Raw genomic sequence first — 56,044 nt, 5'->3', positions numbered from 1 at the left:
TTAAATAATGCTATTGTTTATGTAGATAAAGAAATTTCTTCAGAAACTATGGAAAACTTGAAAAGAGCTTTTAATAAAGATTCTATTTCAGTTAATCCAAATGGTATTTTAGATAATCTAACTTTACACTATCCTAATGAAGCAGCTAGACATAAACTATTGGATATTGTAGGTGATTTATCATTAATTGGAAAAAGAATTCAAGGGAAAATTATTGCAACCAAACCAGGTCATTTTGTTAATACACAATTTGCTAAAAAATTATCAAAAATTATTAAAATAGAGGAACGTAATCAAATTCCAGTTTATGATTTACATAAAGAACCTCTAATGGATATTCATCAAATAATGAAAATGTTGCCTCATAGGCCACCATTTTTATTAATTGATAAAATACTAGAACTAACAGATTCACATGTAGTTGGGTTAAAAAATGTTACTATGAATGAACCCTTTTTCATAGGACATTTCCCAGATGCACCAGTAATGCCAGGAGTTTTAATAGTGGAAGCCATGGCTCAAACTGGAGGAATTCTAGTATTAAGTACGGTTCCAGATCCAGAAAATTATTTAACCTATTTCATGAAAATTGATAATGTTAAATTTAAACAGAAAGTACTACCAGGAGATACTTTAGTATTTAAATGTGATTTAATAACACCAATTAGAAGAGGTATTTGTCACATGCAAGCTAATGCATATGCCAATGGTAAATTAGTTGCTGAAGCAGAATTGATGGCACAAATAGCAAAAAAACAGTAATAATTTGGTATATAGTAAATTAGCTATATACTTGAAAAATAAATTAGAAAAATGAATCAACCATTAGCATATGTTCATCCAGGAGCTAAAATTGCAAGAAATGTAGTTATTGATCCGTTTACAACTATACATAATAATGTAATAATAGGAGAAGGAACATGGATAGGTTCCAATGTAACTATTATGGAAGGAGCAAGAATTGGTAAAAATTGTAATATATTTCCAGGAGCTGTTATATCTGCTATCCCTCAAGATTTAAAGTTTGGAGGAGAGGACTCTTTGGCTATTATAGGTGATAATACAACTATAAGAGAGTGTGTTACTATTAATAGAGGAACAGTAGCTTCGGGACAAACGAAAATTGGAGATAATTGTTTGGTTATGGCAACAGCTCATATTGCACATGATTGTCATATTGGAAATAATGCTATTATAGTAAACGGTGTTGCTTTAGCAGGTCATGTAACTATTGGAGATTTTGCAATTATAGGTGGTCTAGCAGCTATTCATCAATTTATTTCTATTGGTGAACATGCTATGGTTTCTGGTGGGTCCTTAGTAAGAAAAGATGTTCCTCCTTATACAAAAGCAGCAAAAGAACCCTTGTCTTACGTGGGAATTAATTCAGTTGGATTAAGAAGACGTGGATTTAGCACAGAAAAAATAAGAGAAATCCAAGATATTTATAGAATTTTATATCAAAAAAACTTCAATACCACCCAAGCATTAAGTATTATTGAAGCAGAAATGGAAGCAACTCCTGAAAGAGATGATATTATTCAATTTATTAGAAACTCATCAAGAGGAATTATGAAAGGCTACACGGGTAGCACTATATAAATAACGTTATTCAAAAATTAAATATATAAAAATGGCAAGTACTTCAGATATTAGAAATGGTCTTTGTATTAAATACAATCATGACATTTATAAAATTATAGAATTTTTACATGTAAAGCCTGGTAAAGGACCAGCTTTCGTTAGAACAAAATTAAAATCTTTAACAAATGGAAAGGTATTAGATAATACTTTCTCGGCAGGTCACAAAATAGATGTAGTTCGCGTAGAAACACATACTTTTCAATATTTGTATGCAGAAGGACAGGATTTTCATTTTATGAATAATGAAACATTTGAACAAATTTCTTTAAATAGAGATGTTTTAGATGCTCCTGACTTATTAAAAGAAGGTGAAAATGTTATGATCCAAATTAATACTGAAACAGATTTGCCTTTATCAGTAGATATGGCTGCTTCTGTAATTTTAGAAGTTACTTATACTGAACCAGGTGTAAAAGGAAATACAGCAACAAATGCAACAAAACCCGCAACTGTAGAAACAGGAGCAAGTGTAAACGTTCCTTTGTTTATCAATGAAGGTGATAAAATTAAAATAGATACCGCTTCTGGAAAATATATGGAGCGTGTATAATTAATGAAATTGTAAAAAGTGATTAGTATGTATTTATAGCTAATCACTTTTTTCTTCTCACCAATTCTACTTATATGAAGTTTAATAAACCACATAATTTAAAAGATATTGCTTCACTTATCAATGCTAAATATATTGGGAGTGATGATTTTCAAGTACTTGGAATGAATGAAATTCATGTGGTTGAACCAGGTGATATCGTTTTTGTTGATCATCCAAAGTATTATGATAAGGCTTTAGAATCAGCAGCTACAATAGTTTTGATTAATAAAGAAGTCGATTGTCCAAAAGGAAAAGTATTGTTGATTTCTGATGATCCTTTTAGAGATTTTAATAAGTTGTCACAGCATTTTAGACCGTTTCAATTTTCTAACGTTTCTATTTCCTCTTCTGCAATTGTAGGTGAAGGAACAGTGATTCAACCAAATTGTTTTATTGGTAACAACGTTGTAATAGGAAAAAATTGTATTATTCATTCTAATGTTTCTATTTATGATAATACAATCATTGGGGATAATGTCATTATTCATGCTGGAACTATCCTAGGTGCTGATGCATTTTATTACAAAAAACGTCCTGAAGGTTTTGATCAATTAATTTCTTGTGGTAGAGTTGTTGTTGAAAATAATGTTGGAATAGGTGCTTTGTGTACTATTGATAAAGGAGTAACTGGTGATACAACTATTGGTGAAGGTACAAAAATCGACAATCAAGTTCATGTGGGTCACGATACTGTAATTGGAAAAAAATGCTTAATTGCTGCACAAACTGGAATTGCTGGTTGTGTAATTGTTGAAGATGAAGTTACTTTATGGGGACAAGTTGGTACAACTAGTGGAATAACCATTGGTTCAAAAGCAGTAGTTATGGGGCAAACTGGTGTTACAAAATCTATTGATGGTGGTAAAACTTATTTTGGAACTCCAATTGAAGAATCACGAGAAAAATTAAAGCAATTAGCTAACATTAAAAAAATACCTCAAATTCTAGAAAAATTAAAAGAAAATGACAAATAAAGAGCAAATCCAAAAGTTTTATCTTGAAGATGGAATTAGAGATATTGAAATTTTACAAGATATTCTTCATAAAGATGTAAACCTTGAATGGGTTAGTTCTGATGGTTTGTCAATGCTAAATAAAGGAGCCATTTTGAAATTAGCAAATGAGTTAAAACAAAATTATCACATTTCAGAAGTTAATATTACTCATTTAATTCAAGAGGAAGATAAAGTTGTTGTAAAATACAACCATATTATTTCAACTATTGAAAATCCTTCAGAATTAATTCCTATAGCAAGATTTATTGTTATATGGGAATTTTTAGAAGATAAATTATACAGAGGGTATCAAATTAGCCAACCGATATAATTTTACAAAAATAAAACTTAAAAAGTTCCTGTTTTTTTTACAAAAAACTTACTTTTGCAACACAATTTTAAAAATAATTATAATAATCATATCATGAGTGTTTTAGTAAATAAAGATTCAAAAATAATTGTTCAAGGTTTCACAGGAAGTGAAGGTACTTTCCATGCTTCTCAAATGATTGAATACGGTACTAATGTTGTTGGTGGTGTAACTCCTGGAAAAGGGGGAACAACACATTTAGATCGTCCTGTTTTTAATACAGTAAAAGATGCTGTTGATCAAGCAGGAGCAGATACTTCAATATTATTTGTACCACCTGCATTTGCTGCAGATGCTATTATGGAAGCTGCAGACGCTGGAATCAAAGTAATTATTTGTATTACAGAAGGTATACCTGTTGCTGATATGATTAAAGCATATAATTATATTCAATCTAGAGATTGTCGTTTAGTAGGGCCTAACTGTCCTGGAGTTATTACTCCTGGTGAAGCTAAAGTGGGTATTATGCCTGGTTTTGTTTTCAAAAAGGGAACAGTTGGTATTGTTTCAAAATCAGGTACTTTAACTTATGAAGCAGCTGACCAAGTTGTGAAACAAGGATTAGGAATTACTACAGCAATCGGTATTGGTGGTGATCCAATTATTGGAACAACTACAAAAGAAGCTGTTGAATTATTAATGAACGATCCTGAGACTGAAATTATCATCATGATTGGTGAAATTGGAGGTCAATTAGAAGCTGACGCTGCAAGATGGGTAAAAGCTGATGGTAATCGTAAGCCAGTTGTTGGTTTTATTGCTGGTGAGACTGCTCCTAAAGGTAGAACAATGGGTCATGCAGGAGCAATCGTTGGTGGAGCTGATGATACAGCGGAAGCTAAAAAACGTATCATGAGAGAAAATGGAATTCACGTGGTAGATTCTCCAGCTGAAATTGGTAAAAAAGTGAAAGAAGTATTAGGATAATTCGTTCTAAGCTATAGATAAAAAAAGTCTCAAAAAAATAATTTTGAGACTTTTTTATTTTTGTAATAATATAGGAGTTTACTCAAAAGGGTTGCTCCACTTGCTATCTGTATATATGCTTGACCCAGCAAGTGTCACTAAAAAAGCTTGTAAAGCACTCATTTCTGCACCTGTCATATTTAATTGTTGTCCATTTCCTCCAGGTTGTAATTTGGGATCTAAATTTGTATTTCCTGTAGCTAAATTTATGATATTATAATGTCCAATGGCTGCTTGTAAACTTGAGATAGTACCAGTATGCATTAAAGTTGTATTTAAGGTTCCATCTTGTTTTACTAAATCTCTTAATGAAGGAGCACGTGTATTGGTAATATCAATTCCAATATTATTAACGGTTCCAATAATTCCATTGTTTAAAGAATTTGGATCGATATCAAATTCAGGTGCTCTATGGCAACCTGCACAACCAACACCACCTCCAATTCGAGAACCAGTTCCATCAAATTGTGGAGGAGTTAAAAATAAATTTTTACCTAAATTTTCTTGTTGTGAGAAATTAGGAAAAGGTTGATTGTCGTTATTTACCAAAGCTCTTCCAGCATCGTATTTAGAATCAAAAGATTGAATACTTCTTATAAATTGTGCCAAAGAATTTTGAATTTTGGTTTCTGTAATTTCATCAGAACCGTAAACAAATGTGAATAATTCCTTATAATAGTCTATATTATTTAATTTGAAAATCAAATCATTAAATGATAAATCACCATTTGTTCCGCTAAAACCCATTTCTCCATGATCTTTAATAGGCATAGTCGTTTGAATTTCTAAACTAGCGGCTCTTTCGTCCCAAAAGAATTTACTTTCATTAGAAAATCTAGCATTAACCAATCGCATAGAATGTCTTCCAGTGGTTCCATTTACACCAACGCTTACAATAACATTATCACCAAAAGCATTTGCTTGTTTGTGACAACTGGCACAAGCAATTGAATTATTCGATGATAAATTGGTATCATAAAATAAAACTCTGCCTAGTGTTGCTCCTTTATCAGAAATTGGATTTATGGTACCATTATCTTTAGTGATATATGGAGGAATATTTTGATTGGCATAATTTTCTAAATTAGCAACGTCAATAGAATTAGTAAATGTAGCAGCAATAGTCGGGTAATTCGGTATTGTTTCATAAACTGTATCTTTATTACAAGATAGTAATGTTATTAGTGCTAAAAATAGTATGATTTGATAGGTTCTCATTTGCATAATTAAATAGTTTAGTCTTTTTTAGACTTCAAATATTTAAAAAGGTTTAACTTATTTTAATAAATTTTTAAAAGATATTTTTTCATATTATATGTTTTTTAGCTGATTTATTGCTATTTTATAATTTATTCTAATAGTTTGATTTCTTTCCTCAAAATTAACTTGAACAATTTTGTTTCTACTAAAATGGAAGTATTTTCTTATTCTGTTTTATAAACTTTAAATTATTAATATATTTGGCTATAAATTTTAAGAAACTAAGATGAAATTATTAGAAGGTAAAGTGGCTATTATTACAGGTGCTAGCCGTGGTATAGGTAAAGGAATTGCTGAAGTATTTGCTAAAAACGGAGCTAATGTAGCTTTTACATATAGTTCTTCTGCATCGTCAGCACTAGAATTAGAAACAGAATTAAGAACTTTAGGGGTAAAAGCAAAAGGATATCAATCCAATGCAGCTGATTTTGATGAATCACAAAAATTAGTTGAAAATGTATTAGCCGATTTTGGAACTGTAGATATTCTTATTAATAATGCTGGTGTTACTAAAGATAATTTATTAATGAGAATGAGTGAAGAAGATTTTGATAAAGTTATTGAAATCAATTTGAAGTCCGTTTTCAATATGACAAAAGCAGTTCAAAAGACTATGCTTAAAAACCGTAAAGGTTCTATTATTAATATGAGTAGTGTTGTAGGTGTAAAAGGAAATGCTGGTCAAGCTAACTATGCAGCTTCAAAAGCGGGTATGATAGGTTTTTCTAAATCAGTAGCTTTAGAGTTAGGTTCTAGAAATATTCGTTGTAATGCTATTGCTCCTGGTTTTATTGAAACTGAAATGACAGCTAAACTAAATGAAGATGTAGTTAAAGGATGGAGAGAGGCTATTCCTTTGAAAAGAGGTGGCTCTCCTGAGGATGTAGCAAATGTTTGTGTTTTCCTTGCTTCAGACATGAGTGCTTATGTAACTGGACAAGTAATTAATGTTGATGGAGGAATGTTAACCTAATAAGTTCTCAGCAATCAGTGTTTAGTTAATAGGTACTGAACACAAAAAACTGAACACTGAAAACTAAAAAAACAATGACAACAAGTACTATTTTACTTCTTATTTTATCAGTATTTATAGCTGCTGGTTTATCATTTTATCAATATTTTTATAAAGCTAAGAATAAATCTAAAATAAATTTATTCTTGGCTTTTTTACGTTTTTTGAGTTTTCTAGGTTTATTTTTATTATTTATTAATCCAATTCTAACAAGAAAAACTTTTGAAATTGTAAAAACTCCGTTACCTATTATCATAGATAATTCAGAATCCATTAAAGATTTAAGTGGAAACAATTTGAATCCTAATTTATTTGAACAATTATCGAATAATGAAAGTTTAAAAGAAAAATATGATATTCAACTATATACTTTTGATAAAGAATTTAAAAGTAATGAAAAAGTTGATTATTCGGGTAAACAATCTCTAATTGATAATGTTGCTAAAAACTTAAAACAACTTTATAGAAATGTAGATTATCCTGTAGTTCTATTTACTGATGGTAATCAAACGCAAGGAAACGATTACATTTATAGTTTTCAAGAAAACACAAGGGTTTATCCAGTTATTCAAGGTGATACAACTACTGTTTTTGATTTAAAAATCAATCAAATTAATACCAATAAATATACTTTTCTTAAAAACAAGTTTCCAGTAGAAGTATTTTTACAATATAATGGAAATGAATTTTTAAATTCCATTTTTACTATTAAGAATGGAAACCAAACTATTTTTAAGAAGAACATTTCTTTTTCTTCTCAAAATAAAGCACAATCGATACAAGTACTTCTTGATGCGACATCCATTGGTGTCCAAAAATATACAGCATCTATAAGTTCTTCTAAAGATGAAAAAAATAAAATGAATAATTTTAAAAATTTCATAGTTGAAGTTATTGATCAGCGTACAGAAATCGCTATTATTTCAGATATTATTCATCCAGATTTAAGTGCTTTAAAACGTAGTATTGAAGTAAATCAACAGCGAAAAGTAACATTACTTAAACCCAATGAGATTAGGAATATAAGAGATTATAACCTTTTAATTCTTTATCAGCCTAATAATACATTTAAAAGTATTTTTGATCAAAATAAAACAGCCTTAATCAATACATTTATTATTACAGGAACGAATACTGATTTTAATTTTTTAGCTTTAAACGAAATTGATTTTAATTTTAGAATGTCTCCTGAAAAAGAAGACTATTTTGCAGCTTATCAATCTGATTTTAATTTATTTGCTCAAGAAAATATTGGTTTTGAGAATTTTTCTTCACTTGAAAATAAATTTGGTACCATTAGTTTAAAAGGAAATGCTAAAACATTATTAAATGCATCTATCCGTAATATTCAAACTGGAAATCCTTTATTGACTTTTTTAGAAATTGGAAAACAAAGAAAAGGATTTCTTTTTGGAGAGAATATTTGGAAATGGAGAATGGAAACGCATTTGAAGAAAAAATCGTTTGATGATTTTGACTTATTCACAGATAAATGGGTACAATATTTAACGTCAAATTCTACGAAGAAATCATTAGAAGTTGATTATAAAAGTTATTATAATGAAGGAGAAAATATTCAAGTTACAGCTCAATATTTTGATAAGAACTATGAGTTAGATGAAAATGCTCAATTGAACATAGTGTTAACTAATAAAGAAACTAAACAAACAAAGAGTTATAATTTTTTAAAATCCAATATAGACTACAAAGTTGAATTTGATAATCTTGAAAAAGGAAATTATGCATTTACAGTTAAAGAAAAAGAGTCAAAGAATTCATTTTCAGGTAATTTTGAAGTTTTAGAATTTGACATAGAAAAACAATTTGTAAATCCAGATCAATTGCGGTTGAAACAGTTAGCAACAAATACTTCTGGAAAAGTTTTTTTCCCAAATCAACTAGACCAATTAACAAAATCTTTGATGGAAAACACCAACTATTTACCAATTCAAAAAGAAGTTGTTAAAAAAACACCTTTAATTGATTGGACAATTTTATTACTATTAATTTGTGTTTTTCTTTCTATAGAGTGGTTTACAAGAAAATATAATGGATTATTATAGTTTTTGATATTTTTTATTCTTTAACATATATGTTGTAGTTTGGTAATAAGCTGTAGTTTCTAAAATGAGTGATTTATCTAATTCTTTTCTTGGAATTTCTTCATAATAGATTTGAAAATCGTCTTTTATGTTTAAATTCTCAATCTTTTTCAAATCAAATTGTTTTTCTTTTTTTACAGGTGAAATAATAGTTAGGATATTATTTTTAATAAACCCTAAATCTTCATAAGTGGCAATAAAGGCTCTTGGTTTATATTCAGGTTTCATTACATCTTGTCCATAAAATTTACTTTCATAATTAAAATGTAATAAACCAAAAAGCGTAGGCATTAAATCTATTTGTGACATTAATTTGCTTTCATTTCTAGGTTCAATAAATCCAGGAGCATAAATCATGGCAGGAATATGATATTTATCTACGGGTAACTCCATTTTTCCAGAGCTTGATGCACAATGATCAGATAGAATTACAAAAACCGTGTTTTTATACCAAGGTTGTTTTTTAGCCATTTTAAAAAATTGTTTTAATGCATAATCAGTGTATTTAACTCCTCCTTCTCTAGATTTTGCATCACCTGGAATATTAATTTTTCCGTCAGGATAAGTAAAAGGTCTGTGATTACTAACCGTCATCCAATGATTAAAGAAAGGTTTGCCTGTTTTTGCCTCTTCATTCATAGTTTTAATCGCTTTTTTAGCCATATCTTCATCGCAAACACCCCAAATATTAGAGAATGAAATTTCATCTGTTGTAAATGCATTTTTATCTATAATATCATATCCATTTCCACTAAAGAAATTTTCCATATTATCAAAATAAGCATCACCACCATACAAATATTTTACTTGATATCCTTTTAATTTAAAAATACTTCCAGTACTGAATTTATCATTATTGTCTTTTCTTTTTACTACACTTTCACCAGGAGTAGGAGGAATGCAAAGTGTAACTGCTTCTAAACCTCTAACCGTTCTATTACCTGTTGCATATAAATTAGAGAAATTCATACTTTGTAAAGCCAATGAGTCTAGAAAAGGAGTCAGATTTTCCTTATTTCCGTATAATTTTAAGTATTCTGCACTCAAACTTTCAATTGTAATTAAGACTACATTTTTTTTAAGTTCAACACTATCATTTGTAATAGTACGGAGTGTTGAATCACCTGAAATATTAGGTAATTGCTTTTTAAGTTCAGCAAATGCTTTAGTATCATCAATAGTATTGTAGAATTTATAAAAATCCAATTCACTATTCATGAAAGCTAAATAAAACTTATAAATTCCATTGGATTGTAGTTCATTGGTAAACACATTTTTTGAATTTTCAAGTTTAGCCAAATTTGGAATTGCGAATAATGATATAATAAAGAATACTATATAAATGGCAGTAATTTTAAGTTTGTTAAATAATGAAGGTAACTGTTCTAAATATACTTTCGATTTTTTTACAATATAATAGGTGACTAGTAGAGTAATAATTATTACTGAAGTAAATAAAGGAATAACTGGATAAGATTCCATGATATTCCCAATAACAGTATTAGTGTAAACCAAATAATCGACAGCAATAAAGTTGTATTTTACTCCAAACTCATTCCAAAAGAAAAATTCGCTAACAGCATTTTGAATAATAACTAAGACAAATAAAAATATAGTAAATGAAAATATTGTTAACCGTATTTGTTTTCTATATCTCGGTAAAAAAAGGAGTAAACCAATTAAAATTGTCTTAAAACCTACAAAAATTATCCCAAGTTCAGGTAAAACTCCTCCATATTCATTTAGTATAGATTTACCTGACAGAATATAGATTAATATTAAAACATAACTTCCAAATAGAAAATAGCCCCATGGTTTATTGAATTTTGAATTAGATAAAAATAATAAATACAACCATAGAAAAATACTTGCTACTATGAAAATACAAAAATCTGAAGCTATGCTTAAAATAAATATTTTCAGTATTTCTAAAGTACTAAAACTAGATTGAGTAATGGGATGAAATACTAGGACTAATCTTAAAATAAAACTAATAATAATATAAAAAATAGCTAGATTTTTAAATGGGGTAAGGTATTTGTTCATGACTAATAAATTATTAATCAAATGTATAATTAGTAACCTATTTTTCACTTAAATTTCACTTAATATTGAACTAATATTACCTTAAGTTTTACTTAATTTAAAATTGAATAGGTACTATAAGTTTAAAAAATCGTTTAATTTGTATAAAAATTATTTAAAATGAAAAAGTGTATAGCCCTTTTATTTTTATTTGTAGTAACTGTAGGATTTTCTCAAGATTGGAAATATAATTTTGAAGAAGCAAAAGAATTAGCTAGAATGCAGGATAAAAATATTGTTCTTATTTTTTCTGGTTCAGACTGGTGTGCACCTTGTATAAAGCTAGATAAGAATATTTGGCAATCTGAAGCTTTTAAAAAAGAATCAACAGAAAAATGGATTTTAGTAAAAGCTAATTTCCCTAGAAAAAAAGCCAATCAATTATCTGAAGAACAGGAAGCTCATAATAGAAGTTTAGCTGAAAAATATAATGTAGAAGGAAGTTTTCCTTTAGTCGTTTTACTAGATAAAGAAGGTAAAGTATTAGGAAAAATGGGGTTCAAAAATGTAGCTCCTGAGGAATATATAAAAATGATGCACGCATTGAAAAAATGATAAAGTATAAAATTTTTCTTTTTTTATTTTTTGTTTCTCTTTCTTTTGCACAAGTTGTTCATAAGAAGAAAGCTTCTTTGTTAGGTAGTCCTTTTGAGATTACAGTTATTGCTAAAGATACGATTATAGGTAACAAATATTGTAATTTAGCTATTGATGAAGTGAAACGAGTTGAAAATTTGATCTCTGATTGGATTCCATCTTCACAAATTTCTAAGGTAAATCAGAATGCAGGAATTAATCCCGTTAAAGTTAATGATGAAGTTTTTAATTTGGTAGAAAGGGCACTAAAGATTTCTGAATTGACAAAAGGAGCTTTTGATATTAGTTATGCTTCAATGGATAGGATTTGGAAGTTTGATGGAAGCATGAAAAAAATGCCAACCGAAACTGAAATTAGAAAATCAGTAGAAAGAGTAGGTTATCAAAAAATCATTTTAAATTCGAGCGAAAAAACTATTTTTCTAAAAGAAAAAGGGATGAAACTAGGTTTAGGAGGGATAGGACAAGGATATATCGCTGATAAAATTAAAGTTTTATTACAAGAAAAAGGATGTAAGTCTGGTATTGTAAATGTTTCAGGAGATATTAATACTTGGGGTTATCAATTAGATGGAAATCCATGGACAGTTGCCATTGTAAACCCATTAAATAAAAATAAAGTGTTTGCCACTTTTCCATTAATTGATAATGCAGTTGAAACATCAGGTAATTATGAAAAATATGTTACATTTAATGGAAAAAGATATTCTCATATTATTGATCCAAGAACAGGATATCCAGCATCAGGAATCATTAGTGTTTCTGTTTTTGCAAAACAAACTGAAATTGCAGATGCAATCGCAACAGGTGTTTTCGTATTAGGAGTAGAAGTAGGAATGGATTTAATTAACCAAATAAATGGCATCGAATGCATCATTATAGATGATAAAGGAGGTATTCATTATTCAAAAAATATAGATATAAAATCAAAATAAGATGAAAAAGTTAGTAATAGTAATTGTTTTTGCAGGTTTTGCATTTTCTTGTAATGCTGTAAAAGAGTATGATAAACAATATATCAACGACCCAGATATGAAATTATCGGCAAGAATGAGTGAACGATTTGAAACTAATTTTCAAGTCTATAGAGAAGCAGCAGCTGGAGCAAATGGAGGAAAAACAGGTGGTGGTTGTGGTTGTAATTAATAATCTTAAAGTAATACTATATCACCATTAAAAAAATGATTAGCTACATATGAAAAATAAAATAATAGTAATCTTAATAGCACTAATCTCTGGATTATCATTTTCACAAGAGAAAGATTCAACTGAAGTAACTTACAAAAAAAGAGTTTTAGAAAGTATCGAAGTTGATTTCCTAGCCAGTTATTATAAACAAGACGGAATTCATTCAGCTGTTTCTGGTGGAAAAGGAACTGAAGATTTAACTGATATTACACCAACAATTGTAGTAGCAGTACCTTTAAACGATGATGATATATTGACTATAGATGCTGGTATTTCTGCTTATTCATCAGCATCTTCCAGTAATATAAATCCATTTGATAGTAATACACCAAGTCCTTGGCAAGCTAGTTCTGGTGCTTCGCAATCAGATGCATTAACTAGTTTAGTTGTAAATTATAGTCATAGTTCTGATGATAGAAACACTATATGGAACGCACACGTGTCAGGTTCTGTAGAATATGATTATTCATCAATAGGTTTTGGTGGTGGTTTAACCAAATTGTTCAACGACAAGAATACAGAAATTAATATTTCAGCAAACGCTTATTTGGATACCTGGAGTCCAATATATCCAAAAGAATTACAAGATTTTAAATCTAATGGAGATAATTTAAATGGGGGAATTTTCAATAATTATTTTATAACTGGTAATACAGCTTATAATCCTACTAAGTTTTCTTTTCATGAAAATAAAAATAGAAATTCCTTTGCAGTCTCTTTAAGTTTTTCTCAAATCCTCACAAGAAAGTTACAATTTTCTTTATTTTTAGATGTTTTGCAACAACAAGGCTTACTTTCAACTCCTTACCAAAGGGTTTATTTTTCAGATATTGCGGATTCTTTTATTAACGAATTTCAGTTAGCAGATGATATTGAACGTTTACCAGATAGTCGTTTCAAGTTACCAATAGGAGCTCGTTTAAATTATTATGTAAATGAAAGATTGGTTGTTAGAACTTATTACAGGTATTATACGGATAATTGGGATATTTCTTCGCATACCATAAACATTGAACTACCAGTAAAATTGTCTGATAAATTTACTATTTTTCCAATGTATCGCTATTATACCCAGCAACAATCCAAATATTTTGCACCATACGAAGCTCATATTTCTACAGAAGAATTTTACACTTCAGATTATGACCTTTCCACTTTTGATGCCAACCAAATTGGATTCGGCTTGAATTATACCGATATTTTTACTAATGCTAAAGTTTGGAAATTTGGCTTAAAAAACATCGATTTTAGATATAATTATTATAAAAGAAGTGATGGTTTAGATGCTAATATCATATCTTTTGGAGTAAAATTTGTTCAACAATAATATATTTTTAATGCATATTCTAATAGTTGAAGATGAAAAAGGAATTATTGACTTTCTAAAACAAGGATTAGAAGAAGAAGGTTTTACTATTTCTTTTGCTATGGATGGAAAGGAAGGTTTAGAAAAAGCATTGTCTTTACCAGTTGATTTAATTCTTCTAGATTGGATGTTGCCAAAAATGAGTGGTATCGATGTTTGCAAAGCAATAAGGCTTGAAAAAACTACTATTCCCATTATTTTTTTAACCGCTAAAGACACCGTTCAAGAAACTATTGAAGGGTTGAAATCGGGCGCTAATGACTATATGAAAAAGCCGTTTAGTTTTGAAGAATTATTAGAACGTATAAAAATACATTTTCGATCCAGCAATGACAACTCAAAATTAACCTTAGGTAACATCTTACTTGACAAAAGGAAATTTCAGGTTTTTGTAGATAAAAAAGAAGTTTCTTTAACGCAAAGAGAGTTTGAACTATTAGCTTATTTAATCACTAACAAAGGAACTGTTTGTACAAGGAATAAAATTATAGAAGATGTTTGGAATATTCATTTTGATTATGATACTGGTGTAATTGATGTATTTATGAACGCTATTCGAAAGAAATTAAATCTTTCAAAAGACGAAGAATTAATAAAAACTATAAGAGGAGTAGGTTATATTGCAAATGACTAAGGTATTATCATTTTCATTTAAGAATAGAATTGCTTTTAACTACATTCTTAGTGGTTCAATACTTATTGCAATAGTATTTCTATGTATTTTTAGTATTGTTAAATATAGTGTTAATGAGCACATCAATGAAGGTATACAAGAAGAATTAAACAAACATCTAGATGATGTTAAAATAGACATTAATAATACTTATCTTATTCAAGTTGATCAATGGAGAGCAAGAGAACATAATTCAATCAATGTCAACCCTGTTTTCGTTGAGTTTTATGATACTAACAAATTGCTAATCGATAAATCCCCAAATCTAAATGATTCTAACCTAACGCTTTTAGATAATTCTCATAACAACGAATTTTTTAATACTTCACTAAATGGAATTCCTGTAAGACAATTACAAACTTCTATAATCAATAAAAATAAAGTAGTTGGTTACTTAATCATTGCAATGTCTTTAGAAGATTTTGAAATTGTTGATATTTTAAAAGAAATTTTACTTATTTCATTTCCTATAATTCTAATTATTCTATTTTTAATTGCTCGTTTTTTTGCTGGAAGAAGTATTAAACCAGTAAGTACAATTATAGAAACGTCAAGTAAAATTACTAAAGACAATTTACAGACTAGAATTCCTTTACCAAACAATAGAGACGAATTATATACACTTTCCGAAAATATAAATCTTTTATTAGATAGAATTGAAAATACCATTGAAAGAGAAAAACAATTTACTTCAGATGCTTCACATGAATTGAGAACTCCATTAGCTGTTATAAAAGGAACAATGGAAGTATTAATCAGAAAACCAAGAAATCAACATGAATACGAATCAAAAATTATTTTTTGTATTTCTGAAGTGAACCGATTAAACCATATGGTCGATCAATTATTACTTTTAGCTCGTTTTGAAAATCAAAAACAAAATATTAAGAAGGAATCTATTTATCTAAATGCTATTGTTTTAGATAGTTTGACTCGTTTTTCTGATAAAATTGAAAGTAAAAAAATAAAGGTAAAGACGTTTTTTACTGAGGATTATTATTTGTTATCAGATAATTATTTGGTTTCTATTATAATTAGTAATTTAATATCAAATGCTATTAAATATACTAATAATAATGGAGAAGTTTCTATTTCTTTGGTTATCCAAAAAAATGCAATTGATTTTACTATAAAAGATAATGGAGTAGGGATTTCTCCAAATGATTTAGACAAGATATTCAGTTCTTTTTACCGTTCAGACGTTTCTAATCATCCTGAAATAAAAGGAACAGGTTTAGGTTTGTCAATTGTAAAAAGATTATGTAATTTATTAAAAATTGATATTTCGGTGATCAGTACTTTAGGAATTGGAACTGAAGTAAAATTAAGTTTTCCTTTAGAAAATCCTAAGTAGACCTTAAGTATTCTTATGTTTTTAAATTGTAAATTTGTACTATACTTATTTAAAGTATTAATTTATAATATGAACAAAGTAATTGCCTTTCTTTTAATAACAATATTTTTGTGTGCCAACACATCAATAGGGCAATTATTGAAAATTCCTAACTTAATTGAGCATTATAATGAACATAAAAGTGAAGTAGTGAACCAATCAGCTTCTTTCATTAATTTTATTAAAGATCATTATTTAAAAAAAACTGAAAATAATCAAAAAGAGCATCAAGATTTACCATTTAAAACCTTTAATAGTTCTGTAAATTTGTTATTTACCTTCTCTTTTGTAACCTTTCAACTTTTAGAGGAAAGATTTTTTTTTGATGTAAATAAAACTTTTTTTTACAAAAAATCCTTTAAGTCAAATTTATTTACCTCTATTTGGCTTCCGCCAAAAATAAGCTAACATAGTATTGAATAGAAATTGGAATTAATTTCCATGTTTAGGTTGTATTTATTTGTAATTAAGATAAATACTATTTACTAATTTTCAATTTAACAAAATGTTAGAAAAAATAATAGCTTTCAGTCTTAAAAATAAATTCATTGTTATTTTATTAACATTGGGAATTCTAGGTTTTGGATTATATTCTTTAACCCAAATTTCAATTGGTGCTGTTCCTGATGTAACTAATAATCAAGTGCAAGTAATCACAACTTCACAAAATCTTTCTACTCAAGATATTGAACAATATATTACATATCCAGTAGAATTAGAAATGGCAAATTTACCTGGTGTAGATGAAATACGTTCCGTATCAAAATTTGGATTATCCGTGGTAACCATTGTCTTTAATGATGAAATAGGTACGTATTTACCAAGACAATTAATTGCTGAAAAAATTAAGTCAGCTTCTGAAAAAATTCCTGCGGGTTTTGGAACTCCAGAAATGGGTCCAATCACAACAGGTTTGGGTGAAATTTATCAATACACTTTAGAAGTAAAACCTGAATACAAAGATGAATATTCTGTAACTGATTTAAGAACTCTGCAAGATTGGGTTGTTAAACGTCAGTTGTCTGGAATTAAGGGTGTTGTGGAAATAAATACTTGGGGTGGTTATTTAAAACAGTATGAAATTGCTGTGAATCCAGTCTCTCTTAAAGCAATGAATATTACTATAAATGATGTTTTTACTGCTTTAGAAAAGAACAATAGTATCGCTGGTGGAGCTTATATAGAAAAAACCAATCAAAGTTATTTCATTCGTGGAGAAGGTAAAATTAAATCTATTGATGATATTAATGACATAGTTATAACAACTTTTAATGGAAATCCTATTTTAGTTAAAAATGTAGCCAATGTACAATATGGATTTGCAAATCGTTTTGGAGCCATAACAGGAAATGGAGAAGGAGAAAAAGTATTAGGACAAGTAATGATGCTAAAAGGAGGAAACTCCAAACAAGTCATTGATGATGTTAAATCAAGGGTTTCTGAAATAGAAAAAGCATTGCCAGAAGGAGTTTATATAAACGGATTTTTGGAACGAAGTGAATTAGTGAGTAAAACGACATTTACAGTAGCTGAAAATCTTATTTTAGGGTGTTTAATTGTAATTTTTGTTGTTGTATTATTATTAGGAAATTGGCGTTCAGGATTAGTCGTAGCTTCAGTAATTCCTTTGTGTTTATTATTTGCCATTTCTTTCATGAATATTTTCGGAATTGACGCTAATTTAATGAGTTTAGGAGCAATTGATTTTGGAATCATAATAGATGGAGCGGTCATTATAGTCGAATTTATTGCCTTCCAAATTGCTCATAAATCAAGTCATTTGGTAAATTTATCTAAAGAAGATAGACAGATTCAAATTGATGAAATCACTTATAAAAGTGCCTCAAAAATGATGAATTCAGCTGTTTTCGGTCAATTAATTATCTTAATTGTATTCATTCCTATTTTATCACTTTCTGGAGTAGAGGGAAAAATGTTCAAACCTATGGCAATGACGTTTAGTTTTGCGTTGGTTGGAGCTATGTTATTTTGTTTTACTTATGTTCCTGTGATTTCATCCTTATTTTTAAAACCAAAAGAAGAAAACCCAAATTCACTTTCCAATCGATTGATTAACAAATTGAATTCTTGGTATTTGCCTGTAATTACTTGGGCTTTAAATAACACTAAAAAAGTTTTAAACGGTGCATTAGGACTTTTAGTTATGGCAGTACTTTTATTTACAACCATGGGTGGAGAATTTATTCCAACTTTAGATGAAGGTGATTTTGTAATCCAACCGGTTTTAAAAACAGGAACATCCCTATCTAAAACCATTGTAACCACTACAAAAATCGAACAAATCATTTTAAAAAATTTTCCTGAAGTTTCTCAAGTTGTCAGTAGAATAGGAGCAGCCGAAGTTCCAACTGATCCAATGAGTATGGAAGAAAGTGACATAATTGTCAAATTGAAACCAAAATCAGAATGGGTTTCGGCCAATTCTAAAGATGAATTAGCCGATAAAATAAAAGAAGCAATTGAAAAGAAGATTCCAAATATGGAAATTGAATTCACACAGCCTATTGAAATGCGTTTTAACGAACTTATTTCGGGTACACGTTCTGATGTTGCTGTAAAAGTTTTTGGAGATGATTTAGAAGTCTTAGCACGTAAAGCAGATGAAATTGCTAAAGCGATTAAAAATGTAGAAGGAGCTTCTGATATTATTATTGAAAAAACAGAAGGTTTACCGCAAATGGCTGTCAAATACAATCGCTCAAAAATAGCACAATATGGAATGAATATTGCCGATTTAAATGATGTTTTATCCTTAGCTTTCGCTGGAAAAACAATCGGAACTGTCTTTGAAGGTGAAAAACGTTTCGATATGGTTATTCGTTCTGATAAAGACAATCGTACGGATATTAAAGATATCGAAAATCTATATGTTTCCACCCCAAATGGCAACCAAATTCCGTTACAAGAGTTAGCTGAAATTGAATACACAACTGGTCCAGCAAAAATTTCAAGAGATAATACCAACAGAAGGATTGTTGTAGGAATCAACGTTAGAAACAGAGATTTACAAAGTGTTGTGAATGATATTCAGAAAATTGTGAATACTAAAATTAAATTACCTATAGGTTATAGAGTGACTTATGGTGGTCAATTTGAAAACTTACAAAGTGCAAAAGACAGGTTGATGATTGCTGTTCCAATTGCTTTAGCCTTAATTTTTATATTATTATATTTTGCATTTGGATCTATTAAAGAAGCTCTTATGGTTTATTCAGCTATTCCTTTATCAGCAGTTGGAGGCATTTTATTCTTATGGATTCGCGATTTGCCATTCAGTATTTCAGCAGGAGTAGGGTTTATTGCTCTTTTCGGAATAGCCGTTTTAAATGGAATTGTATTAATCGAACATTTTAAAGAATTAAAACACCAAGGGATGAAAGATATCAACGAATTAATTCTAAAAGGAACTACGGATAGACTAAGACCTGTTTTGTTAACAGCGAGTGCAGCTGCTTTAGGGTTTTTACCAATGGCAATTTCTTCCTCTGCTGGTGCTGAAGTACAAAGACCGTTAGCAACTGTTGTCATAGGTGGTTTATTTACAGCTACTTTACTGACAATGTTGGTTTTACCAATTCTTTATAAAATTTTAGATACTAAAGAATTTAAAAAACCAAAGTTTAAAAAACATCAAACAACAACTTATATTATAGCTTTTTTCTTTTTTACAAGTCTAGGATTTTCACAGAATAATAATCCTGAACTAGACAATTTAATTGCGAAAGGATATCAAAATAATAAAAACATAAAAGGGTTACAATTACAAGTGGATAAAGCTGAAATGGCTATAAAAACAGCTTATTCTATAGATAAAACAGTTGTTTATTATAGTTATGATCAAAATAATTTAGCCATAAATAATGAACCTTTAAAAGTATTCGGTATTCAACAAACATTTGCGTTTCCAACAGTTTATGGTGCTCAGAAGAAAGTATTTAAAGCTGAGTTTGAAAAAGAAAAATCTAGTTTAGCACTCCAAAAGAGTCAATTAGCAAATGAAATTTCAAAAGTTTACAACCAAATTGTTTATGTCCAACACAAACAAAAATTATATCAGTATTTAGATAGTTTGTACCAAAATTTCTCAAAAGCAAGTGATAGAAGATTTGAATTAGGAGAAAGTAATTATCTCGAAAAAATTACGGCTCAAGCCAAATTTCGTCAAATAAACACCCAATTAATTCAGTTAGAAAAAGAGAAAATAGGTTGGTATGAAATGTTACGTTCTTTAGTACAATCAGATGAAAAAATTGGAATAAATGCAACAACATTAAAACAACAAAAATATTTAAGTAATACTAGTAATAAAGAGTTGTATAGTTCATATTATCAGGATATTGTGAATATATATAAAAACAAAATATCTTTGCAAAAACAACAAGCTTTACCAGATATTCATTTGCAATATTTTCAAGGAAAGAATACAGGTTTATCTTCCTCATTGTATGGTTTTCAAGTTGGAATAGGAATTCCTTTATTTTATAATGGAAATACAGCCAAAAACAAAGTCGCTAAATTGGAATTAAAAAGTTGGGAAACCCAAAAAGAAAACCAAATGCTGAAAGTAGAAGCACATCTAAAACAAAAAAATCAAGAGTTAGAACAATTTCAAGAAAGCATTAATTACTACAATCAATATGGTAAGAAACTTTCAGAAGAAATTCTTAAAGTAGCCAATATGAGTTACAAACATGGTGAAATTGACTTTTTTCAATTCATTTTAAGCTTAGAAAATGCAACTTCAATTCAAATCGATTATTTGGATGCTCTATTACAATACAATTTAACCCAATTGCAATTACAATACATAACACTAGAATAATGAAAAAAATACGATATATATTAGTTCTAACTTTGATTTTAAATTCTTGTAAAAACAAAGAAGTAGAAGTTGAAAAAACGATTGATGAAGAAACAATTTCAGTGACTAAAGAGCAATTTCAAAGTTCTCAATTAGAAATTAGTTCTCCCATAGAACTAGAATTTAATGTAGGAATAAAAGCCACTGGTAAAATTGATGTTCCTCCTGAAAATAGAGTTAAAATCACTTCTTTTTTAGGAGGTTATGTAAAAACAACACATTTGTTAATCGGTGATAAAGTAAAGAAAGGACAAGCATTAGTGACACTAGAAAATACGGAATTCATAGATATTCAGAAAGAGTATTTAGAAGTGGCTGAACAAATTAGTTATTTAAAATCAGAGTACGAAAGACAAAAGACTTTGTACGATGAAAAAATAACGTCTCAAAAAAGTTACTTAAAAGCAGAAAGTGACTACAAAAGAGCGAATGGCATGTACCAAAGTTTAAAAAAGAAACTCGAGGTATTGAACATTTCTCCAGCTCAAGTCTTAAAAGGGAATTTAACCTCTCAAATAACAATTTATGCACCTATTGCAGGTGATGTAACTGTAGTTAATGCTACTATTGGTATGTTTATGTCACCAGCTGATGTTATTTTAGAAATAGTGGATACCGATCATTTACATGTGGAATTAGCTGTTTTCGAAAAGGATATTTTAAAAATTAGAACAGGACAAAGTATTGAATTTACTGTTCCACAAGCTTCAAAAGAAGTATTTAAAGCAGAAGTAGTTCTAGTTGGGAAGTCGATTGAAGGAAATGATCGAACTATCATGATCCACGGACATTTAGATAAAAACATCAAACAAAGATTACTAACTGGAATGTTTGTAGAAGCAACTATTTTAACCGATTCTAAAAAGGGTTTAGCTATTCCAATTGATGCTTTAATTACTGAAAATGATAAAAATTATGTACTTTTATTGAAGTCTAATTCAAATGAAGCTTATATTTTTGAAAAAGTACCCGTTATTATTGGAGAAAGATTATCAAAAGAAATAGAAATAACAGAAAATAAAAAAATAAACAAAGAATCTAAAATCTTAACTAAAGGAGTTTTTGACATATATTAAATAAGTATTTTTATGAACGATGCACATTTACACATGGTAATAAACCATTTTCCAATTATTGGATTAATTTTTGGAACCGGTATTTTATTAGTTGGAATAGTTTTAAAAAATAAATCTGTACAAAATACAGCATTTTTACTCTTAGCTATTGCTGCAATATTTGGATTTGCAAGTATGGCAACAGGTGAAGGAGCTGAGGAGATGGTTGAAGATTTGCCAAATATTGGTCATAAAATCATTCACGAACATGAAGAACTAGCTGAAAAATTCGTTCTATTTTTATACGCAACTGGTTTATTAGGATTAATTAGTTTTTATTTAAATCTTAAAAATAATAGTAAAGTTAAATTTGTAATGTATGCTACATTAGGCGTTGCAATTTTAACCTGTGTATTTGCAAAATCAGTGGGAACTTCAGGTGGAGAAATTCGTCATACTGAAATAAGAGAGACAAATAATCAACTTAACAACGCTGAGACTCTAAGGAAGAGTACGAAGATAATCACGATTAATCTAATTAATAATGGATGAAAAAGAAAAGGAATTAGAGAGCTATTTAGACAATCATTATATCCATAAAAGTAATTGGTTACGGGCAGCTGTTTTAGGTGCAAATGATGGCATCTTATCAACTTCAAGTATTGCAATAGGTGTAGCTGCGGCTAGTGAATTTAGAGAACCTGTAATTTTGGCTACATTAGCAGGATTAGTAGCAGGAGCTTTATCGATGGCAGCTGGAGAATATGTTTCAGTAAGTTCTCAAACGGATGTTGAAAAAGCAGATATTGAAAGAGAGAAAATCGAACTCAGAGAAATGCCAGAAATTGAACTACAGCGTTTAGCTCAAATTTATGAGGGAAGAGGTCTAAAGAAAGAAACAGCTTTACAAGTCGCAAAAGAATTAACACGTCATGATGCTTTAGGAGCTCATGTAAGAGATGAACTAGGAATTAATGAAATAAGTCAAGCGAAACCTTTACAAGCAGCTTTAGCTTCTGGAGCTTCATTTACTGTTGGAGGAGCTTTAGCCTTTTTAGTTACTCTTTTTTTACCAGTGCATAATATGGAATATTGGCTGTATGCATTGGCTATTTTATTTTTAGCATTTTTAGGAGCTTTAGCAGCAAAAACTGGAGGTTCAAATGTTTTAAAAGCAGTGCTTCGAGTTACTTCTTGGGGGACTATAGCCATGGTTTTAACTGCTATAGTCGGACATGTTTTTGGTGTAAACCTTGCATAAGTTTTCACTTTATCATTAAACAAAGTATAATTTTTAAAAAAGATTTGTTTTGTAAATAATAATGTCTTTATATTTGCAATGTTAAAAAATAACATAGAAATGTTTACAAATAAATTACATCATCACCATCATTTTTTCCACGCTCGAGCGAGGCAATAGTGATTTTGTAATATATCAAAATAATTATAAACCCGTTTGAGTAGATCAAACGGGTTTTTTCTTTTTAAAAAACGCAGTGATGTACTCAAACCTATCTTAAAACAAACAATGAGTATCTTAAAAATTGCAATTCAAAAATCAGGTAGACTTTACGACGAGAGTATTCAACTCTTAAAAGATTCTGGCATTACTATTTACAACGATAACGACCAATTAAAAGTTACAGCTTCCAATTTTCCACTAGAAGTTTATTTTTTACGTAATTCGGACATTCCTCAATATTTATTGGATGGAGTAGTAGATGCAGCTATTGTTGGTGATAATTTACTTGTAGAAAAGGGAAAAAACATTACTGTAGCTGAAAAATTAGGATTTTCAAAATGTAAAGTTTCTGTAGCAGTTCCAAAAGCATTTGAATACAAAGCATTAAATGATTTAGATGGATTAAGGGTAGCAACTTCTTATCCAAATACGGTTATTGATTATTTCAAATCAAAAGGTATGACTGTAGACATTCACCAAATTTCAGGTTCAGTAGAAATTGCTCCTAATATTGGTTTATCAGATGCTATTGTAGATATTGTTTCAAGTGGAAGTACTTTATTTAAAAATGGACTAAAAGAAGTTGAAGTAATCTTAAAAAGTGAGGCTGTTCTTGCTATTTCTCCAGAAATTTCATTTGAAGCCAAACAAATTTTGGATAAATTACAGTTTCGTATCCAATCCGTTTTACGTTCCAGAAAATCAAAGTATATTTTAATGAATGTACCCAATAATAAAATTGATTTGATAACCAAAATACTGCCTGTTTTAAAAAGTCCAACAGTTATGCCTTTAAGTCAAGCAGGTTGGAGTAGTTTGCATTCAGTTATTGAAGAAGATACGTTTTGGGAAGTTATAGATCAATTAAAAGAAGCTGGTGCTGAAGGCATTCTTGTTTGTCCAATTGAAAAAATGGTTCTTTAACTAATAACAAATTAAAAGAAAATGAATAAAATATATAATCCAAAATTTGAAGATTGGTCAGAAGTATTAAAACGACCAACTCAAACTTTTAGCGAAGTTGAAGAAACAGTAAAAGGAATCTTTAAAGAGGTTCAACAAAAAGGAGATCAAGCAGTTTTAAAATATACTTCTCTGTTTGATGGTATAAATCTTACAAACTTTGTTGTACCTCAAAATGAAATAGATACGGCAATAAATGAAATAGCAAGTGATTTAAAGAGTGCAATTAGTTTAGCAAAGTCAAATATTGAAAAGTTTCATACATCTCAAAGAACAACTAAAATAGAAGTTGAAACAACAAAAGGTGTTATGTGTTGGCAAGAAAAAAGATCTATTCAAAGAGTAGGTCTATATATACCTGGTGGTTCAGCACCTTTATTCTCAACAGTTTTAATGTTAGCGGTTCCTGCAAAAATTGCTGGTTGCAAAGAAATTGTTTTATGTACTCCACCCGATAAAAAAGGGAGTATTAATCCAACTATTTTATTTGCTGCGCAATTATGTGGCGTAACAAAAATATATAAAATAGGAGGTATTCAAGCTATTGCTGCAATGACATTTGGAACTGAGTCTATAGAAAAAGTATATAAAATTTTTGGCCCAGGAAATCAATTTGTTACTATAGCAAAACAATATGCATCACAATTAGGCGTTGCTATAGACATGCCAGCAGGACCAAGTGAATTATTAGTTTTTGCAGATGAATCAGCAATACCAAGCTTTGTAGCTTCTGATTTATTAAGTCAAGCTGAACATGGAAAAGATAGTCAAGTAATTTTGGTAACTACTTCAAAAAATGTTTTAAATGATGTGGAACAAGAAATTTACAAACAATTAGAAGTTTTACCAAGAAAAGAAATTGCTCAGGTTGCTATAAATAATTCAAAGTTAATTTTTGTTGATAATGATGAGAATGCCTTAAAATTAATAAATGAGTATGGTCCAGAACATTTTATTATTTGTGCAAAGAATGAGGATTATTTTTTAAATAATATTGAAAATGCAGGTTCTATTTTTATTGGAAACTATACACCAGAAAGTGCTGGTGACTATGCCTCTGGTACAAACCATACATTACCAACAAATGGTTATTCAAAAAGTTATAGTGGTGTCAATTTAGATAGTTTTTTAAAAGCTATGACGTTTCAAAAAATTTCAAAAGAAGGGATAATTAATATTGGCAAGTCAATAGAATTAATGGCAGAAGCAGAAGGATTGCAAGCACATAAAAATGCTGTAACATTAAGATTAAACAAAATAACAAATAAACAAACAAACAAAATTTAAGTTTTATTATGGAAATTAACGTTAAGAATGTGAATTTAGAATCGCTCATTAGAGAAAATGTAAAAACTATGCGTCCATATTCATCAGCTAGAGATGAATTTAACGAATTAAATAATGACGATATGATTTTTTTAGACGCTAATGAAAACCCTTTCGAAAATGGTCTTAATCGTTATCCAGATCCACATCAGAAAGCTTTAAAAGAGGTTTTGTCAGAAATAAAAAATATTTCAGTACAAAACATTTTAGTAGGTAATGGTAGTGATGAAGTTCTAGATTTGTTATTTAGAGCCTTTTGTGAGCCTAATATTGATAATGTTATCACTTTACCACCTACATATGGCATGTATAGCGTTTTAGCTAATCTAAATGCAATACAAAATAAAAAAATCATTTTAACGGATGATTTTCAACCTAATGTCAATTCTATTCTGAATAGAGTGAATGAAAATACAAAAATAATTTTCCTTTGTTCTCCAAATAACCCCACTGGAAATACTTTTTCAGAAGAAAGTATTTTGCGAATTTTAAATGAATTTAATGGGTTAGTTGTCATTGATGAAGCCTATATTGAATTTTCAGATAAACCAACATGGTTAAAAAGGATTTCTGAATTTGAAAATTTAGTAATTGTACAAACTTTATCTAAAGCCTACGGAATGGCTGGTTTACGTTTAGGATTATTATTTGCTTCTCAAGATATTATAACTGTTTTAGAAAAAATTAAACCTCCATATAATGTGAATAGCGTTTCTCAAAATTTAGCCATAGAAAAATTAGCAAGCTTAAAATACATCTATGAAATTGAAGATATTAAAAAGGAAAGAGAAAAAGTAATGAAGGCTTTAGTACGATGTAAAATAGTAACTGAAATTTTCCCATCAGAAACTAATTTTATACTCTTTAGAGTGGATAATGCTACTTTTCAATACAATCAATTTTTAGAAAATGGAATAGTGGTGCGAAATCGTTCAAATGATTCTTTATGTAGAAGTTGCCTTAGAATTAGCATTGGTACAAAAGAAGAAAATGAAAAAGTGATTGAATTACTTAAAAATTTAAAAAATGTCTAAAAAAGTCTTATTCATCGATAGAGATGGAACTGTAATAAAAGAAACTGTTGACGAACAAATTGATTCATTTGAAAAAATGATTTTCTATCCAAAATGTATTCCTTATCTAAGTAAAATTGCTAAGGAATTAGATTATGAATTAGTGATGATTACTAATCAAGACGGTCTTGGTACTGATTCTTTTCCAGAAGATACTTTTTGGTCTGTTCATGATTTTATTATGAAAACGTATGAAAATGAAGGTGTTATATTTAAAAATGTTTTCTTAGATAGAACTTTCCCACATGAAAATGCCAACACACGTAAACCAGGAATAGGATTGTTAACCGAATATTTCTCTAAAGCGTATGATTTAACTAATTCATTCGTAATTGGTGATCGCTTGACTGACGTAGAGTTAGCCAAAAATTTAGGGTCTAAAGCTATTTTTATTAATGATAACACAAATCTTGGAACTGGAGAAATCTCTGTTAAAAGAGAAGAATTAAATTCAGTAATTGCTTTAGAAAGCAATGATTGGCAGAAAATTTACGAATTCTTAAAATTAGAAGAAAGATCGGCTTCAATTATTCGTAAAACTAATGAAACAGATATTGCTATTACTTTAAACTTAGACGGAACCGGAAAAAGCAATATTAATACTGGTTTAGCTTTTTTTGATCATATGTTAGATCAAATTTCACGTCATGGACAAATGGATTTAGACATTCAAGTGAAAGGTGATTTAGAAGTAGATGAACATCATACTATTGAAGATACTGCAATTGCATTAGGAGAGGTTTTTGCAAAAGCATTAGGCAATAAATTAGGTATTGAACGTTATGGATTTTGTTTACCAATGGACGATTGTTTGGCTCAGATAGCAATTGATTTTGGTGGCAGAAATTGGTTGGTCTGGGAAGCAGAATTCAAACGTGAAAAAATAGGAGAGATGCCTACTGAAATGTTCTCTCATTTCTTTAAATCATTTACTGATGGAGCTAAAGCCAATCTAAACGTAAAAGCAGAAGGAACAAATGAACATCATAAAATTGAAGCCATATTTAAGGGGTTTGCCAAAGCTATTAAAGTAGCTGTAAAACGAGATGCTGACAAAATGATTTTACCAAGTACAAAAGGAGTGCTTTAAATAAGTAAAAAGTTTGAAAGCCATAAAGCCAAAAGGAGAATAATTCTTCTAAAATAGATTTTAAGACCTTCGACTTTAAACTTTAAGACCATACAAATGAAAATAGCCATAATAGATTACGGTGCAGGAAATATTCAAAGTATTCTTTTTGCGATAGAAAGGATAGGTTTTGAGGCTTTTGTAACCAATGATTGGAATTTAATTAAAAGTGCAGATAAAGTGATTTTCCCTGGTGTTGGAGAAGCGAGTAGTGCTATGGAAAAATTGAAAGAAAGTGGTTTAAATATTCTAATTCCCACGCTGAAACAACCTGTTTTAGGTATATGTTTAGGCATGCAATTAATGTGTAAAAGTTCAGAAGAAGGCAACACGAAAGGGCTTAATATTTTTGATGTAGAAATTATTAAGTTTTCTAATGAAGTAAAAGTACCACAAATGGGGTGGAATACGATTTATAATCTAAAATCTCCTTTATTTAAAGGGATTAATGATAACGAATACATGTATTTAGTTCATAGTTTTTATGCACCAAAAAATTCCAATGCAATTGCTTATACAGATTACGAAACAGAATACGCAACAGCATTACGTAAAGATAATTTTTACGGAGTTCAGTTTCATCCAGAAAAAAGTGGCATTCACGGAGAGCAAATTTTAAAAAACTTCTTAGAACTACCAATTAATTACTAGTAACTGTTCATTAATTATTAAAAAAATGAGAATAATTCCAGCAATAGATATCATCGATGGCAAATGTGTTCGTTTATCAAAAGGTGATTATGACACAAAAAAAATATACAATGAGAATCCGCTCGAAGTAGCCAAGTCTTTTGAAGCACATGGAATTCAACATTTACATTTAGTAGATTTAGATGGAGCCAAATCAAGTAAGATTGTCAATCATAAAATTTTGGAACAAATAGCTTCAAAAACAAGTTTAAAAATCGATTTTGGTGGTGGTTTAAAATCAAATAAAGATTTGAGAATAGCATTTGAAAGTGGAGCAAATCAAATAACAGGTGGAAGTGTAGCAGTAAAAAAACCAGAACTGTTTAAAAATTGGATTAGTCAATATGGTTTCAATAAAATAATCCTTGGAGCTGATACTAACAATAGAAGAATTGCTATTTCTGGTTGGTTAGAAGAAAGTACAGAAGAAGTAATTCCTTTCATTCAAAACTATCAAAAGGAAGGAATTTCTTATGTAATTTGTACCGACATTGCTAAAGACGGTATGCTTGAAGGACCTAGCTTTGAATTATATCAAGATATTTTAAAAGAATGCCCTAAAGTGAAATTAATCGCTTCTGGTGGTATTTCTACATTTGATGAATTACCTAAATTAGCTGAATTAGGTTGTGAAGGAACTATAATTGGTAAAGCTATTTACGAAGGAAAAATTACATTGAAACAATTAGAAGTATTTATAAGTAATTAGTAAATAATCTCAGTTTATAACTAATCACTAATTACCAGTAACTAATCACTCAAAAGATGTTAACAAAACGAATAATACCTTGTTTAGATATAAAAAATGGCCGTACTGTTAAAGGTTTGAATTTCTTAGATTTAAAAGATGCTGGTAATCCTGTAGAGTTGGCTAAAAAATATTCAGAAACAGGAGCTGATGAATTGGTGTTCTTAGATATTTCTGCCACTGAAGAACGAAGAAAGACTTTAGCAAACTTAGTAAAAGAGGTAGCAAGAGCTATTAATATTCCTTTCACTGTTGGTGGTGGAATTTCTTCAGTTGAAGATGTAGCTATCTTACTAAATAATGGAGCCGATAAAGTTTCTATTAATTCTTCTGCAGTTAAGAGACCAGAATTAATTAACGAATTAGCCACAAAATTTGGAAGTCAGTGTGTTGTGGTAGCCATCGATGCTAAACAAATTGATGGAAAATGGATAGTCCATTTAGTGGGTGGAAAAGAGCCAACAGTAATTGAATTATTTGATTGGGCAAAAGAAGTGGAACAAAGAGGTGCAGGAGAAATCCTTTTTACGTCAATGAATAATGATGGCACAAAAAACGGTTTTGCAAATGAAGCTTTGGCAATATTATCTGAATTAGTAAATATTCCTATTATTGCTTCTGGTGGAGCAGGAAATAGCCAACATTTTGCTGATACATTCATTCACGGAAAAGCTGATGCAGCATTGGCAGCTAGTGTTTTTCATTTCCAAGAAATTGAAATTCCAGATTTAAAGCAATTTTTAAAAAAAGAAAATATTCAAATTAGACTATAAAAAATAATTTTAAAATTGATTTTTGCTATTGCAATTATCATTCATATTGAAAGATGAAAATAGATTTTACAAAAAACAAAGACGGATTAATTCCAGCCATTATACAAGATAATTCAACAAATAATGTATTAATGTTGGGTTACATGAACCAAGAAGCTGTTGATAAGACATTGGAAACCAATAAGGTTACTTTTTTTAGTCGTTCAAAAGGTAGGTTGTGGACAAAAGGTGAGGAGAGTGGTAACTTTTTAGAATTAGTTTCTATTAAAAATGACTGTGATAGTGATACTTTATTAATTAGGGTAAATCCAGTTGGACCAACTTGTCATACTGGTTCAGATACATGTTGGCAGGAAGTTAACAAGCCAAATTTTGGATTTATCTCAAAATTGGAAAACACAATAAAAGAAAGAAAAGAAAATGCTGATTTTGAAAAGAGTTATGTAGCCAGTTTATTTGCAAAAGGGATAAATAAAATAGCTCAAAAAGTAGGTGAAGAAGCTGTAGAAGTTGTCATTGAAGCAAAAGACAACAATGATAATCTATTCCTATCTGAAAGTGCTGATTTATTGTTTCATTATTTAATTTTATTACAAGCTAAAGACTATCAATTGAATGATGTTGTAAATGTATTGAAAAGTAGAGAAAAATAGCTATGTTTAATAAAAATAAAAATCACTATTTATAGTGATTTTTTCATGTAGTGATGTGTAATATCTTTGCATTTTTAAACATCATAAATAAAAAATAATGAAACAAATTTTACTCATTCTATTTACTATTTTTACATTTAGTATAGAAGCTCAAACCACCTACACATATACTGGAATAGGAAATTGGACAGATCAAGCAAATTGGAGTCCTAGTTATCCGGGAACAACATTAAGCACCGCAGATGAAATTATTATTACGGCTGGTTCAGAGGTAACAGCTAGTCAATATACTATAAATGGAAAGTTATTCAATAGAGGGAAACTAACTAATAATTCTTCAGTAAGAATTAATGGAGAAGCTACTAATGAAGGGGATATTGTAAATAGATCTTTTTTTACAAATAATGGAACTGTGATTAATCTTGGAACATTTCAAAGTAATTCTTTTTTTGAAAACAATTCTATTTTTACTAACCAAAATATATTTCAAAGTAATTCTTTTTTTGATAATTATGGCACATTTAATAATGAAGCTACCCTTACAAGTAGTTCTTTTGGTACAAATAGTGGTACAATAAATAACACGGGTATTTTTAATATAGTTTATAATTTTTATAATAATGATATCATTTTAAATGATGGAAGTATTGTAATTAATTCAACTCTTTCGGGAAATAATACTTCACATAGTAATAATTTTAATCTAACAAATGGTTTAAGTCCAGGTGAAACTAGCAGTTTAAGGTTAGGAACTTATGTTTTTGATGCTGATTTATTTTTTGAAAATAATGCAAAATTATATATTGATATAAATAGTACCCAAAATGATTTAGTAACAGTCTCTAATGTGGCAACTTTAAATGGTAGATTAAATGTTACTCTTTTGGATGATTATAATCCAGTCATAGGCTCAGAATTTACTATTTTAACCGCAAATACTATTACTGGTACATTTAGTACTTTAAATTTTCCAGATTTAGGAAGTGATAAAGAATTTGTTGTTATCTATAATACAACTTCAGTTGTTTTAAAGGTTGTGGATAGTACTACATTAGATGCAGAAAATTTTATTTCAGAGAACTCTAATTTAATTTTATATCCTAACCCAGCTACAGAAATAGTTTCTATAAAAGGAATAACACAACCAGAAAAAGTAGTTATCTATTCCACTTTGGGTGCTAAAGTCGCTACATTTACTGTTGATCAAATAAACAATAGTATTACTATTAGTCATCTAAAAAAAGGAACTTACTTTTTAACTATTGGTAACAATAAACAAAAAATAATTAAAAGATAATCGTTTTTAGTAAATAATAAGAAACGCTCTATTTTTATTTAAATAGAGCGTTTTTAATATGTATGTATCATTTTTTTAATTTTTTAAGAAAGTATTTGAATGTTTATCTAGCATTAATACATATTGTCCTTTAGGTAATTCGGATACATTTATTTTATTATTGGTAATTGTAGAGTTTTGAATTAATTTACCTTCATTATTATAGATACTGTATTTTTCAAAAAAATATTTGCTATCAATATTTATAACTTCAGTAGAAGGGTTTGGATATATTTTTATTTTTGGATCATGTGCTAGAAAATCACTATTCCCTAAGAACGTATTAATTGGCATTTTCGAAATTTTCCCAGCAATTGTTTGTACAAAAAAGAGATCATTTCCAACAAGTATAGCACCATTAGGCCAAGAGTTAGCAGGTAATTGAAAAAGGTTTTCAAATTGAAATCCAGGATTAGAATAAATAGAGATAGAACTTACTGAACTTTCACAAATAAAAAATAATGCTTCATTCATAACAATTCCTGAGGCATAGTTTAAATTATTCAAGATAGTATCTAATATTCCACTGGAAGGATCATATTTATATAGTGCATTAGTATAATTAGATGTAAAAAATAATTTATTATCATGAACGGTAAAAAAATTAGGTTTGTAACCTACTAAAACGTCAGTTTGCAATGAAGTTGTTAAATTAATTTTCACTATTTTTGAGGCTGAATATTGACCAATATATAAATCATCGTTGATTTTAACCATAGGACCAGCGACATTAGCTATTAGTTCAGTGTTAAGTTCATCTGTATTTAAATCAATTTTGTAAGTTTTAAATGGATTTTCTACTCCAACAAATAAGATATCATTTTCAATATAAACGAAATTTGGATTTTCATTGAATTGATACACCAATTCTACAGTTGGATTTGTAAAAGTATGATCAATACGATATACTTTCTTTTGAACATAAGAATTAAAGTAAATATAATTACTTTTAAACGTTAAGTTTGATAGTCCAGCAGAATTAAAATCTGTTAATACATCTGTTACTTGACAAAATAAGAAATTGGTCGTAAGTAATAGTAATAGTAATTTAGTTTTCATAATATCAAGGATTTAAGTTAATTTGGGATTTTTAAATATACCTTTTATTTTTTTTCTTTCAGTTAGTAAAAAATCACATATTAACATTTATTTAACATTTTGACTTACTTACTGAATAACTATTTGAATCATTTTTTTTGTTTTTTTTGTTAATTAATTATGAATATTCTTATATTATCTATTAAAAATATAGACTAAATGTTTATTTTAATAAATGTAATAATAATAATTTAAAAATAAAGTTAAAATTTAAAATATTTGTTAATTATGATTAAAAAAGAATCATTATCATTCTTACAAGATTTAAAAGATAATAATAATAGAGAATGGTTTGCGGAAAATAAAAAACGCTTTGAAAAAGAACAAAAAGATATAAAGGAATTTTTTAATGAAATTGGTAATTCACTTGGTAAATTTGATAATATTGAAAATATACAAATATTTAGAATTTACAGAGATGTTCGTTTTTCAAAAAATAAATTGCCTTATAAAGTAAACTTTAGTGCTGGTTACAAAAGAACAAAACCCATGCTAAGAGGTGGTTATTATTTGCATATTCAAAATGATGCCAGTTTCGTTGGAGGAGGCTTTTGGGAACCTAATAAGGAGGATTTATTACGTATTCGTAAAGAAATAGAACTTGATGCTTCGGAATTAAGAGAAATTATATCTCAAGATTCTTTTAAAAAATATTTTGGTTCACTTCAAGGCGATGAATTAAAAACAGCTCCAAGAGATTTTGATAAAAATCATCCAGACATTGATTTAATTAGAAAAAAACAATTTTTAGTAACGAGATCTTTTTCTAATAAAGAGGTTCTGTCTCCTAATTTTAATGAAGAAGTTTTGGTTACTTTTAAAGCAATGAGGCCTTTTTTCGACTACATGAGTGATGTTCTTACTACTAATCTTAACGGAGAAAGTATTATATAGTATACATTTTTTTTAAACTATTAAAATCCATACTATTTGAAAGTATAATAAAGTAATCTTTTTGCCAGGATTGTGTTTTTATAGCTTGTTTATTTATAACTTTTTCCCAAATAGGATAAACTCTAAATGCTCTTTTTCCTTCCTTATTATTGGAAGTAATAATTCCTTTTTGAATTAAAATAGATTTAGGAAAAATGAATTGACCAAAATTATTTTCTGAAGAACTGTTTACAACAAAAAAGTCAAAATCATCATTTTCATGATAAGGTTGAATTGGTCCTATTTCACTTCTTTTCCAAAAAGTAACAAATTGACCTTGCTTTTTAGGAGTAATTTTAGATTTTCTAAAAATAACTTTATTATCATTTAATGAAAAAGAACAAGCACAATACTGTTTACTTTCGTCATGAGAAGTAACATTTGTTATCTTTAAAGAACAGTTTTTATAAATATTATTTTCTAATGTAAGTAACTCTGAATCAATCATTAATTAGGACGTTATTCTTCGAATAATTGAATTTGACTTTTGATACGCTCAATTAGCAAATTCATCATTCTTTTATTAATATTAGAGGAATTTAGGATATATTCTTTGTACTCAGAGATAGTAAATATTCCTATAACCATTCCTTTCAAAGAGTTTCTAAATTTAATATCTCTTTGAATTGCATTTTCAACATAACTCATTTTCTTTTCAGGGCTTAGTGTAAAAAAAACTCCCTTTTGTTTTATAGCATAATTTCTAAAAACTTCTAGGAATAAATCATTTTGAAATTTTAAAATAGGGCGTAAGGTTTGATTTTGAAATTTTTCTTCAGAACTTGAAGTTGCTGTAATCATACCAATGGATTCTCCTCTAATTTCTAGAATAACTTCATCTTTAGTTTTCATAGTAGCAATTTTTAGAATTAATTAAAGTTAAAAAAAAATAGCCTTCATAAATGAAGACTATTTTTTAGTTATTAAGATTGTATTGTTAATTACTTCAATTTAAAAGTAACTCTTCTTACTAATTTTCTTGCATAAGCAGAACTTGAATCCACAGAAGTATCTTCACCTTTAGCAACATCAATTAAGCGAGAGGCATCAACCCCAGCTTTCACAATAACATCTTTTACAAAAGTTGCTCTCGCTGCAGATAATCTTTCGTTATATTCAGTTTGACCAATTTCATCTGCATAACCAATTACTTCAACACTTTTATCTGGATTAGATTTTAAATATTGTGTTACAAATTGAATAGCATCATAAGAAGAGCTAGTTGGTTTACTAGAATTTGTATTAAAATATACATTTATATAACCACCATTTATCATGTCTTTAATTGATTGTTCTTCTCTAGTAGTTGGTTGATTGTTTTTCTTCTTATCTATGTAAGATTCAATTTCATCAGGAATACCATTGTTATTTAAGTCAACAGCACGACCTTTAGTATCAACGGTCATACCTGCTATAGTATTTGGTTCTACATCCAAATAGTCAACAACACCATCTCTATCTGTGTCTTCTAACATTGTTTTCAATTCAGCAACACGTGCTTCTAATTCGTCTAATTGTTTGTTTCTTGGGATATGCCAATCTGCATGTTTTTCATTTTTACCTAAATAAAACGAAAAGCCAATACTTGCATTGTACATAGTACTATTAAAACCTCTGTCTGCTGCAACAGAAGGATCCTCAAAACCGTCAAATGTATATTGTTGGTTTATATTATTAATCATTGTAAAGTCAGCATTAAGAGCTATTCTATTTGATAACCTAAATTGAGCTGTAAGACCTAATATAAAGTTAGTCATATCATCATTTCCATCAAAGTTATCATTGGTCATGTATGCAAAACCTAATCCAGTATGTGCTTGTAAGTTAATTGTGTTTGTCCAATCTTCAAACGTAAGAAGCCTTCCCAAATTGATTACTCCTTGTAAATCTGTTCTGTAGTATTTCCCTTCAAATTCAAAACTTTCTGATTTGTTTTTAAATGAATCTAGACCAAAATCTACTTTCAAACCAAATTTATTATTAAACATATATCTGAAACCTAAGTCTCCATGAATAAAATTAGTATTACTAGAATAGTAATTTGGAGAAAAAGGAGCACTTGGCTTACTTAAACCAGCATTTAAATCGATAGACCATCTGTTGAAATCAATTTCTACTTGTTTTTTAGCTTCCTCTTGAGCATTACCTAATGAGGTAACCATCAACGCTAGTGATAAAAAAACAATAACTTTTTTCATAATTTTTATAATAATTAAAATAATTGCAAAATTAAGGATTTTTTATGACCATAAAAAATAAAAAGTACCTTATTATACCAATTAATAGTCATGTTTATTCTATTTTTGTCTTTCTAAATCGATATTTAAATACAATATGATGAGATTTAATACAAGAAAATGGGTTAAACCAGAAGATTTAAATCCTAATGAAACCTTATTTGGAGGTAGATTATTAGCCTGGATTGATGAAGAAGCTGCTTTATATACAATAATTCAATTAGAAAATACAAGAGTAGTTACTAAACATATGACTGAAATTAATTTTATGAGTTCTGCTAAACAAGGAGATATTATTGAGTTAGGAATTGAAGTCATAAAATTTGGAAAAACTTCTTTAACTTTAAAGTGCAAAGCAAGAAATAAAATGACTCAAGAAACAATTCTTACTGTAGATTCTATTACTATGGTAAATTTGGATGAGTTTGGAAAACCAAGACCACATGGAAAGACTAAAGTAGAATTTGTTGAGGAACGATTAAAGAAAAAAGACTAATCTACAGTTATGCTGTTATCTAATTCGTATAATTCTAAATTAAAATAAGAAACAGAAGCTATTATGTGATCGAAAATATCTGCCATGATATGTTCATAATTTTCCCAAGTTTTGTCTTTAGAAAAACAATATATTTCTACAGGAATTCCTTTTTCTGTAGGCTGTAAATGTCTCACCATAAGCATCATTCCTTTATTTATTCCCGAATGATTTTTAATGTATTCTTCAATGTACTTTCTAAATAGACCAAGATTTGTTAGATTTCTACCATTTAAAATTAGAGATTTATCAATCGAATTATTCAAATTAAATTTTTCAATATCAGATTGTCTATGATTGATATAATTAGAGATATTTTGTATTTTTTTATAGTATTCTAATTGCCCATCATCTATAAACTTAACTGATTTGGTTTTAATTAGTACAAATCTTTTTATTCTTCGACCATCAGAATTTTGCATTCCTCTCCAATTCTTAAAACTATCAGAAATTAAACTGTAAGTTGGAATTGTGGTAGTTGTGTTATCAAAATTTCTAACTTTTACAGTTGCCAAATTTATTTCAACAACATCACCATCTGCACCAAATTTCTCCATAGTAATCCAATCACCAATTCGAACCATATCATTTACTGATACTGATATACTTGCTACAAAACCTAATATTGTATCTCTAAAAATTAAGATAACTATTGCAGAAATTGATCCTAATGTAGTTATAAAAGCAGTTTTTCCAATACTAAAAAGAACAGAAATAAAAGAGATAATACCAAATATCCATAGCATTATCATAATAACTTGAATATAACTATCTATGGGTTTATCACTATATCTAGGTTTGTTTTTTAGATAATCTTTTAGCGCATTAAAAACACTTCGAATAATCCATAGTGTTAAGATAATGATGTATATTTTAATACTTTTTTCAAAAAAAACTTCCCAATAAGAGAAATCTTTAAGTATGATAGGTACTGTTTTGTAAATAAAAATAAGTGGAACTAAGTGCGCAATATATTTGGCTGTTTTATTAGCTACTAAAAAATCATCAAAGCTTGATTTTGTTTTAGCAGCTACAATTGCTAGGACAACAATTAATATTTTTTTAAAGATATAATCTAATAGATAAGCAATAAAAATTAAAATAAATAGATTTATAAATAGATTTATATAAATAGCAACGTTTTCACTAAAATCTAAATTTTTAAGAATTTTATAAGCCCAATTAAATAGTGTCATTAAACAAATTGATTATAAGTATTTTTTTTCGATATAAAATGTACCAAAAGGGATTATTGAAGCTAAGCATATAATACCAAATTTCTTAATATCCCATTTTTGTTCCATTTTTAATAGAACGGCTAAAGCTATGTAAAGTATAAAAAGTAAACCATGTGCCATACCAACATGTTTGACAAATAAAGGATTACCAAATATATATTTCATTGGCATTGCAAAAAATAATAGAGCTAAAAGGGAAATACCTTCTAGTAATGCAATAATTTTAAAAAATTTTATCATGATAAAGCAGAATAAATAATGTAACCATAAATTACAAAGCGAAATACTCTAAGAGAGGCAAAAATAAAGAACTGTTTTTGAGGAAATTTAATCATTCCTGCAGCCAAACATGCAATAGCAAAAGGCAATGGTAATAGTGCTCCAACAGCTATTAAAAAACCACCCCATTTTTGCATATTTTTTATATGTTTTGTCATTTTTCCTTCTAAATAATCATTTATTTTAGGAATTAAAAGAAGAGTTCTTCCTTTATAATAGGAAATAACGCCTCCTAAATAAGAAAGTACCGCTAGAATAGATAAATAGAGTAGTGGTGATTGTGTGTTTTTTGTCCAAGCAATAAAAATATCTGGAGGTAGTAAACCTAAAATACTCTCTGATATTAAAAACAAAGAAAAAATAGATAAATCACTAAAGTTCTGAGTAACGTAATATAACATGTCATCAATACTCATAACACGGTAATTGATGTAAAGCAATATACCAATAACTGTAGCCAGTGGAAGTAAGGCTTTTTTTGAATTTTCCCATATAAAGGAATAGAAGCCTGTATACTTGTAATACTGGTGAAGTAGTCTTACTTTAGATTTTTTTTGTTTGGACATAAAAAAAGATTTAGGACTGCAAATTTACTAAGAATTTTCAGGTTTATTGTTAAAGTATAGATAAAAAAAGGGTCAAATAAAGACCCTTTTTAATAATACTATTTTTGTTCTATCTAAAATGCGATAAAAGCTTTATTATATTCTTTTAAATCTAATAAATTGTTTTTCTTAGATAAATCGTGAAGCAGTGATAAAAAATACTCAAAACTTTCAATATCATTTTCTTCAGAAATATTTTGTTCTATTTCATTTTCTTCGTTAATAGGTTCATCATCTGGAATTCCAATTAAAAAAGCGTCATTAGTTTCAAGGTGTTCATAAGCTAAGCGTAAAGCTTTGGTTACCACAGGATTTTGCTCTTCTAGAGAATATTCTCTAATTTTTTTCAAATCAGAAACTATTGAGTTTAAATCAAACTTGTTTTGTAAAACTTCTTTTTGAATTTTCTCAATTAATTTTTGTGCATATTTATTTTCCATAGATGTAATAGTTAAAGGGACGCAAATCTAAGATTTTATTCAGTTTTAAACAATTTTTTATGGTTTATTTATTTATTTTTAAAAGTATTTTTCTAGATATAATCCCATTGGTCAGCGTTTTTAGTTATAATAATATTTACTTTAATTACTTTTAGATAAATAATAATAAGGTTCATATTTCATTGATTAATAAATTAGTAAAGAATGTTATTAAAATCATTATGCAAAATGTGTTATCAAAGGATTATTATTAATGTACATTATTTGAACTATAATATACAGTATGTAAATTATTTTATACATTATTCATAACTTAAACAATTATGAATAAAAGCAAAAAAAAATCACTTCTTTATGCTCAAAACAAAAAAGATTTTGAGTTATTTCTTAAAAAAATGAGAAAAACTAAATCTACTGATTTATCTCATTTTATTCGTAAAATTTCTCCTTACTTTAAAACTTCTCGAATAGGCAATACCTTATCTGTTAGATTTAAGTATAGTCAAAATTCAGTTTTTTTAATTCTTCATGAAAATGAAAATTCAGTTTTTAAAACTTCCAAGATATTTACAGAGGTAAAAACTTCAAAAAACCCCTGTATAGATTTACTTATTCATGCTCAAAATTTTCAAGAGCTTTTACAAAAATTAACTTATAGATACGACTTATTTTTCAATGAAAACAACTAAAGAAACATTGCATAATATCGTTAGTGGTGTTTGCAGTTCAATTACTAGAGTGCATTTTACTATTGTTTTAGATAGATTAAATGATATTGATGACCGTTTACATAATGGTAAACTTGAAATAATGGATTTGTCTTTTCAATTAAGAGAAGCCTATACTTATTATTTAGAATTTATGGAACAACTTAATTTAACTCAATATCTTAAGTATGAACGCTCCTAAAGACTTTAAGGAATATGTAAATGAGTGTCAACGCTTATTTATTGATTATCAGGGCTTGAAATATGATTTAACTTATTTAATAGCAAAAGACGGTTATACAACAGAAACGGCTATTCTTTCTGATGTTGTTGTTAGTGTAAAACAAAAATATGAAAGTTATCGTGATGGTTATTTTCGAAAATTTAAATTTCAAGCTTCATTTTATAAAGAATTAATAAAATCATTGTTATAATGAAAAAAAAACAAAATAAAAATAAAAACGAATTTGATAATCAATTAATGATCACAAGTGATTTGAATAATATAGAAGTAAAAGACGCTTATATTTTTAGTAAAAAAGATATTGTTAGACCTGAATTAACTGTTTATCATTTGGTAAATGATTTATATTGTAATTTACCTATTCATCAAAAAATTAATGTTAAATCGTATTATTTAAATAATTCTGTTACTTCTTTTTTTGGCATGTATGAATGGGAACTTCTTTGTTTAATTGAAAATTATTAATGTTATGAAAGTTATAGTAAAACAAGATTTTTATCCTGATAAATGGTTTCCCTTTTTACACGTTTGTAATTATTGTAATTCAGTAGTTACAGTACATTGTTGCTATATGTCTGAAAACGTTTTTTTTCGTTCTGCTATTGGAGTTTGGAAACCAAAAATAAAATTTAAAAAATAAAATTATGAAATTCTTATATTATATAAATCTAGTTTTTTTTGCTCTTGTTAGTTTTTTAACAGTTTATTTTGGTGATTTTTATCATTTTTTTTTATGGTTTATTGATGCTATTTTAATGGCTAGGTTAACGTATATTTATTCATTTGATAAATAATGTTAGATACAGTAACATTTTTACTACATAATGTTAATTTAGATAAAATCGATTTAAACGCGCATAGAGGTCGTAAATATGTAAATGAATTTAATAGATTACTTTATGAGCGTTTACTCGATTATGAGAATAAATACATTAGTAGAACACGTAAATTTATAAACGAGGGTGTCGTCGAAGATATAGATGACGATTATTTTAAACGAAAGTCTATTACTAATTATGGTATAGTTAAAAAAAGACAAGGCGCAATAGTCGAATCATATGATAAAAAGGATTTTTTCTTTTTTCCTGTTCACGGAAATATAACAACCGCTTCAAGTGATTCGTCGTGTAAGTTTAGTGTAAATGAAAACACTGATACTTTAAAATTTGAACTTTCAATACCTAAGTATTTTTACGGTCATAACATAGCTCAATTTGTCCCTAATATTGAAAGTGAACGATACCGAAAAAACCCTTTTTTTATTAGAGAATTTGAAGGACAACTAAAGGATTTAAGAATCCGTTTAGTAGAATTTATTAGTACTTTTTTTCAAGATTTATCAGTATTACTTGGTATTCAAAACTTTAATCTCTTTAGATTAGAAGATGTTGAAGTTAAACGTTTAGACCTCTGTTATAATCAATTTTTCGCCAGTAAAGAAATGGCTATTGATTATCTTTTGGCGCAAAAAAAAATATACCATTCTAGAGTTAAAAAAAACACCGTAATAAAACAAGATTATGATACGTCCTTTGCTTTTCGCCATTCTACTGATGGATTTTACTTTAAGATTTATCACAAAGGCGCTGAATTTATGCATGCAGATTTTAAAAAAATACAAGCAATAAATAAAGATAAATTTGATTCTAATTCTAAACTTTTATTGCCTGCAAAAATGATTTTTAGAGCTCATTTTGAAAAGATTTATGAGCAAAAACAGGGTAAGGTTGAGGATTGTATTTTTGACTTTTATAATACTTACGTACTTACAAATGAGCATCAGCAATTTATTAAAGAATTTGAAAGTTTGTTAGTATTTAAAACTTCTAGTTTAGTGCAGGAAGCTAATAAGATTTTAAGATATGAAATGAGTTTTACTAACACATATTTGAGTACGCTTTATAAAAGGGAAGTGTTTCGCAAAAATTGTCCTGATTGGAAATTTTTAAAGAAGTCCTATAATTTAGTAGGTAGATATAATATGCATTTACAACGAAATAAAGAACGTGCTAGACAATTTAAGGTTATTAATAATATAACCAAAGATATGTTTCAAGAATATAAAATCATAGATAAATCTCTACATAAAAAACATGAATTTTTTTTATTTACAGATGCAAAATTGAAAAAACACGAACAAAGCTTAGGATTTATGGATTTAATGGAATTTAAATTAAATTGGTCTAAAGCTAATATTGTTGAAAGTAAAGAGGCTAGTTTTAGTGATGACTTATTTAAATTGATTTTTAAGCGTTTTAAAGAGGAAATAGATTTTTTTCAGATTAAGGAAGTTGAACAAACTAATACTACTATAGAACTTATTGAAAAGTATAATATAGAAGCTGAGCGAAAAGCAAAAAATTACATTAAAGCTTTTGGAAAAACAGCTTATCAGAAATTAACAGCTACAAAAAAGCGAAATATGAATATGTCTAAAATTCAAACATCACGTCTTAAAATAGTTTTAGATAAGTTTAATGAAGGTAAAGCTTTTGATTTAATAGTTCATGAATTAGCTTTAAAAGAAACTGCTATAAAAACCTTAAAAAAGGATTTGGAAAAGTTTAATATTTTTAAAAACACGGTAAAAACTACTTATTCATTTAGAAATGTAAGAACTGACTTTGCTAAGTATTACGAAAATTTTTTAATCGATAGAACTTACGCTTCAAAATTATTTCATAATCCTAAGCTTATTTCGTTTGATGCACTTCGAAAAGAAAATCATTTTTCTTTGAATACTCTTTATTAAAAAAAATGCATGCATTTTAATTGTTCGTAAAATCTGCCATTATATTGTGTTTATATCAATTATTAATTAATAACAATTCAAATGAAATTATTAAAATCTCCTTGGATCATCACTATTGCAGTTTTAATTGCAGGTGTATTTTTCAGTAACGAAATTGTCGATTTAGTCGCAAAGGCTAGTCCTGATTTGGCTAATAAATTAAGTAGAAATAAAACAACAGCGTAATTATGCAAAAATTAACAGTCGCTAAGGGCGAAAAAAAACAGTATGAAATAGAAAACGAATCTATTTCTTCTTTATCATTTCAAATGTCAACGGCAACCGCTCAGGCTTTAACACTGACGGATGAAATTAAAGTTGTCGTTTCTTTGAGAAGTGACAAAAAAGAAATTGAAAAAATATTTTCAGGTGATTTGCTAGATATTTTACAAATTTTTTCAGCAAATGACCCTAGTTATTGGGATGCTACTCAGAAGGGTGCTGGAGTTTACAATATTCCTTTATTTTTCGGAACAGTTTTGAATTTAAAAAATGGTTTAAGTTTATTTGTTGAAATTCAAAATTCGTGGCAAGCGGTTGATGCTTGTTTGATTGAAATGGCTACCTATCAAGATATGGGTGTCACTTCTCATATACCTATTTTTGAAAAATATTATTTAAATGATACTTTAAAGGTTCATAATTATAATTTAGGTTCATTTGTTAAGGGTGTTTACCTTAACAATCCTTTGGATGTCATTATTGACCAGTTGTTAATCGCTTCAAATCAATTTAAGGGTGAGTATGATGCTCAAACGCTTTATTTAGATTCCTTTAAGCGTGGTGTAGGAAGTTACAATGTAGATACTGCTTTACCGTTCTCTTTATTTAACTTTCCTAGATTGTTGGATAATTTAAATATTAAAATTACACTTCCGTCTGCTTTAGTTGGTACTGAAATGTATGTTGTTAGGTATGTTATGACTGAAAAAATAGTTCAAAATTATGTTATTAAAACAGAAGAACATAATCAGTCTAACATGACTTTAATTAAAGAAACGAAAGACGTTTCTTGTGGGTGTTCTCGTTAACAATTAAAATAAAAATAATATGCCGTTAGTAGGTGTTTTAACTTCCGCCGTTGGCGGGAGTTCAGTATCAGCAGGAGCAAGTAATTTAATTGATTCTGCTAACGGAACCGCAAGTCTTGACCCTAGTGCTATTTTAGGTGCTTTGGATGGTTTTGGTTTGAATGTTGTAGGAGGTTTAACAAACATTCTTGCAAATGGTTTAGATTTATCTTGTTGGAATAGTTCTTACAATCCTACCGAAGCAAAAAAAGATATAGTTGCTGACATTCCTTTTGCTTTGAAATGGTCGGGTTTTGAGGATAATCCAAATAGTGAAACTTTACAAAATTTAATGAAATTTATCTGGGCTTACAAATCTGATGCTATAAGTGGTCAAAGACTTGTAAAGTGTTCCGCTAAAGGACATAAAATGAGAGAGGAAGCTATAGCGAGTCTTTTTATTAGTGTAATGGATTTAGTTTATAAAGGTTTTGAAGTTAAAGAGGTTGGTTTTACTAGCGGAGAGTTGTATATCGCTAGTGGCGTACCTTACGCTAGAGGTGGTGCTTTTCGTTGGCGTTATGAAAATATGCCAATTTACGAAATAAAACCAAAAGTTAGTTCTGGTGGCTCAAATATAAATACTGGTAATTCAAATATTGGTAGTGTTTCCAACAGTACAGGTGTTACTAGTGGTGTTAACGTAAATGCTGATAACGCAAATGTTGGTAGTACAGATACTACTGGTAGTCAAACCGAAACTGTTTTAAACGTAGCGGGTTCTGATATACCTATTAAGGTTGACCCTAAAGAAAGTAAACCATCCGGTGTTGGTCTTGGTTGGTTAGCTTTGCTCTTATTACTTTAATTTAATACAATTTAAAATGAATTTATTCAAAATTTTCCATCGCCTGTACATGGAGTATTTTTCTTGGGCTTTTGATTCGGAGTTTGATTTAGACCGTACTTTTAATGACTTACAATCATTTCATACAAAGGCACTTCCTGATAGTCAAAATAAAGGTGAACAACTTTATGCGAAGATTTTTAAAAGCAACGCTTTTTACCTCTTTTCTCCTGTTGTTTTTATTTGGTTGCGTTACCAAGTTATGAAGTTTAGTTCAGCAGAATATCTGCAAAGTTTAATTAATAAATCAATTGAAAACGAGGATTAGTCCTCGTTTTTGATTTTAAATAATTTTTTATGGCAAGACCTAAAAATGTTGTTGTAACTAAAAAAGTTACAAAATCGAAAAATGTCGCTAAACCTACTTTAACAGAGGTTAGGCGTTGGATTCAAAAAAACGATGCAGAGTATCTGCAAGAAATTATTAATAAACCAGCTAACTAATGTTAGTTTAATATTTAAATATTATGGCAAATCCTTTGGATATGGTCGCTAATAGCGTGAATAAAACAGTTGGTTCTTTGTTAGGAACAAAATCTACTTCTAAAAAGAAAAAAACAGTCCGTAAGCCTACAAAGGCGCAAATGAAAAAATATGTTTACCCTATGTTAAAAAAAGCTAAAAAAACAGCTTATAAACAAGGTAAAAAATCTTCTAGTTATTCACGTCAAAGACCTGTTTTAATTAAACGTTCAATGTATTAATTATGATGTATTTTTTTTTACTTGTAATAGGATATTTTTTTCTCACTAGTGATAAGAAAAAAAAAGAACATGATTCTAATTATGTTATTCCTAATCCTAATAATGATACAAATATAAATAATCAAAATACCGCTACCGCTACAATTTCACAAGAAAAGGCTAAAGCTTTAAGCGAACGTCTCTTTCAGATCATGGGGTTAGATTGGTGGACTTCTATAGATGATATTAAGTCTGTTCTAAAAGATATTTCAACAGAAGCTAATTATAAGCTTGTTTCTTATTATTTTGGTGAGCGCGCTTATAGTAATCTTGGTGGTGGTTCAACTTGGGATATTTTTGGAGAAAAGCTAGATTTAACTCAGTGGATTTTGCGTGAAATGGATTCTGAATCAGATAGAAAATATCTTCAAAAATTATTTCCGAATATTTTTTAGGATATCTTCTATTACTTTTAAACTTTCTTTTTTTACTTCATTTTGTTGTAACAAAACTGAACTTTCTAAGTTATTATTAATAGAGTATTCATAAAGATTCATACTAGAAAATAAAATTTCATTATGATTTAAGTATATTTTACTATGTAGGTCAAAATTTCTAACTAAAGAAAACCCTACCGATTGTAAAAATTTATAATCATTATAGTTTATTTGTTCTCTAAATATTAGTGTTTTGTCCTTTGTTTTACATTGGATAAAACACTTTTTTAATTCATCATTCAGTTTAACGTATGGAGTAATAAGTATTAAATAGTCTTTTGATTCGTTTATAATTTTAATTATTGCTTTATATGTATTAATTTTATTAAGTATATCCATGAAATATTTTTTTGGAATTATTCTTTTTCTATTGATTATTTTCTCAATTCCGTTTGTTTCTTTAGTTTTAGTCTTAACTTCTCCGTTTATATTGATTTATAAAATCAAAGTTTTGAATAAACCTAAAGCGACTGTAAAGAAAAAAGAAATTAATCCAATAGATTTCATTTTTAACCACAAAGGTAATTTTTTACCTGATAAATCAAAATCAAATGACAATATCTAATAACGGTTTAAATCATTTAAAATCTTATGAGCAGTTTAGAAGTTTAGCATACGATGATTTACAACCAAATACAAAAATAACTTCTTTAAGTCAAGTAAAAGGCACTTTAACAATAGGTTATGGGCATACAAAGAATGTTAAAGTAGGTCAAGAAATCACTGAAAATGAGGCGCTTTATTTGCTTGACGTAGATAGTAAAGAGGCTCAAAATGGTCTTAAAAAATATACAAAAGTACCATTAACGCAAAATATGTATGATGCTTTAACGAGTTTTATTTTTAATGTTGGAGTAGGAGCTTACAAAGATTCTACTTTGCTTAAAAAATTGAACTCTAAAGACTATGTCGGTGCTTCAAATCAGTTTGGAGTTTGGATAAAATCAAAAGGTAAAGTTTTAGAGGGTTTGAAAAAAAGACGTGATCATGAAAAAAATATTTTTTTAAATGGAATTTCTGTTTTAACGTATACTATGCCGAATGATTTTTTAAACGAAAAAAAAAACGGAAGTTTTAAATTATGGTACCTCCTGCCAATTTTATTAATATTATAATGAGTTATTTTACAGACGATTTTAAAGTTTTTGGTTTAGTTACTTCAACTGCATTTATAACTTTAATAGATGTAAATCAAATCTTACAATTTTTAGTTTTAATTTTTACTTTATGTTATAGCTTTTATAAGGCTAAAAATGAACGAATTAAATATAAAGCTTATGAGAAAAAAGAGTTATAGAAAAAAATTCAGTTTTTGGACTTTTTTAGTTGAATCTGAGGTTAATCAACCTTGGATTAAAAAATATTACCTTATAAATAAAAAGGGTAAAAAAACTTTAATTTCTTCGTCAAGATTTGACGAAGCTTTAAAAAACGCAGTAAGCTACACTATTTCTTACGCTGATGCTTATTTTTATAAAATAAAGCGATATAAAATGAAATTTTTAATTCAATAAAATAATATGAATAAAGCAATCCAATTTGTAGGTAAATTATTTGGGGCAGGAAATCCAATAACCGAAATTTTAGACCGTTTTGTGCCTGATAAATCAGTCAAGCAAGCGTTCGAACATGAAATTAAAATGAAGCTTTTGGAAATCTCTCAAAACGAGTTTGAAGACATGGAAAACGCTCGTAAGATGCAAATAGAGGCATTAAAACAAAATGATACTTTTTCAAAAAGATTTGTTTATTACTTATCTGCTGTAATTTTAATTAATTCTGTTTTAGCTGGATTTTTAGCAATTTTCGTTGAATTTCCTCCGCTCAATAGGGAGTTTGTTAACCAATATTTTAATTTTTCATTCATTGCTGGTTCAACTCAAGTAATTTCTTTTTATTTCGGTAGAGCTACCAAAAATAATAATAATTCTATTTAATATGTGTTGTCAAAAAACAGAGGGTAGAGTGTTCTTAGAGGAATTACTTTGCTATCATTTTCCAAATAGGGATTATACTATAGTCCCTAAAGTTCTTAATAATTTTGAAGCTTCTAATTCAAATTTTTTCTTTCAAATTTCAGGTAAAAACAATTCTATAAGATCATATCTTTTTATAGATTATTTTTCATCACCTGAAACGTTTTCAGGTTATGAAATTAATTTTACAATTCCGCTTAATGACGCAGAATTAACTACAGTTCAATCTTGGTATCCGCCTGAATAGATTTAAACCCCCTTGCTATTTAGTAAGGGGGTTTTTGTTTTTATAAATCAAAATATTGATTCTTTCCTGTAGAATTTCAATTTTCTTTTCTAAAAGTACAATTTTATCTTCTTCGTTTAGAAGTTGTCTTAAAACAGCTGTATTTGTTTTATGACCGTTTATTTCTTTGTACAACTCAAACATTTTAATGAGTTTTTTGTCTCTAATGAAAATTTGTATCATAATTTTAAGTTTTATTTATCTAACTGAAGCTAATTTGTCCGACCTGAACGGACATTTTTCTGGGTAATTAAGGCATGATTACAGGATTAAAGTCTGTTTTTAGCAGTTCTTCTATACATGTAGGTTCAAAATAGTTCTTATTTTTGTTGCATGCCCAATGCTTAACCCTTGATTTCTTTACTGGTGTAACCCATGATACAAAAATGAATGACTTCATATGCTCTTGGAACCGTTTCTTCTTACATAAAATACAAGTGTGTCTTTTCTTTTCCATAATCTGTACGTTTACAATATAAATAATTAAAAATTTTTGGTTAAGCTTTTTTAAAAGCTTTAAATAACTTGAATAAAAAAAATAAAAAAAAACAGGGCTTGCCCGTCTAAATGATATTTTCTTTTTTTTTAAATTTTTCTTTTTTTTCTTACTTCGTTATCACGTAATTTTTCCAAAATTCTGTCTCAAAATTCACGTTTAAATCTAGTTTTTCAAAGTTTTGCCCTGATAAGTGGCAAAGCTTTAGAAAATCTTTTTAAGGCGTTAATTTTTAGCTTTTTTGGGAAAATTCGTACTTTTGTAACGAAAAAAAAATAAATTAAAAATAATTACTTCCTATTAAAACATAATCAAAATCATGGAGGACGTCGCTAGTAACTACGTCCTCCTACGGGTCGCACTACGCCTAAATATTTCCGTTAACTATATTGTTTATCAATATTTTACAAAAAAAACACTTCAAAAGTTAAAGAAATGTTAAAATTCCTTGTTTTGAACTTAATTTTATATCTTTGATAAAGAAAGAATTAACTAGAATAATGTATAAAATTTGAACTATAATATACATTATGTAAAATAGAAAATGTAAAACAAGAATTCATCCTGCTTATATTATTTATCTGCTATAAATTTAAGTGCTCCAGAATTTATGCAGTATCGCAATCCTGTTGGGTTCGGACCGTCATTAAACACATGTCCTAGATGTAATCCTGTTGCTTTTTCTATAACTTCATCTCTAACCATTCCGTAACTTTCATCTTTGATCCAAATAACAGGCATCATTAGAAATTGGTTTTGTAAAAGATGGCCAACCAGTTCCTGAATCAAATTTATCTTTAGAACTGAATAATGGTTTACCAGTAGCAGCACTAACATAAATTCCTTTTTTATGGTTATTATAATACGCATTATTGAAAGATGGCTCTGTTCCTTGTTCAACCATAATATAATAGGCATTTGAAGATAATTTTTTTTTCCATTCCTTTTTTGATAATGCTTCTGGAAATTTTTTTGAAAGGCTTGTTTCCTTTGCTTCTTTACAAGATATTTGTGCTATGGTAAGGCAACAAATCAATGCTATATAAATTAATTTAAAGTGTTTCATAATTTTATTACTTTAGGTAATTAGGGAATTTGTTTTTAAATTTATTAATTCTTGGTAATGATACATTAATTATATACGAATTATTTGGATGTAAAGATTCATAGTTTTGATGATATGCTTCTGCTTCATAAAATTTTGAAAACATTTTTACTTCTGTTGTAATCGATTTTTGACCATAAACTTTCTGACTATTAAGCTTATTAATATAATCTTCGATGACTTTTTTTTCTGTTTCTGTTTTATAAAATGCAATCGAACGATATTGTGTTCCTTTGTCAGGACCTTGTTGATTCAATGTTGTAGGATCGTGAGAACCAAAAAAAACAATTACTAAATCTGAAAAAGAAATAATGTTCGGATCATAATAAATTTTAACCGCTTCTGCATATCCTGTTTTACCACTACTCACCTTTTCATAAGTTGGATTAGGTTCGCTTCCTCCACTGTAACCAGAAACTACTTCTTTAACTCCTTTTACACTCTCAAAGACAGCTTCAACACACCAAAAACATCCAGAGGCAAAGTAAGCCGTTTCATATTGTCCTAAATTTTTGCTTGTTTTTTGTACTATTTTTTCTATTTCTTTTGCATTTTGTTCATGAATCAAATGGTTATTCTTTTTTTCATTTGATTGACAATTAAGAGCTAAAAAACTAATAATTAAGTAACTTATGGTTTTTATTTTTTTCATTTTATATATTTTTTAATTAAATATAAAATTACTAATTAATGTATGTATCAAATGTTAAGTACATTACATTAATCGTTAAAACGCTATTAATTTTTTAAGGATAAAATTGTAATTTTGTTATTAAAGTTTAAAAAAACATTAAATGGCAAATAAAACTTCGCAGCATATTCTTAGTACTTCAGCCAATTTATTAGGTTTTTGCTTAATCATTATAACATCTTTACATCTTACAAATTTTGCAGAAAATTCTCTTGTAGATGAATTTACTTCATTAGTAGCCTTATTACTGACCATTTCAAGTATATTTTCGTTTATTTCAATTAAAACTGAAAATTCTAAAAAAGAATGGTTATTTGAAAATATTGCAGATTACTTATTCCTTATTTCTTTAGTCGGATTATTTTCAATTACGATATTTGTTACTCTAAGTTTTTGGAATAAATAAAAGCCTGATATAAAAATACATCAGGCTTTTATTAGATTAAAATAGTTACTATCTACTCTTTAATAAAAGTTTTAGTTTCACTATTGCTATCAGAAATATGTTTTATGATATAAGTTCCTTTGACTAAATTACTTATATCAATTGTATTTCTATTTGTAATATCATTTACTTTTAATACCTCTATTCCTAGCATATTAATTATTGATAAACTTTCTTTTTTATTAATTTTAGAAAGATTTATATTTAAAACATTATTATGAGATGGATTTGGATATACAATCATTTGATCTGTAGTTTTTACATTTAAATCAATCTCATCAGTTATTTTATTATTATTATTAGATGAATAAGCAGTACTAATATAATACAAATTAGCAACATCATCTTTAGATATTGTATGAAATCCATTTGAAATAGATATCGTAGCTGTACCCGAAGAAGCTGTATAGGATACATTATCTACTTTAATATCTCCTGTAAAATTAGAATCAAATACAAGAGTTAGTGTTGCATTGCTTGAAGCAGTAAAAGTTATAGAAGTACTCGATTCAATTTTTAATCTTTTGGTTAACGATAAACCATTATAGTTGACTAAACCATCATTAGAATTCATATTACCTGAAATAGTATAAAAAGAACTGTTTTTTTCTGATACTGTAAAATTATGAATTTCATTTCCAGTATTGGATCCTCCTCCTCCAGATGAGCTACCATTTGGTGTTGCTGAAGCTGCATTTGAATTCACACTTCCATTTGCTTTTATCCAATAATAGTAAGTGATTCCACTAGTCACACCATTGTCTACATAAGAGCGGGTTGAAGTACTAATTTGAGCTATTCGTACTCTTCCACTAGGATTCGAATCAGTATCTCTATAAACTTCTAAACCAGTTACTGTTAGATTGTTTATTGTCCAATTTAAATTTACAAGACTATTACCAGCAGTAGCTGATAATATAATTTCTGGATTTCCAGGAGGAGTTACTGTTCCACCATATTCAATAGCTCCTAAATCAGGTTTTGAACCATTATAAGTTATTCCGGAAGAAGTAACACCAGCATCGATTAAATCACTTCCAGATTTTAACTTAAGAAACCCATTTGAAGTTGGATTTGCATTTGATCCAATTGATAGTGTTTCAAAATCTGAACTGGTAACCGTAAAACCACCTGTTGCACCTACAAACGAATTTGGAGCTAAAGTATTACCTCTCAAGCGGTCATTTGTACTATTTTCAAAAGAAATATTATTTCTAAATATATGACTTGCACCATCTCTTGTATGCCAATTGTAGCCATCATTATCATATGAAGTATTATTGGTAAACTCAATTGCACCAATATTACCATTATCTGTAAATCCGTGTTTGCCATTTTTATAAGCAATACAACGTCTTACAATATGATTAATTTGATGAGCAGATGAACCTAATTTATATCCATTTTTATCACCACCACCTGATGTACCTCCTGTGGTTAATATCCCATTATTATGAGCAATACATCCTTCTAAAGTAACAATACCAATAGGACCTGTGTCTGATTTTGTATATAAATCCCACCCATCATCAATATTGTGATGTGAGATACAATTTCTAAAAACATTTCCTGTTCCAACAGTTAGTTTAGCCGCAAATCCATCAGCATCTTCATTAGCACTATCTCTGTTGTCATAGGATTCACAACCTAAAATTAAATTATTTGAAGGCCATTGACTAATATTTGTTGCAGAACTACTATATCTGCTAAGTTGTAACCCTGTATCAAAATTATTTCTGAAAATACAATTTTCGATTGTATTATTACTTCCCGATAATAACATTCCATTATCACCAGCTCTTTCGATTGTTATTCCTTTCCAGTGCCAATAATCTCCATCAAGTACTATTCCTCTATTAGAATCTCCTTCTGAGTTATTAAAACGAAGGACAGGTACTTCACTTCCATAAGCAAATACTCTTATTTTTGATGTAGAACTACCATTCTTAGTAATTACAATTGGAGAAGAAGAAATGGAATGAAGACCACCTCTCATATAAATATAATCGCCTGCTGAAACGACACTAATTGCTTTTGTAATTGTTTTAAAAGGACTACTTAGTGTTCCTGAATTGGAGTCGCTACCTGAGGTTGCAACATAATAATTGGTTGCAAAAGTTGATATACTTGTTAAGCTTATCAAAAATAGAAATAAAAATTTTTTCATGATGTTTTTTCTGTTTGTTTGTTTAAAAAAATGTATAATTACTGTTTTCAAGTAGTTCTATCAGGGAATTCCGCTTCTTGGAAATGATTTATTAAAAAAATCAAATTTCATTTTAAGTGTTGTTATAAATATTTTTTGTTAAAAAACAATTATTTAATCGATTACGAAAAAATATTAATAAATAATTTTTATTATAACTGATTGTCTTTTAGCCAATTTTCACAATCTGTAGTCCAAAATAGTGACGTATTCTCTTTTCCTAAACCAAAACCATGTCCTCCTTTTTTATATACGTGTATTTCGGTTGAAACTTTATTGCTTTTTAAAGCTAAGTAATAATTTATGCTATTTTCTACAGGAACTGATTTATCATCTGTTGCGTGAATTATAAAAGTTTTTGGTGTTTGTAAATTAACTTGAGTTTCATTGGAAAATAAATTTTCTAATTTCTTTGAAGGATTTAATCCTAATAAATTCGTTTTTGAGCCTTTATGAGTTATTGTTTCTTCCATTGAAATTACTGGGTAAACTAAAATAGAAAAGTCTGGTTTAGCACTTGTTGAATCAGTTATATTATAAACAGCTTTATCGTATTTTGTAGCTAAAGTTGATGCCAAATGTCCTCCAGCAGAAAATCCCATGATGCCAATTTTATGTTCGTCTAGATTCCATTTTTTAGCATTTTTTCTTACATATCTCATAGCTTCTTGAGCGTCTTGTAAAGGTCCAATACTTTTATTTTTCATTATTTTATATGAAGGCAATCTGTATTTTAAAACTACAGCTGTTATTCCTAATGAATTCAACCATTCTGCCACTTTATAACCTTCTTTATTTATGGCTAAATGAAGATAACCACCACCAGGGCAAATTACAACAGCTGTTCCGTTTGGATTTTTGGGCTTAAAAATGGTAAGTGTTGGTATTTTAACCTGGCTAACCTTGACCAAAATAGAATCTTCAAAAAATCGAATTTCTTCATAAGTTGAATTAGTTATGGCATTTGGGATTTCCTTTTCCCAAAGATTGACTTCATAAGACTGTGCAATCAAATTGAATGTCATTTGAAATAAGATTATAACTACTATGTTTTTAAAGAATTTCATTTGCTATTTTTGATAAATTTGGCTAAAGCAGGTACTTTTTTAGCTAATTCTTTTGTGGCTAAGTTAGCAACTTCATTTGCTCCTAGTTTTGATAAGTGAGTGTCATCGATTTTTCCTTCAGGAAAATAGTTATTTTCACCTTTTTCAAAATGAAGATGTAATTTTTTAGATTCTTCAACTCCATATGCTATTTCCATTTGCTCTGTTAAATATTGCATATCAATAAAAGGGACATTCATTTCTTGAGCCACTAATCTTGCAATTAAAGTATAATTTCCATGTGAGTCTAATAAAACACCTTCTTGGTTAAATTTTCTTCTTGCTATAGAAGAAAACAAAACTGGAATAGCTCCTTTTGATCTTGTTTCCTCAACATATTGCATTAAATTATAACGATATGAGGTTTGTGGGTTTGTATATCGTTTTGGATCAGTATCTTTCCCATCATTATGACCAAATTGAATAAACACATAATCACCTGATTTTAAAGAATCTAATACTGTTTTCCAATGCTTAAGTTCACGGAAACTTTTTGAACTTCTCCCGTTAACAGCATGATTACTAATACTGATATTATTTGTCATAAAATCTGGTAAAACTTGTCCCCAACCAAACTCAGGATTTTCTTCTGGATTTTTTTTGTTAGCCATGGTTGAATCACCAATCAAATAAATTGTGACTTTTGGATTGTCAGATTTAGTTACATCTGAACTTTTACATCCAAAAAGAATAAATGCACTTAAAATGAATAATTTATAAATTTTCATACCAATTTGAATTACCTAAAATGTTTGTTAGTGTATATTTTTTAACTTCTTTTTTGTTAAGTTGATTTGACCAAGAAACTCTAGATTTAGCATTTGAACCTTCTCCTCTATTTTCATATTCTGCATAAAAACTAGTTTTTTCTGCGTTAGGTTTAGACCAATTATGCCAACCTTCAGGTAAAATATGATTTCCTAAAGAACAATTTATGAAAACTGTTTTGGCATAAATTCTCCAGGGTCTTCCTAAATAGACTTTATTCGTTTCACTATTTGAGGTTAAGTTACAATCTTTAAAAACATAACCAAAGTTAGCGTCTTTTGGTGTTGAAGCTGCTGTTATGTATGAATCTTTTTTGGAATGAATTTCACAATTTTCAAAATAGGCTGTAGCACTTCCAAAAATAAAATCCGTTGTACCTTCTATATAACAATTTTTATAGTATTGTTTGCCAATTCCTGAAGCATACA

General features: G+C 28.4%; 67 protein-coding genes (2 of these 67 only partly in view). 48 read left to right on the top strand and 19 right to left on the bottom strand.

The annotated features are described in order from the left end of the window. The 6 genes from FIA58_RS09395 to sucD form a co-directional block, all read left to right on the top strand. On the top strand, positions 1-762 hold the 3' portion of the coding sequence (locus FIA58_RS09395; protein WP_140962226.1) for a bifunctional UDP-3-O-[3-hydroxymyristoyl] N-acetylglucosamine deacetylase/3-hydroxyacyl-ACP dehydratase. It extends 627 nt beyond the left edge of the window; the window shows 762 of its 1,389 coding nt (coding positions 628-1,389); its start codon lies off the left edge, out of view; the stop codon is at positions 760-762. Between the two features lie 51 nt (positions 763-813). Continuing rightward, on the top strand, positions 814-1,602 hold the full coding sequence (lpxA, locus tag FIA58_RS09390) for an acyl-ACP--UDP-N-acetylglucosamine O-acyltransferase (RefSeq protein ID WP_140962225.1): 789 nt from the start codon (positions 814-816) through the stop codon (positions 1,600-1,602). 31 nt (positions 1,603-1,633) lie between these two features. Further along, positions 1,634-2,194, top strand: a complete 561-nt coding sequence (gene efp / locus FIA58_RS09385) for an elongation factor P (RefSeq protein ID WP_140962224.1) — start codon at positions 1,634-1,636, stop codon at positions 2,192-2,194. Positions 2,195-2,268: 74 nt separating this feature from the next. Then, a complete protein-coding gene (locus FIA58_RS09380) occupies positions 2,269-3,210 on the top strand; it encodes a UDP-3-O-(3-hydroxymyristoyl)glucosamine N-acyltransferase (protein ID WP_140962223.1) in 942 nt (313 codons plus the stop codon). Next, on the top strand, positions 3,200-3,562 hold the full coding sequence (locus FIA58_RS09375) for a nuclear transport factor 2 family protein (RefSeq protein ID WP_140962222.1): 363 nt from the start codon (positions 3,200-3,202) through the stop codon (positions 3,560-3,562). Before FIA58_RS09380 ends, FIA58_RS09375 begins: the two co-directional genes overlap by 11 nt. A 93-nt stretch (positions 3,563-3,655) precedes the next feature. After that, entirely contained in the window at positions 3,656-4,528 is an 873-nt protein-coding gene (gene sucD, locus FIA58_RS09370) for a succinate--CoA ligase subunit alpha (protein ID WP_140962221.1), read from the top strand. Between the two features lie 78 nt (positions 4,529-4,606). Here the strand turns inward: sucD and FIA58_RS09365 are convergent, their stop codons facing one another. Then, positions 4,607-5,785, bottom strand: coding sequence for a cytochrome-c peroxidase (locus FIA58_RS09365; protein ID WP_140962351.1), 1,179 nt, complete (start codon positions 5,783-5,785; stop codon positions 4,607-4,609). A 268-nt stretch (positions 5,786-6,053) separates the two neighbouring features. On the opposite strand from FIA58_RS09365, the gene fabG reads away from it, so the two are divergent. Then, positions 6,054-6,800, top strand: a complete 747-nt coding sequence (gene fabG, locus FIA58_RS09360) for a 3-oxoacyl-[acyl-carrier-protein] reductase (RefSeq protein WP_140962220.1) — start codon at positions 6,054-6,056, stop codon at positions 6,798-6,800. 74 nt (positions 6,801-6,874) lie between these two features. Further along, positions 6,875-8,902 carry a hypothetical protein gene (locus FIA58_RS09355; protein ID WP_140962219.1) on the top strand — a complete coding sequence of 676 codons (2,028 nt, stop codon included), beginning with the start codon at positions 6,875-6,877 and terminating at the stop codon, positions 8,900-8,902. Here FIA58_RS09355 and FIA58_RS09350 read toward each other — a convergent pair. After that, positions 8,897-10,987 carry an LTA synthase family protein gene (locus FIA58_RS09350; protein WP_140962218.1) on the bottom strand — a complete coding sequence of 697 codons (2,091 nt, stop codon included), beginning with the start codon at positions 10,985-10,987 and terminating at the stop codon, positions 8,897-8,899. The genes FIA58_RS09355 and FIA58_RS09350 overlap by 6 nt on opposite strands. 159 nt (positions 10,988-11,146) lie before the next feature. On the opposite strand from FIA58_RS09350, the gene FIA58_RS09345 reads away from it, so the two are divergent. From FIA58_RS09345 to FIA58_RS09250, 20 genes are all read left to right on the top strand, one after another. Then, positions 11,147-11,581, top strand: a complete 435-nt coding sequence (locus FIA58_RS09345; protein ID WP_140962217.1) for a thioredoxin family protein — start codon at positions 11,147-11,149, stop codon at positions 11,579-11,581. Beyond that, a complete protein-coding gene (locus tag FIA58_RS09340; protein ID WP_140962216.1) occupies positions 11,578-12,558 on the top strand; it encodes an FAD:protein FMN transferase in 981 nt (326 codons plus the stop codon). The genes FIA58_RS09345 and FIA58_RS09340 overlap by 4 nt, the downstream gene beginning before the upstream one ends. A 1-nt stretch (position 12,559) precedes the next feature. Next, positions 12,560-12,769, top strand: coding sequence for a DUF4266 domain-containing protein (locus FIA58_RS09335; protein WP_140962215.1), 210 nt, complete (start codon positions 12,560-12,562; stop codon positions 12,767-12,769). A 49-nt stretch (positions 12,770-12,818) separates the two neighbouring features. Next, the gene (locus tag FIA58_RS09330) at positions 12,819-14,138 is read left to right on the top strand and encodes a DUF3570 domain-containing protein (RefSeq protein ID WP_140962214.1); all 1,320 of its coding nucleotides are present in this window, start codon (positions 12,819-12,821) and stop codon (positions 14,136-14,138) included. Positions 14,139-14,148: 10 nt separating this feature from the next. Further along, on the top strand, positions 14,149-14,811 hold the full coding sequence (locus FIA58_RS09325) for a response regulator transcription factor (RefSeq protein WP_140962213.1): 663 nt from the start codon (positions 14,149-14,151) through the stop codon (positions 14,809-14,811). After that, entirely contained in the window at positions 14,804-16,204 is a 1,401-nt protein-coding gene (locus FIA58_RS09320) for a sensor histidine kinase (RefSeq protein ID WP_140962212.1), read from the top strand. Before FIA58_RS09325 ends, FIA58_RS09320 begins: the two co-directional genes overlap by 8 nt. 69 nt (positions 16,205-16,273) lie before the next feature. After that, complete coding sequence (locus tag FIA58_RS09315; RefSeq protein WP_140962211.1) at positions 16,274-16,651, top strand: hypothetical protein; 378 nt, start codon at positions 16,274-16,276, stop codon at positions 16,649-16,651. Between the two features lie 97 nt (positions 16,652-16,748). Beyond that, positions 16,749-21,086: a CusA/CzcA family heavy metal efflux RND transporter gene (locus FIA58_RS09310; RefSeq protein WP_140962210.1), complete on the top strand. Its 4,338-nt coding sequence runs from the start codon at positions 16,749-16,751 to the stop codon at positions 21,084-21,086. Next, complete coding sequence (locus FIA58_RS09305; RefSeq protein ID WP_140962209.1) at positions 21,086-22,201, top strand: efflux RND transporter periplasmic adaptor subunit; 1,116 nt, start codon at positions 21,086-21,088, stop codon at positions 22,199-22,201. Before FIA58_RS09310 ends, FIA58_RS09305 begins: the two co-directional genes overlap by 1 nt. Before the next feature lie 12 nt (positions 22,202-22,213). Beyond that, positions 22,214-22,732: a DUF2231 domain-containing protein gene (locus FIA58_RS09300; protein ID WP_140962208.1), complete on the top strand. Its 519-nt coding sequence runs from the start codon at positions 22,214-22,216 to the stop codon at positions 22,730-22,732. Beyond that, positions 22,725-23,441, top strand: coding sequence for a VIT1/CCC1 transporter family protein (locus FIA58_RS09295; protein ID WP_140962207.1), 717 nt, complete (start codon positions 22,725-22,727; stop codon positions 23,439-23,441). Before FIA58_RS09300 ends, FIA58_RS09295 begins: the two co-directional genes overlap by 8 nt. Positions 23,442-23,708: 267 nt before the next feature. Continuing rightward, the gene (gene hisG, locus FIA58_RS09290; RefSeq protein ID WP_140962206.1) at positions 23,709-24,566 is read left to right on the top strand and encodes an ATP phosphoribosyltransferase; all 858 of its coding nucleotides are present in this window, start codon (positions 23,709-23,711) and stop codon (positions 24,564-24,566) included. A gap of 21 nt (positions 24,567-24,587) precedes the next feature. Further along, positions 24,588-25,892: a histidinol dehydrogenase gene (gene hisD / locus FIA58_RS09285; protein ID WP_140962205.1), complete on the top strand. Its 1,305-nt coding sequence runs from the start codon at positions 24,588-24,590 to the stop codon at positions 25,890-25,892. 8 nt (positions 25,893-25,900) lie between these two features. Next, positions 25,901-26,965 (top strand): histidinol-phosphate transaminase, encoded by a 1,065-nt coding sequence (gene hisC, locus FIA58_RS09280; protein ID WP_140962204.1) that lies wholly within the window; start codon positions 25,901-25,903, stop codon positions 26,963-26,965. Then, positions 26,958-28,094: a bifunctional histidinol-phosphatase/imidazoleglycerol-phosphate dehydratase HisB gene (hisB, locus tag FIA58_RS09275; RefSeq protein WP_140962203.1), complete on the top strand. Its 1,137-nt coding sequence runs from the start codon at positions 26,958-26,960 to the stop codon at positions 28,092-28,094. Before hisC ends, hisB begins: the two co-directional genes overlap by 8 nt. Positions 28,095-28,190: 96 nt before the next feature. Beyond that, positions 28,191-28,784, top strand: coding sequence for an imidazole glycerol phosphate synthase subunit HisH (gene hisH / locus FIA58_RS09270; RefSeq protein WP_140962202.1), 594 nt, complete (start codon positions 28,191-28,193; stop codon positions 28,782-28,784). 25 nt (positions 28,785-28,809) lie between these two features. Beyond that, positions 28,810-29,532 carry a 1-(5-phosphoribosyl)-5-[(5-phosphoribosylamino)methylideneamino]imidazole-4-carboxamide isomerase gene (gene hisA, locus FIA58_RS09265; RefSeq protein WP_140962201.1) on the top strand — a complete coding sequence of 241 codons (723 nt, stop codon included), beginning with the start codon at positions 28,810-28,812 and terminating at the stop codon, positions 29,530-29,532. Between the two features lie 56 nt (positions 29,533-29,588). Continuing rightward, on the top strand, positions 29,589-30,344 hold the full coding sequence (gene hisF, locus FIA58_RS09260; protein WP_140962200.1) for an imidazole glycerol phosphate synthase subunit HisF: 756 nt from the start codon (positions 29,589-29,591) through the stop codon (positions 30,342-30,344). Positions 30,345-30,397: 53 nt separating this feature from the next. Next, positions 30,398-30,997 (top strand): bifunctional phosphoribosyl-AMP cyclohydrolase/phosphoribosyl-ATP diphosphatase HisIE, encoded by a 600-nt coding sequence (hisIE, locus tag FIA58_RS09255; protein WP_140962199.1) that lies wholly within the window; start codon positions 30,398-30,400, stop codon positions 30,995-30,997. A 97-nt stretch (positions 30,998-31,094) separates the two neighbouring features. After that, complete coding sequence (locus FIA58_RS09250; RefSeq protein ID WP_140962198.1) at positions 31,095-32,294, top strand: T9SS type A sorting domain-containing protein; 1,200 nt, start codon at positions 31,095-31,097, stop codon at positions 32,292-32,294. Positions 32,295-32,369: 75 nt separating this feature from the next. Here FIA58_RS09250 and FIA58_RS09245 read toward each other — a convergent pair whose 3' ends face one another. Beyond that, complete coding sequence (locus tag FIA58_RS09245) at positions 32,370-33,392, bottom strand: T9SS type A sorting domain-containing protein (RefSeq protein WP_140962197.1); 1,023 nt, start codon at positions 33,390-33,392, stop codon at positions 32,370-32,372. A 267-nt stretch (positions 33,393-33,659) separates the two neighbouring features. On the opposite strand from FIA58_RS09245, the gene FIA58_RS09240 reads away from it, so the two are divergent. Beyond that, positions 33,660-34,325: a DUF2461 domain-containing protein gene (locus FIA58_RS09240; protein WP_140962196.1), complete on the top strand. Its 666-nt coding sequence runs from the start codon at positions 33,660-33,662 to the stop codon at positions 34,323-34,325. Here the strand turns inward: FIA58_RS09240 and FIA58_RS09235 are convergent. The 3 genes from FIA58_RS09235 to FIA58_RS09225 form a co-directional block, all read right to left on the bottom strand. Then, positions 34,318-34,812 (bottom strand): MepB family protein, encoded by a 495-nt coding sequence (locus FIA58_RS09235; protein WP_140962195.1) that lies wholly within the window; start codon positions 34,810-34,812, stop codon positions 34,318-34,320. The genes FIA58_RS09240 and FIA58_RS09235 overlap by 8 nt on opposite strands. 11 nt (positions 34,813-34,823) lie before the next feature. Beyond that, on the bottom strand, positions 34,824-35,216 hold the full coding sequence (locus FIA58_RS09230) for a glyoxalase (protein WP_140962194.1): 393 nt from the start codon (positions 35,214-35,216) through the stop codon (positions 34,824-34,826). An 89-nt stretch (positions 35,217-35,305) separates the two neighbouring features. Next, entirely contained in the window at positions 35,306-36,562 is a 1,257-nt protein-coding gene (locus tag FIA58_RS09225) for an OmpA family protein (protein ID WP_140962193.1), read from the bottom strand. 139 nt (positions 36,563-36,701) lie between these two features. Between FIA58_RS09225 and FIA58_RS09220 the strand changes: the two genes are divergently transcribed. After that, complete coding sequence (locus tag FIA58_RS09220; protein ID WP_140962192.1) at positions 36,702-37,097, top strand: acyl-CoA thioesterase; 396 nt, start codon at positions 36,702-36,704, stop codon at positions 37,095-37,097. Here the strand turns inward: FIA58_RS09220 and FIA58_RS09215 are convergent. From FIA58_RS09215 to FIA58_RS09200, 4 genes are all read right to left on the bottom strand, one after another. After that, complete coding sequence (locus FIA58_RS09215) at positions 37,094-38,332, bottom strand: mechanosensitive ion channel family protein (RefSeq protein ID WP_140962191.1); 1,239 nt, start codon at positions 38,330-38,332, stop codon at positions 37,094-37,096. The genes FIA58_RS09220 and FIA58_RS09215 overlap by 4 nt on opposite strands. A gap of 12 nt (positions 38,333-38,344) precedes the next feature. Then, positions 38,345-38,614, bottom strand: coding sequence for a DUF3817 domain-containing protein (locus FIA58_RS09210; RefSeq protein WP_140962190.1), 270 nt, complete (start codon positions 38,612-38,614; stop codon positions 38,345-38,347). Then, positions 38,611-39,219 carry a YqaA family protein gene (locus FIA58_RS09205; RefSeq protein WP_140962189.1) on the bottom strand — a complete coding sequence of 203 codons (609 nt, stop codon included), beginning with the start codon at positions 39,217-39,219 and terminating at the stop codon, positions 38,611-38,613. Before FIA58_RS09205 ends, FIA58_RS09210 begins: the two co-directional genes overlap by 4 nt. A 113-nt stretch (positions 39,220-39,332) precedes the next feature. Continuing rightward, complete coding sequence (locus FIA58_RS09200) at positions 39,333-39,698, bottom strand: hypothetical protein (protein WP_140962188.1); 366 nt, start codon at positions 39,696-39,698, stop codon at positions 39,333-39,335. A gap of 395 nt (positions 39,699-40,093) precedes the next feature. Here FIA58_RS09200 and FIA58_RS09195 point away from each other — a divergent pair, with 395 nt between their 5' ends. The 17 genes from FIA58_RS09195 (at position 40,094) to FIA58_RS09115 (ending at position 48,760) form a co-directional block, all read left to right on the top strand. Continuing rightward, on the top strand, positions 40,094-40,387 hold the full coding sequence (locus FIA58_RS09195) for a hypothetical protein (RefSeq protein ID WP_140962187.1): 294 nt from the start codon (positions 40,094-40,096) through the stop codon (positions 40,385-40,387). Beyond that, the gene (locus FIA58_RS09190) at positions 40,374-40,607 is read left to right on the top strand and encodes a hypothetical protein (protein WP_140962186.1); all 234 of its coding nucleotides are present in this window, start codon (positions 40,374-40,376) and stop codon (positions 40,605-40,607) included. The genes FIA58_RS09195 and FIA58_RS09190 overlap by 14 nt, the downstream gene beginning before the upstream one ends. Then, positions 40,594-40,839 (top strand): hypothetical protein, encoded by a 246-nt coding sequence (locus tag FIA58_RS09185; RefSeq protein ID WP_140962185.1) that lies wholly within the window; start codon positions 40,594-40,596, stop codon positions 40,837-40,839. Before FIA58_RS09190 ends, FIA58_RS09185 begins: the two co-directional genes overlap by 14 nt. Beyond that, on the top strand, positions 40,839-41,114 hold the full coding sequence (locus tag FIA58_RS09180) for a hypothetical protein (RefSeq protein ID WP_140962184.1): 276 nt from the start codon (positions 40,839-40,841) through the stop codon (positions 41,112-41,114). The genes FIA58_RS09185 and FIA58_RS09180 overlap by 1 nt, the downstream gene beginning before the upstream one ends. Before the next feature lie 328 nt (positions 41,115-41,442). Beyond that, entirely contained in the window at positions 41,443-43,401 is a 1,959-nt protein-coding gene (locus tag FIA58_RS09175) for a hypothetical protein (RefSeq protein ID WP_140962183.1), read from the top strand. Positions 43,402-43,482: 81 nt separating this feature from the next. After that, positions 43,483-43,626 carry a hypothetical protein gene (locus FIA58_RS09170; RefSeq protein ID WP_165928887.1) on the top strand — a complete coding sequence of 48 codons (144 nt, stop codon included), beginning with the start codon at positions 43,483-43,485 and terminating at the stop codon, positions 43,624-43,626. Positions 43,627-43,628: 2 nt separating this feature from the next. Then, complete coding sequence (locus FIA58_RS09165) at positions 43,629-44,471, top strand: hypothetical protein (RefSeq protein ID WP_140962182.1); 843 nt, start codon at positions 43,629-43,631, stop codon at positions 44,469-44,471. A gap of 19 nt (positions 44,472-44,490) precedes the next feature. Beyond that, positions 44,491-45,318 carry a hypothetical protein gene (locus FIA58_RS09160; RefSeq protein ID WP_140962181.1) on the top strand — a complete coding sequence of 276 codons (828 nt, stop codon included), beginning with the start codon at positions 44,491-44,493 and terminating at the stop codon, positions 45,316-45,318. Between the two features lie 16 nt (positions 45,319-45,334). After that, a complete protein-coding gene (locus tag FIA58_RS09155) occupies positions 45,335-45,625 on the top strand; it encodes a hypothetical protein (RefSeq protein WP_140962180.1) in 291 nt (96 codons plus the stop codon). Positions 45,626-45,654: 29 nt separating this feature from the next. Next, positions 45,655-45,801: a hypothetical protein gene (locus tag FIA58_RS09150; RefSeq protein WP_165928886.1), complete on the top strand. Its 147-nt coding sequence runs from the start codon at positions 45,655-45,657 to the stop codon at positions 45,799-45,801. 23 nt (positions 45,802-45,824) lie between these two features. Continuing rightward, positions 45,825-46,061 carry a hypothetical protein gene (locus FIA58_RS09145; protein WP_140962179.1) on the top strand — a complete coding sequence of 79 codons (237 nt, stop codon included), beginning with the start codon at positions 45,825-45,827 and terminating at the stop codon, positions 46,059-46,061. Positions 46,062-46,063: 2 nt separating this feature from the next. Next, positions 46,064-46,495, top strand: a complete 432-nt coding sequence (locus tag FIA58_RS09140; RefSeq protein ID WP_140962178.1) for a hypothetical protein — start codon at positions 46,064-46,066, stop codon at positions 46,493-46,495. A 379-nt stretch (positions 46,496-46,874) separates the two neighbouring features. Then, the gene (locus tag FIA58_RS09135; protein ID WP_140962177.1) at positions 46,875-47,102 is read left to right on the top strand and encodes a hypothetical protein; all 228 of its coding nucleotides are present in this window, start codon (positions 46,875-46,877) and stop codon (positions 47,100-47,102) included. Further along, positions 47,089-47,652: a lysozyme gene (locus tag FIA58_RS09130; RefSeq protein ID WP_140962176.1), complete on the top strand. Its 564-nt coding sequence runs from the start codon at positions 47,089-47,091 to the stop codon at positions 47,650-47,652. Before FIA58_RS09135 ends, FIA58_RS09130 begins: the two co-directional genes overlap by 14 nt. 162 nt (positions 47,653-47,814) lie before the next feature. Further along, positions 47,815-48,051, top strand: coding sequence for a hypothetical protein (locus FIA58_RS09125; protein ID WP_140962175.1), 237 nt, complete (start codon positions 47,815-47,817; stop codon positions 48,049-48,051). 6 nt (positions 48,052-48,057) lie between these two features. Next, entirely contained in the window at positions 48,058-48,474 is a 417-nt protein-coding gene (locus tag FIA58_RS09120; protein ID WP_140962174.1) for a hypothetical protein, read from the top strand. Between the two features lies 1 nt (position 48,475). Further along, positions 48,476-48,760 carry a hypothetical protein gene (locus FIA58_RS09115; RefSeq protein ID WP_140962173.1) on the top strand — a complete coding sequence of 95 codons (285 nt, stop codon included), beginning with the start codon at positions 48,476-48,478 and terminating at the stop codon, positions 48,758-48,760. Positions 48,761-48,775: 15 nt separating this feature from the next. Here FIA58_RS09115 and FIA58_RS09110 read toward each other — a convergent pair whose 3' ends face one another. The 5 genes from FIA58_RS09110 to msrA all read right to left on the bottom strand — a co-directional run bounded on the left by FIA58_RS09110 (position 48,776) and on the right by msrA (position 51,052). Next, positions 48,776-48,982 (bottom strand): hypothetical protein, encoded by a 207-nt coding sequence (locus tag FIA58_RS09110; RefSeq protein WP_140962172.1) that lies wholly within the window; start codon positions 48,980-48,982, stop codon positions 48,776-48,778. Between the two features lie 67 nt (positions 48,983-49,049). Continuing rightward, complete coding sequence (locus FIA58_RS09105) at positions 49,050-49,256, bottom strand: hypothetical protein (protein WP_140962171.1); 207 nt, start codon at positions 49,254-49,256, stop codon at positions 49,050-49,052. A 612-nt stretch (positions 49,257-49,868) separates the two neighbouring features. Further along, entirely contained in the window at positions 49,869-50,039 is a 171-nt protein-coding gene (locus FIA58_RS21635; RefSeq protein WP_208022788.1) for a peptide-methionine (R)-S-oxide reductase, read from the bottom strand. Next, on the bottom strand, positions 50,011-50,361 hold the full coding sequence (locus FIA58_RS21630) for a peptide-methionine (R)-S-oxide reductase (protein WP_208022787.1): 351 nt from the start codon (positions 50,359-50,361) through the stop codon (positions 50,011-50,013). Before FIA58_RS21630 ends, FIA58_RS21635 begins: the two co-directional genes overlap by 29 nt. 7 nt (positions 50,362-50,368) lie before the next feature. Beyond that, positions 50,369-51,052 carry a peptide-methionine (S)-S-oxide reductase MsrA gene (gene msrA / locus FIA58_RS09095; RefSeq protein WP_140962170.1) on the bottom strand — a complete coding sequence of 228 codons (684 nt, stop codon included), beginning with the start codon at positions 51,050-51,052 and terminating at the stop codon, positions 50,369-50,371. A gap of 142 nt (positions 51,053-51,194) precedes the next feature. Between msrA and FIA58_RS09090 the strand changes: the two genes are divergently transcribed. Then, positions 51,195-51,497, top strand: coding sequence for a hypothetical protein (locus tag FIA58_RS09090; protein WP_140962169.1), 303 nt, complete (start codon positions 51,195-51,197; stop codon positions 51,495-51,497). A gap of 52 nt (positions 51,498-51,549) precedes the next feature. Here FIA58_RS09090 and FIA58_RS09085 read toward each other — a convergent pair whose 3' ends face one another. The 4 genes from FIA58_RS09085 to pelA form a co-directional block, all read right to left on the bottom strand. Further along, positions 51,550-53,703, bottom strand: coding sequence for a T9SS type A sorting domain-containing protein (locus tag FIA58_RS09085; RefSeq protein WP_140962168.1), 2,154 nt, complete (start codon positions 53,701-53,703; stop codon positions 51,550-51,552). Between the two features lie 191 nt (positions 53,704-53,894). Further along, on the bottom strand, positions 53,895-54,809 hold the full coding sequence (locus FIA58_RS09080) for an alpha/beta hydrolase (RefSeq protein ID WP_140962167.1): 915 nt from the start codon (positions 54,807-54,809) through the stop codon (positions 53,895-53,897). Next, the gene (locus tag FIA58_RS09075; RefSeq protein WP_140962166.1) at positions 54,806-55,576 is read right to left on the bottom strand and encodes a rhamnogalacturonan acetylesterase; all 771 of its coding nucleotides are present in this window, start codon (positions 55,574-55,576) and stop codon (positions 54,806-54,808) included. Before FIA58_RS09075 ends, FIA58_RS09080 begins: the two co-directional genes overlap by 4 nt. Next, on the bottom strand, positions 55,563-56,044 hold the 3' portion of the coding sequence (gene pelA / locus FIA58_RS09070; RefSeq protein WP_208022786.1) for a pectate lyase. Its footprint extends 1,513 nt past the window's final position; 482 of the gene's 1,995 nt are visible here — the last part of the coding sequence; its start codon lies off the right edge, out of view; its stop codon occupies positions 55,563-55,565. The genes FIA58_RS09075 and pelA overlap by 14 nt, the downstream gene beginning before the upstream one ends.

This window comes from Flavobacterium jejuense (genome assembly GCF_006491595.2).
Lineage (GTDB): Bacteria > Bacteroidota > Bacteroidia > Flavobacteriales > Flavobacteriaceae > Flavobacterium > Flavobacterium jejuense.
This window is presented reverse-complemented; position numbering and strand designations above follow the sequence as displayed.

Excerpts from the sequence above, each read along its gene's own strand:
- FIA58_RS09300 (WP_140962208.1), top strand. The coding sequence starts at position 22,214 with ATGAACGATGCACATTTACACATGGTAATAAACCATTTTCCAATTATT.
- FIA58_RS09315 (WP_140962211.1), top strand. The coding sequence starts at position 16,274 with ATGAACAAAGTAATTGCCTTTCTTTTAATAACAATATTTTTGTGTGCC.
- FIA58_RS09110 (WP_140962172.1), bottom strand. The coding sequence starts at position 48,982 with ATGATACAAATTTTCATTAGAGACAAAAAACTCATTAAAATGTTTGAG.
- hisF (WP_140962200.1), top strand. The coding sequence starts at position 29,589 with ATGTTAACAAAACGAATAATACCTTGTTTAGATATAAAAAATGGCCGT.
- hisB (WP_140962203.1), top strand. The coding sequence starts at position 26,958 with ATGTCTAAAAAAGTCTTATTCATCGATAGAGATGGAACTGTAATAAAA.
- FIA58_RS09240 (WP_140962196.1), top strand. The coding sequence starts at position 33,660 with ATGATTAAAAAAGAATCATTATCATTCTTACAAGATTTAAAAGATAAT.
- sucD (WP_140962221.1), top strand. The coding sequence starts at position 3,656 with ATGAGTGTTTTAGTAAATAAAGATTCAAAAATAATTGTTCAAGGTTTC.
- hisG (WP_140962206.1), top strand. The coding sequence starts at position 23,709 with ATGAGTATCTTAAAAATTGCAATTCAAAAATCAGGTAGACTTTACGAC.
- FIA58_RS09165 (WP_140962182.1), top strand. The coding sequence starts at position 43,629 with ATGCAAAAATTAACAGTCGCTAAGGGCGAAAAAAAACAGTATGAAATA.
- hisC (WP_140962204.1), top strand. The coding sequence starts at position 25,901 with ATGGAAATTAACGTTAAGAATGTGAATTTAGAATCGCTCATTAGAGAA.
- FIA58_RS09145 (WP_140962179.1), top strand. The coding sequence starts at position 45,825 with ATGGCAAATCCTTTGGATATGGTCGCTAATAGCGTGAATAAAACAGTT.
- FIA58_RS09130 (WP_140962176.1), top strand. The coding sequence starts at position 47,089 with ATGACAATATCTAATAACGGTTTAAATCATTTAAAATCTTATGAGCAG.
- FIA58_RS09245 (WP_140962197.1), bottom strand. The coding sequence starts at position 33,392 with ATGAAAACTAAATTACTATTACTATTACTTACGACCAATTTCTTATTT.
- fabG (WP_140962220.1), top strand. The coding sequence starts at position 6,054 with ATGAAATTATTAGAAGGTAAAGTGGCTATTATTACAGGTGCTAGCCGT.
- FIA58_RS09230 (WP_140962194.1), bottom strand. The coding sequence starts at position 35,216 with ATGAAAACTAAAGATGAAGTTATTCTAGAAATTAGAGGAGAATCCATT.
- msrA (WP_140962170.1), bottom strand. The coding sequence starts at position 51,052 with ATGAAAAAAATAAAAACCATAAGTTACTTAATTATTAGTTTTTTAGCT.
- lpxA (WP_140962225.1), top strand. The coding sequence starts at position 814 with ATGAATCAACCATTAGCATATGTTCATCCAGGAGCTAAAATTGCAAGA.
- FIA58_RS09160 (WP_140962181.1), top strand. The coding sequence starts at position 44,491 with ATGCCGTTAGTAGGTGTTTTAACTTCCGCCGTTGGCGGGAGTTCAGTA.
- FIA58_RS09250 (WP_140962198.1), top strand. The coding sequence starts at position 31,095 with ATGAAACAAATTTTACTCATTCTATTTACTATTTTTACATTTAGTATA.
- FIA58_RS09185 (WP_140962185.1), top strand. The coding sequence starts at position 40,594 with ATGAACGCTCCTAAAGACTTTAAGGAATATGTAAATGAGTGTCAACGC.
- FIA58_RS09375 (WP_140962222.1), top strand. The coding sequence starts at position 3,200 with ATGACAAATAAAGAGCAAATCCAAAAGTTTTATCTTGAAGATGGAATT.
- FIA58_RS09305 (WP_140962209.1), top strand. The coding sequence starts at position 21,086 with ATGAAAAAAATACGATATATATTAGTTCTAACTTTGATTTTAAATTCT.
- FIA58_RS09125 (WP_140962175.1), top strand. The coding sequence starts at position 47,815 with ATGAGAAAAAAGAGTTATAGAAAAAAATTCAGTTTTTGGACTTTTTTA.
- FIA58_RS09355 (WP_140962219.1), top strand. The coding sequence starts at position 6,875 with ATGACAACAAGTACTATTTTACTTCTTATTTTATCAGTATTTATAGCT.
- FIA58_RS09085 (WP_140962168.1), bottom strand. The coding sequence starts at position 53,703 with ATGAAAAAATTTTTATTTCTATTTTTGATAAGCTTAACAAGTATATCA.
- FIA58_RS09320 (WP_140962212.1), top strand. The coding sequence starts at position 14,804 with ATGACTAAGGTATTATCATTTTCATTTAAGAATAGAATTGCTTTTAAC.
- FIA58_RS09170 (WP_165928887.1), top strand. The coding sequence starts at position 43,483 with ATGAAATTATTAAAATCTCCTTGGATCATCACTATTGCAGTTTTAATT.
- FIA58_RS09080 (WP_140962167.1), bottom strand. The coding sequence starts at position 54,809 with ATGAAATTCTTTAAAAACATAGTAGTTATAATCTTATTTCAAATGACA.
- FIA58_RS09225 (WP_140962193.1), bottom strand. The coding sequence starts at position 36,562 with ATGAAAAAAGTTATTGTTTTTTTATCACTAGCGTTGATGGTTACCTCA.
- FIA58_RS09235 (WP_140962195.1), bottom strand. The coding sequence starts at position 34,812 with ATGATTGATTCAGAGTTACTTACATTAGAAAATAATATTTATAAAAAC.
- FIA58_RS09135 (WP_140962177.1), top strand. The coding sequence starts at position 46,875 with ATGAAATATTTTTTTGGAATTATTCTTTTTCTATTGATTATTTTCTCA.
- FIA58_RS09335 (WP_140962215.1), top strand. The coding sequence starts at position 12,560 with ATGAAAAAGTTAGTAATAGTAATTGTTTTTGCAGGTTTTGCATTTTCT.
- FIA58_RS09140 (WP_140962178.1), top strand. The coding sequence starts at position 46,064 with ATGATGTATTTTTTTTTACTTGTAATAGGATATTTTTTTCTCACTAGT.
- FIA58_RS09115 (WP_140962173.1), top strand. The coding sequence starts at position 48,476 with ATGTGTTGTCAAAAAACAGAGGGTAGAGTGTTCTTAGAGGAATTACTT.
- FIA58_RS09310 (WP_140962210.1), top strand. The coding sequence starts at position 16,749 with ATGTTAGAAAAAATAATAGCTTTCAGTCTTAAAAATAAATTCATTGTT.
- FIA58_RS09205 (WP_140962189.1), bottom strand. The coding sequence starts at position 39,219 with ATGTCCAAACAAAAAAAATCTAAAGTAAGACTACTTCACCAGTATTAC.
- FIA58_RS09350 (WP_140962218.1), bottom strand. The coding sequence starts at position 10,987 with ATGAACAAATACCTTACCCCATTTAAAAATCTAGCTATTTTTTATATT.
- FIA58_RS09215 (WP_140962191.1), bottom strand. The coding sequence starts at position 38,332 with ATGACACTATTTAATTGGGCTTATAAAATTCTTAAAAATTTAGATTTT.
- FIA58_RS09325 (WP_140962213.1), top strand. The coding sequence starts at position 14,149 with ATGCATATTCTAATAGTTGAAGATGAAAAAGGAATTATTGACTTTCTA.
- FIA58_RS21635 (WP_208022788.1), bottom strand. The coding sequence starts at position 50,039 with ATGATGCCTGTTATTTGGATCAAAGATGAAAGTTACGGAATGGTTAGA.
- FIA58_RS09330 (WP_140962214.1), top strand. The coding sequence starts at position 12,819 with ATGAAAAATAAAATAATAGTAATCTTAATAGCACTAATCTCTGGATTA.
- FIA58_RS09150 (WP_165928886.1), top strand. The coding sequence starts at position 45,655 with ATGGCAAGACCTAAAAATGTTGTTGTAACTAAAAAAGTTACAAAATCG.
- FIA58_RS09380 (WP_140962223.1), top strand. The coding sequence starts at position 2,269 with ATGAAGTTTAATAAACCACATAATTTAAAAGATATTGCTTCACTTATC.
- FIA58_RS09345 (WP_140962217.1), top strand. The coding sequence starts at position 11,147 with ATGAAAAAGTGTATAGCCCTTTTATTTTTATTTGTAGTAACTGTAGGA.
- FIA58_RS09180 (WP_140962184.1), top strand. The coding sequence starts at position 40,839 with ATGAAAAAAAAACAAAATAAAAATAAAAACGAATTTGATAATCAATTA.
- FIA58_RS09090 (WP_140962169.1), top strand. The coding sequence starts at position 51,195 with ATGGCAAATAAAACTTCGCAGCATATTCTTAGTACTTCAGCCAATTTA.
- hisIE (WP_140962199.1), top strand. The coding sequence starts at position 30,398 with ATGAAAATAGATTTTACAAAAAACAAAGACGGATTAATTCCAGCCATT.
- hisD (WP_140962205.1), top strand. The coding sequence starts at position 24,588 with ATGAATAAAATATATAATCCAAAATTTGAAGATTGGTCAGAAGTATTA.
- FIA58_RS09365 (WP_140962351.1), bottom strand. The coding sequence starts at position 5,785 with ATGAGAACCTATCAAATCATACTATTTTTAGCACTAATAACATTACTA.
- FIA58_RS09075 (WP_140962166.1), bottom strand. The coding sequence starts at position 55,576 with ATGAAAATTTATAAATTATTCATTTTAAGTGCATTTATTCTTTTTGGA.
- FIA58_RS09175 (WP_140962183.1), top strand. The coding sequence starts at position 41,443 with ATGTTAGATACAGTAACATTTTTACTACATAATGTTAATTTAGATAAA.
- hisH (WP_140962202.1), top strand. The coding sequence starts at position 28,191 with ATGAAAATAGCCATAATAGATTACGGTGCAGGAAATATTCAAAGTATT.
- hisA (WP_140962201.1), top strand. The coding sequence starts at position 28,810 with ATGAGAATAATTCCAGCAATAGATATCATCGATGGCAAATGTGTTCGT.
- FIA58_RS09120 (WP_140962174.1), top strand. The coding sequence starts at position 48,058 with ATGAATAAAGCAATCCAATTTGTAGGTAAATTATTTGGGGCAGGAAAT.
- FIA58_RS09105 (WP_140962171.1), bottom strand. The coding sequence starts at position 49,256 with ATGGAAAAGAAAAGACACACTTGTATTTTATGTAAGAAGAAACGGTTC.
- FIA58_RS09295 (WP_140962207.1), top strand. The coding sequence starts at position 22,725 with ATGGATGAAAAAGAAAAGGAATTAGAGAGCTATTTAGACAATCATTAT.
- FIA58_RS21630 (WP_208022787.1), bottom strand. The coding sequence starts at position 50,361 with ATGAAACACTTTAAATTAATTTATATAGCATTGATTTGTTGCCTTACC.
- FIA58_RS09195 (WP_140962187.1), top strand. The coding sequence starts at position 40,094 with ATGAGAAAAACTAAATCTACTGATTTATCTCATTTTATTCGTAAAATT.
- FIA58_RS09220 (WP_140962192.1), top strand. The coding sequence starts at position 36,702 with ATGAGATTTAATACAAGAAAATGGGTTAAACCAGAAGATTTAAATCCT.
- FIA58_RS09210 (WP_140962190.1), bottom strand. The coding sequence starts at position 38,614 with ATGATAAAATTTTTTAAAATTATTGCATTACTAGAAGGTATTTCCCTT.
- FIA58_RS09190 (WP_140962186.1), top strand. The coding sequence starts at position 40,374 with ATGAAAACAACTAAAGAAACATTGCATAATATCGTTAGTGGTGTTTGC.
- FIA58_RS09155 (WP_140962180.1), top strand. The coding sequence starts at position 45,335 with ATGAATTTATTCAAAATTTTCCATCGCCTGTACATGGAGTATTTTTCT.
- FIA58_RS09340 (WP_140962216.1), top strand. The coding sequence starts at position 11,578 with ATGATAAAGTATAAAATTTTTCTTTTTTTATTTTTTGTTTCTCTTTCT.
- FIA58_RS09200 (WP_140962188.1), bottom strand. The coding sequence starts at position 39,698 with ATGGAAAATAAATATGCACAAAAATTAATTGAGAAAATTCAAAAAGAA.
- efp (WP_140962224.1), top strand. The coding sequence starts at position 1,634 with ATGGCAAGTACTTCAGATATTAGAAATGGTCTTTGTATTAAATACAAT.